General features: G+C 67.5%; 55 protein-coding genes (1 of these 55 running past the window's edge). 27 read left to right on the top strand and 28 right to left on the bottom strand.

The window, feature by feature from the left end; all coding sequences use genetic code 11:
• The 6 genes from AC1D1G_RS08640 to AC1D1G_RS08615 form a co-directional block, all read right to left on the bottom strand.
• Positions 1-1,208, bottom strand: partial view of an allantoate amidohydrolase gene (locus AC1D1G_RS08640; RefSeq protein WP_477951728.1) — the 5' portion only. It extends 31 nt beyond the left edge of the window; 1,208 of the gene's 1,239 nt are visible here — the first part of the coding sequence; the start codon lies at positions 1,206-1,208; its stop codon lies beyond the left edge, outside the window.
• 105 nt (positions 1,209-1,313) lie between these two features.
• The gene (locus AC1D1G_RS08635; protein WP_477951727.1) at positions 1,314-2,630 is read right to left on the bottom strand and encodes an FMN-binding glutamate synthase family protein; all 1,317 of its coding nucleotides are present in this window, start codon (positions 2,628-2,630) and stop codon (positions 1,314-1,316) included.
• A 10-nt stretch (positions 2,631-2,640) separates the two neighbouring features.
• Complete coding sequence (locus AC1D1G_RS08630) at positions 2,641-3,339, bottom strand: GltB/FmdC/FwdC-like GXGXG domain-containing protein (RefSeq protein WP_283351365.1); 699 nt, start codon at positions 3,337-3,339, stop codon at positions 2,641-2,643.
• Positions 3,327-4,223: a class II glutamine amidotransferase gene (locus tag AC1D1G_RS08625; RefSeq protein ID WP_477951726.1), complete on the bottom strand. Its 897-nt coding sequence runs from the start codon at positions 4,221-4,223 to the stop codon at positions 3,327-3,329. Before AC1D1G_RS08625 ends, AC1D1G_RS08630 begins: the two co-directional genes overlap by 13 nt.
• Before the next feature lie 24 nt (positions 4,224-4,247).
• Positions 4,248-5,609, bottom strand: a complete 1,362-nt coding sequence (gene glnT / locus AC1D1G_RS08620; RefSeq protein WP_283351363.1) for a type III glutamate--ammonia ligase — start codon at positions 5,607-5,609, stop codon at positions 4,248-4,250.
• A 45-nt stretch (positions 5,610-5,654) separates the two neighbouring features.
• Positions 5,655-6,848, bottom strand: a complete 1,194-nt coding sequence (locus tag AC1D1G_RS08615; RefSeq protein WP_283332123.1) for an NAD(P)/FAD-dependent oxidoreductase — start codon at positions 6,846-6,848, stop codon at positions 5,655-5,657.
• A 314-nt stretch (positions 6,849-7,162) separates the two neighbouring features.
• On the opposite strand from AC1D1G_RS08615, the gene AC1D1G_RS08610 reads away from it, so the two are divergent.
• From AC1D1G_RS08610 to AC1D1G_RS08590, 5 genes are read left to right on the top strand one after another with little or no spacing between them, the layout of a single operon-like run.
• The gene (locus tag AC1D1G_RS08610; RefSeq protein ID WP_009475598.1) at positions 7,163-7,546 is read left to right on the top strand and encodes a cupin domain-containing protein; all 384 of its coding nucleotides are present in this window, start codon (positions 7,163-7,165) and stop codon (positions 7,544-7,546) included.
• 6 nt (positions 7,547-7,552) lie between these two features.
• On the top strand, positions 7,553-8,092 hold the full coding sequence (locus AC1D1G_RS08605) for a dimethylamine monooxygenase subunit DmmA family protein (protein WP_317569139.1): 540 nt from the start codon (positions 7,553-7,555) through the stop codon (positions 8,090-8,092).
• Complete coding sequence (locus tag AC1D1G_RS08600; protein ID WP_283332125.1) at positions 8,089-9,066, top strand: PDR/VanB family oxidoreductase; 978 nt, start codon at positions 8,089-8,091, stop codon at positions 9,064-9,066. Before AC1D1G_RS08605 ends, AC1D1G_RS08600 begins: the two co-directional genes overlap by 4 nt.
• Positions 9,063-10,061, top strand: coding sequence for a heme-dependent oxidative N-demethylase family protein (locus tag AC1D1G_RS08595; protein WP_283351359.1), 999 nt, complete (start codon positions 9,063-9,065; stop codon positions 10,059-10,061). The genes AC1D1G_RS08600 and AC1D1G_RS08595 overlap by 4 nt, the downstream gene beginning before the upstream one ends.
• Positions 10,058-10,621 carry a TetR/AcrR family transcriptional regulator gene (locus AC1D1G_RS08590; RefSeq protein WP_283332127.1) on the top strand — a complete coding sequence of 188 codons (564 nt, stop codon included), beginning with the start codon at positions 10,058-10,060 and terminating at the stop codon, positions 10,619-10,621. The genes AC1D1G_RS08595 and AC1D1G_RS08590 overlap by 4 nt, the downstream gene beginning before the upstream one ends.
• A gap of 45 nt (positions 10,622-10,666) precedes the next feature.
• On the opposite strand, the gene AC1D1G_RS08585 is transcribed toward AC1D1G_RS08590, so the two are convergent.
• Complete coding sequence (locus AC1D1G_RS08585; protein WP_283332128.1) at positions 10,667-11,218, bottom strand: HutD/Ves family protein; 552 nt, start codon at positions 11,216-11,218, stop codon at positions 10,667-10,669.
• Positions 11,219-11,419: 201 nt separating this feature from the next.
• Between AC1D1G_RS08585 and AC1D1G_RS08580 the strand changes: the two genes are divergently transcribed.
• The gene (locus tag AC1D1G_RS08580; RefSeq protein ID WP_477951725.1) at positions 11,420-12,772 is read left to right on the top strand and encodes an ammonium transporter; all 1,353 of its coding nucleotides are present in this window, start codon (positions 11,420-11,422) and stop codon (positions 12,770-12,772) included.
• A gap of 69 nt (positions 12,773-12,841) precedes the next feature.
• Here AC1D1G_RS08580 and AC1D1G_RS08575 read toward each other — a convergent pair whose 3' ends face one another.
• Entirely contained in the window at positions 12,842-13,438 is a 597-nt protein-coding gene (locus tag AC1D1G_RS08575; RefSeq protein ID WP_349307401.1) for a cupin domain-containing protein, read from the bottom strand.
• Between the two features lie 72 nt (positions 13,439-13,510).
• Positions 13,511-14,176: a helix-turn-helix domain-containing protein gene (locus AC1D1G_RS08570; RefSeq protein WP_280781195.1), complete on the bottom strand. Its 666-nt coding sequence runs from the start codon at positions 14,174-14,176 to the stop codon at positions 13,511-13,513.
• Positions 14,177-14,346: 170 nt separating this feature from the next.
• Here AC1D1G_RS08570 and styD point away from each other — a divergent pair, with 170 nt between their 5' ends.
• The 7 genes from styD (at position 14,347) to AC1D1G_RS08535 (ending at position 23,594) form a co-directional block, all read left to right on the top strand.
• Positions 14,347-15,834, top strand: coding sequence for a phenylacetaldehyde dehydrogenase StyD (styD, locus tag AC1D1G_RS08565; protein ID WP_477951724.1), 1,488 nt, complete (start codon positions 14,347-14,349; stop codon positions 15,832-15,834).
• 40 nt (positions 15,835-15,874) lie between these two features.
• Positions 15,875-16,990 carry an NDMA-dependent alcohol dehydrogenase gene (locus AC1D1G_RS08560; protein WP_317569143.1) on the top strand — a complete coding sequence of 372 codons (1,116 nt, stop codon included), beginning with the start codon at positions 15,875-15,877 and terminating at the stop codon, positions 16,988-16,990.
• Between the two features lie 204 nt (positions 16,991-17,194).
• Positions 17,195-17,764 (top strand): TetR/AcrR family transcriptional regulator, encoded by a 570-nt coding sequence (locus AC1D1G_RS08555; RefSeq protein WP_317569169.1) that lies wholly within the window; start codon positions 17,195-17,197, stop codon positions 17,762-17,764.
• 172 nt (positions 17,765-17,936) lie between these two features.
• Positions 17,937-19,895 carry a primary-amine oxidase gene (locus AC1D1G_RS08550; RefSeq protein ID WP_317569144.1) on the top strand — a complete coding sequence of 653 codons (1,959 nt, stop codon included), beginning with the start codon at positions 17,937-17,939 and terminating at the stop codon, positions 19,893-19,895.
• The gene (locus AC1D1G_RS08545) at positions 19,888-21,327 is read left to right on the top strand and encodes an APC family permease (protein ID WP_283351352.1); all 1,440 of its coding nucleotides are present in this window, start codon (positions 19,888-19,890) and stop codon (positions 21,325-21,327) included. The genes AC1D1G_RS08550 and AC1D1G_RS08545 overlap by 8 nt, the downstream gene beginning before the upstream one ends.
• Before the next feature lie 8 nt (positions 21,328-21,335).
• Complete coding sequence (locus AC1D1G_RS08540; protein ID WP_477951723.1) at positions 21,336-21,851, top strand: DUF5134 domain-containing protein; 516 nt, start codon at positions 21,336-21,338, stop codon at positions 21,849-21,851.
• A gap of 33 nt (positions 21,852-21,884) precedes the next feature.
• Positions 21,885-23,594, top strand: a complete 1,710-nt coding sequence (locus AC1D1G_RS08535) for an amidohydrolase (RefSeq protein WP_477951722.1) — start codon at positions 21,885-21,887, stop codon at positions 23,592-23,594.
• Between the two features lie 80 nt (positions 23,595-23,674).
• On the opposite strand, the gene AC1D1G_RS08530 is transcribed toward AC1D1G_RS08535, so the two are convergent.
• Complete coding sequence (locus AC1D1G_RS08530) at positions 23,675-23,944, bottom strand: hypothetical protein (protein ID WP_477951721.1); 270 nt, start codon at positions 23,942-23,944, stop codon at positions 23,675-23,677.
• Between the two features lie 98 nt (positions 23,945-24,042).
• Positions 24,043-25,548, bottom strand: coding sequence for an ATP-binding protein (locus tag AC1D1G_RS08525; RefSeq protein WP_477951720.1), 1,506 nt, complete (start codon positions 25,546-25,548; stop codon positions 24,043-24,045).
• A 198-nt stretch (positions 25,549-25,746) separates the two neighbouring features.
• On the opposite strand from AC1D1G_RS08525, the gene AC1D1G_RS08520 reads away from it, so the two are divergent.
• From AC1D1G_RS08520 to AC1D1G_RS08490, 7 genes are read left to right on the top strand one after another with little or no spacing between them, the layout of a single operon-like run.
• A complete protein-coding gene (locus AC1D1G_RS08520) occupies positions 25,747-26,907 on the top strand; it encodes an acyl-CoA dehydrogenase family protein (RefSeq protein WP_283351349.1) in 1,161 nt (386 codons plus the stop codon).
• A gap of 29 nt (positions 26,908-26,936) precedes the next feature.
• Positions 26,937-27,314 carry a hypothetical protein gene (locus AC1D1G_RS08515; protein WP_283351348.1) on the top strand — a complete coding sequence of 126 codons (378 nt, stop codon included), beginning with the start codon at positions 26,937-26,939 and terminating at the stop codon, positions 27,312-27,314.
• 5 nt (positions 27,315-27,319) lie between these two features.
• Positions 27,320-27,820, top strand: coding sequence for a nuclear transport factor 2 family protein (locus AC1D1G_RS08510; RefSeq protein ID WP_477951719.1), 501 nt, complete (start codon positions 27,320-27,322; stop codon positions 27,818-27,820).
• Positions 27,820-29,106 carry an aromatic ring-hydroxylating oxygenase subunit alpha gene (locus AC1D1G_RS08505; protein WP_477951718.1) on the top strand — a complete coding sequence of 429 codons (1,287 nt, stop codon included), beginning with the start codon at positions 27,820-27,822 and terminating at the stop codon, positions 29,104-29,106. Before AC1D1G_RS08510 ends, AC1D1G_RS08505 begins: the two co-directional genes overlap by 1 nt.
• On the top strand, positions 29,096-29,599 hold the full coding sequence (locus AC1D1G_RS08500) for an aromatic-ring-hydroxylating dioxygenase subunit beta (RefSeq protein ID WP_477951717.1): 504 nt from the start codon (positions 29,096-29,098) through the stop codon (positions 29,597-29,599). The genes AC1D1G_RS08505 and AC1D1G_RS08500 overlap by 11 nt, the downstream gene beginning before the upstream one ends.
• 40 nt (positions 29,600-29,639) lie before the next feature.
• Positions 29,640-30,380 carry an SDR family NAD(P)-dependent oxidoreductase gene (locus tag AC1D1G_RS08495; protein ID WP_164063970.1) on the top strand — a complete coding sequence of 247 codons (741 nt, stop codon included), beginning with the start codon at positions 29,640-29,642 and terminating at the stop codon, positions 30,378-30,380.
• A gap of 46 nt (positions 30,381-30,426) precedes the next feature.
• Complete coding sequence (locus AC1D1G_RS08490; RefSeq protein WP_477951716.1) at positions 30,427-31,386, top strand: PDR/VanB family oxidoreductase; 960 nt, start codon at positions 30,427-30,429, stop codon at positions 31,384-31,386.
• 15 nt (positions 31,387-31,401) lie between these two features.
• Here the strand turns inward: AC1D1G_RS08490 and AC1D1G_RS08485 are convergent, their stop codons facing one another.
• Positions 31,402-32,022 (bottom strand): response regulator transcription factor, encoded by a 621-nt coding sequence (locus tag AC1D1G_RS08485; RefSeq protein WP_007301658.1) that lies wholly within the window; start codon positions 32,020-32,022, stop codon positions 31,402-31,404.
• A 223-nt stretch (positions 32,023-32,245) separates the two neighbouring features.
• On the opposite strand from AC1D1G_RS08485, the gene hpaC reads away from it, so the two are divergent.
• The 4 genes from hpaC to AC1D1G_RS08465 are packed head-to-tail and all read left to right on the top strand — an operon-like array spanning position 32,246 to position 35,965.
• On the top strand, positions 32,246-32,839 hold the full coding sequence (hpaC, locus tag AC1D1G_RS08480; protein ID WP_164063966.1) for a 4-hydroxyphenylacetate 3-monooxygenase, reductase component: 594 nt from the start codon (positions 32,246-32,248) through the stop codon (positions 32,837-32,839).
• 2 nt (positions 32,840-32,841) lie between these two features.
• On the top strand, positions 32,842-33,135 hold the full coding sequence (locus AC1D1G_RS08475; RefSeq protein ID WP_283332145.1) for a DUF485 domain-containing protein: 294 nt from the start codon (positions 32,842-32,844) through the stop codon (positions 33,133-33,135).
• Between the two features lie 5 nt (positions 33,136-33,140).
• Positions 33,141-34,691, top strand: a complete 1,551-nt coding sequence (locus tag AC1D1G_RS08470; protein ID WP_317569149.1) for a solute symporter family protein — start codon at positions 33,141-33,143, stop codon at positions 34,689-34,691.
• Positions 34,688-35,965 (top strand): amidase, encoded by a 1,278-nt coding sequence (locus tag AC1D1G_RS08465; RefSeq protein WP_477951715.1) that lies wholly within the window; start codon positions 34,688-34,690, stop codon positions 35,963-35,965. The genes AC1D1G_RS08470 and AC1D1G_RS08465 overlap by 4 nt, the downstream gene beginning before the upstream one ends.
• 16 nt (positions 35,966-35,981) lie before the next feature.
• On the opposite strand, the gene AC1D1G_RS08460 is transcribed toward AC1D1G_RS08465, so the two are convergent.
• The 12 genes from AC1D1G_RS08460 to AC1D1G_RS08405 form a co-directional block, all read right to left on the bottom strand.
• Positions 35,982-37,403, bottom strand: a complete 1,422-nt coding sequence (locus AC1D1G_RS08460; protein ID WP_477951714.1) for an amidase — start codon at positions 37,401-37,403, stop codon at positions 35,982-35,984.
• 70 nt (positions 37,404-37,473) lie between these two features.
• Positions 37,474-38,433, bottom strand: coding sequence for an AraC-like ligand-binding domain-containing protein (locus tag AC1D1G_RS08455; protein ID WP_477951713.1), 960 nt, complete (start codon positions 38,431-38,433; stop codon positions 37,474-37,476).
• Between the two features lie 11 nt (positions 38,434-38,444).
• A complete protein-coding gene (gene paaK / locus AC1D1G_RS08450; protein WP_477951712.1) occupies positions 38,445-39,743 on the bottom strand; it encodes a phenylacetate--CoA ligase PaaK in 1,299 nt (432 codons plus the stop codon).
• A gap of 32 nt (positions 39,744-39,775) precedes the next feature.
• On the bottom strand, positions 39,776-40,873 hold the full coding sequence (gene paaE / locus AC1D1G_RS08445) for a 1,2-phenylacetyl-CoA epoxidase subunit PaaE (protein ID WP_477951711.1): 1,098 nt from the start codon (positions 40,871-40,873) through the stop codon (positions 39,776-39,778).
• 2 nt (positions 40,874-40,875) lie between these two features.
• Positions 40,876-41,385 (bottom strand): 1,2-phenylacetyl-CoA epoxidase subunit PaaD, encoded by a 510-nt coding sequence (paaD, locus tag AC1D1G_RS08440; protein ID WP_164063950.1) that lies wholly within the window; start codon positions 41,383-41,385, stop codon positions 40,876-40,878.
• Position 41,386: 1 nt separating this feature from the next.
• On the bottom strand, positions 41,387-42,304 hold the full coding sequence (gene paaC / locus AC1D1G_RS08435; RefSeq protein ID WP_317569155.1) for a 1,2-phenylacetyl-CoA epoxidase subunit PaaC: 918 nt from the start codon (positions 42,302-42,304) through the stop codon (positions 41,387-41,389).
• Between the two features lie 8 nt (positions 42,305-42,312).
• Positions 42,313-42,618, bottom strand: coding sequence for a 1,2-phenylacetyl-CoA epoxidase subunit PaaB (gene paaB / locus AC1D1G_RS08430; RefSeq protein WP_009475635.1), 306 nt, complete (start codon positions 42,616-42,618; stop codon positions 42,313-42,315).
• The gene (gene paaA, locus AC1D1G_RS08425) at positions 42,615-43,568 is read right to left on the bottom strand and encodes a 1,2-phenylacetyl-CoA epoxidase subunit PaaA (RefSeq protein ID WP_005250773.1); all 954 of its coding nucleotides are present in this window, start codon (positions 43,566-43,568) and stop codon (positions 42,615-42,617) included. The genes paaB and paaA overlap by 4 nt, the downstream gene beginning before the upstream one ends.
• Before the next feature lie 86 nt (positions 43,569-43,654).
• Positions 43,655-44,446: an enoyl-CoA hydratase-related protein gene (locus tag AC1D1G_RS08420; protein WP_477951710.1), complete on the bottom strand. Its 792-nt coding sequence runs from the start codon at positions 44,444-44,446 to the stop codon at positions 43,655-43,657.
• Between the two features lie 39 nt (positions 44,447-44,485).
• Positions 44,486-45,340, bottom strand: a complete 855-nt coding sequence (locus AC1D1G_RS08415; RefSeq protein WP_477951709.1) for a 3-hydroxyacyl-CoA dehydrogenase family protein — start codon at positions 45,338-45,340, stop codon at positions 44,486-44,488.
• Positions 45,337-46,065: an enoyl-CoA hydratase/isomerase family protein gene (locus tag AC1D1G_RS08410; protein WP_477951708.1), complete on the bottom strand. Its 729-nt coding sequence runs from the start codon at positions 46,063-46,065 to the stop codon at positions 45,337-45,339. The genes AC1D1G_RS08415 and AC1D1G_RS08410 overlap by 4 nt, the downstream gene beginning before the upstream one ends.
• On the bottom strand, positions 46,062-47,288 hold the full coding sequence (locus tag AC1D1G_RS08405; RefSeq protein WP_477951707.1) for a thiolase family protein: 1,227 nt from the start codon (positions 47,286-47,288) through the stop codon (positions 46,062-46,064). Before AC1D1G_RS08405 ends, AC1D1G_RS08410 begins: the two co-directional genes overlap by 4 nt.
• Positions 47,289-47,447: 159 nt before the next feature.
• Between AC1D1G_RS08405 and paaZ the strand changes: the two genes are divergently transcribed.
• From paaZ to paaI, 3 genes are read left to right on the top strand one after another with little or no spacing between them, the layout of a single operon-like run.
• Positions 47,448-49,487 (top strand): phenylacetic acid degradation bifunctional protein PaaZ, encoded by a 2,040-nt coding sequence (gene paaZ, locus AC1D1G_RS08400; protein WP_477951706.1) that lies wholly within the window; start codon positions 47,448-47,450, stop codon positions 49,485-49,487.
• Positions 49,484-49,801 (top strand): EthD family reductase, encoded by a 318-nt coding sequence (locus AC1D1G_RS08395; RefSeq protein ID WP_283332159.1) that lies wholly within the window; start codon positions 49,484-49,486, stop codon positions 49,799-49,801. Before paaZ ends, AC1D1G_RS08395 begins: the two co-directional genes overlap by 4 nt.
• 7 nt (positions 49,802-49,808) lie before the next feature.
• Positions 49,809-50,222, top strand: coding sequence for a hydroxyphenylacetyl-CoA thioesterase PaaI (gene paaI, locus AC1D1G_RS08390; protein WP_061697886.1), 414 nt, complete (start codon positions 49,809-49,811; stop codon positions 50,220-50,222).
• Positions 50,223-50,266: 44 nt separating this feature from the next.
• On the opposite strand, the gene AC1D1G_RS08385 is transcribed toward paaI, so the two are convergent.
• From AC1D1G_RS08385 to AC1D1G_RS08370, 4 genes are all read right to left on the bottom strand, one after another.
• A complete protein-coding gene (locus tag AC1D1G_RS08385; RefSeq protein WP_477951705.1) occupies positions 50,267-51,157 on the bottom strand; it encodes a Vgb family protein in 891 nt (296 codons plus the stop codon).
• 49 nt (positions 51,158-51,206) lie between these two features.
• Positions 51,207-55,691 (bottom strand): AAA domain-containing protein, encoded by a 4,485-nt coding sequence (locus AC1D1G_RS08380; protein ID WP_477951704.1) that lies wholly within the window; start codon positions 55,689-55,691, stop codon positions 51,207-51,209.
• Positions 55,692-56,027: 336 nt separating this feature from the next.
• Positions 56,028-56,780, bottom strand: coding sequence for a GntR family transcriptional regulator (locus tag AC1D1G_RS08375; protein WP_007301678.1), 753 nt, complete (start codon positions 56,778-56,780; stop codon positions 56,028-56,030).
• Positions 56,781-56,811: 31 nt separating this feature from the next.
• On the bottom strand, positions 56,812-57,671 hold an 860-nt coding region (locus AC1D1G_RS08370), incomplete at its 5' end, for an acyl-CoA dehydrogenase family protein (protein ID WP_477951703.1).

Here is a 57,671-nt window from a genome sequence, read left to right as displayed (position 1 = left end):
GCCATCACGTCCGCCAGCGCCTCGGCGCCGCGGTTGCAGTCGTCCGCGTCGGCGAACTCGTCGGGCGAGTGGGACACGCCGGTGGGGTTGCGGACGAACATCATCGCCGTCGGCACCTTCGCGGACAGGATTCCGGCGTCGTGGCCGGCAGCGGTCGGGAGGACGGGAATGTCACCCAGGTGGGCGAGCGAGCGGCGCAGTCGTTCCCGGGTGGAGTGCGGGAACTCGACGATCGGCGTGACCGATTCGGCGTCGACCTCGAGACCGATACCGTCGGCGGCCGCGTAGGCCTGCGCCTCGGCGGTGATCTGCTGCACCAGCTTCGTCAACGTCTCCTCGTCGGCGGCCCGCGCATCGAGCCACGCCCGCACCTCCGACGGAATAGCGTTGGCACCGTTGGGAAGTACCCGCACCTTGCCGAACGTCGCGACCGCCTCGTGCAGCGTCGCGGCGGTCCGGGCGGTGTGAACGGAGGAGGCGAACGCGAGCATCGGGTCGCGGCGGTCGACGAGTCGAGTGGCGCCGGCGTGGTTGGCCTCTCCGGAGAACACGAACTGCCACCGGCCGTGCGGCCAGATCGATGACGCCACGGCGATGGGGCTGTCGATCAGGTCGAGCGCGCGTCCCTGTTCGACGTGCAACTCGACGTACACGCCGACGCGGTCGACGAGGTCTGGGTCCTCGCCGAGACACTGCGGGTCGCGGCCGGCGCCGACCAGTGCCTCGCCGAGGCTGATGCCGTCGTTGTCCCGCAGCGCCAGCGCGCGTTCGGGTGCCAGCGCCCCGGTGGACAGTTGCGAGCCGACGCACGCGACACCGAACCGTGCGCCCTCCTCGTCGGAGAAGGCAGTGACCGCCACCGGACGCGTCGGCGTGATCCCCCGCTCGCGAACCAGGTCGATCGCGGCGAACGCCGACACCACCCCCAGCGGTCCGTCGTAGGCGCCACCGTCGGGTACCGAGTCGAGGTGCGATCCGGTGACGAAACTGTCGCGGGGGTCGCCGTCCCAGCCCTTCGGCATCCACCACGCCCACAGATTGCCGTTGCGGTCCTCCTCGACGCTCATGCCGCGTGCCTGCGCGCAGTCCGAGAACCATTCGCGCAGCGTCATGTCGGCGTCGTTCCACGCGAATCTTCGGTATCCCCTGGTCGACTTGTGCTGTCCCACATCGAGGATGCTCGCCCAGAGCGAAACGAAGGAAGTCATGTTCTCGGTCCTCTACTCATAGTTCCAAAGCCGGCAGGCGCTTCGCGCCCGTGCGCCTTTCTGGTTGCTCCAGCTACCAAAAAGGCGCACGGGTGGCGGAGCCGCCTACAGGGCGCCGGGGATCCAGGTGGTTCCGGCGAGGGGCACGCGGGCCATCGCCGACGCCTCGACGGTGAGGGCGACGAGGTCCTCGGGTTCGAGGTTGCGCAGATGCGACTTGCCGCAGGCGCGGGCGAGGGTCTGCGCCTCCATGGTGAGCACCCGCAGGTAGTTCGCGAGCCGCCGTCCGCCCTCGACGGGGTCGAGGTTCTTGGACAGTTCCGGGTCCTGGGTGGTGATGCCGGCAGGGTCCTTGCCGGCCTGGAAGTCGTCGTAGAACCCGGCCGCCGAGCCGAGTTCCTCGTACTGCTTCGCGTAGCGGGGGCTGTTGTCGCCCAGCGCGATCAGAGCGGCGGTGCCGATGGCGACGGCGTCCGCCCCGAGGGCCATGGCCTTCGCGACGTCGGCGCCGCTGCGGATGCCCCCCGACACGATGAGCTGTACCTTGCGATGCACCCCGAGTTCCTGCAGCGCCTGCACCGCCTGCGGGATCGCGGCCAGGGTGGGGATGCCGACGTGCTCGATGAACACGTCCTGGGTGGCGGCGGTGCCGCCCTGCATGCCGTCGACCACGACGACGTCGGCACCGGCCTTCACGGCGAGTTTCACGTCGTAGTAGGTGCGGGTGGCGCCGACCTTGATGTAGATCGGCTTCTCCCAGTTGGTGATCTCGCGCAGTTCGATGATCTTGATCGCGAGGTCGTCGGGGCCGGTCCAGTCGGGGTGCCTGCACGCCGACCGCTGGTCGACGCCCATCGGGAGGGTGCGCATCCCGGCGACGCGTTCGGTGATCTTCTGTCCCAGCAGCATTCCGCCGCCGCCGGGCTTCGCGCCCTGGCCGAGGACGATCTCGATGGCGTCGGCCTTGCGCAGGTCGTCCGGGTTCATCCCGTACCGGGACGGCAGGTACTGGTAGACGAGGTTCTTCGACTGCCCCCGTTCCTCGGGGGTCATGCCGCCGTCACCGGTGGTGGTGGATGTGCCGACCTCGCTGGCGCCGCGGCCGAGGGCTTCCTTCGCCTGCCCGGACAGTGCACCGAAGCTCATGCCGGCGATGGTGATCGGGATGTCCAGGTGCAGCGGGAACTTGGCGTTGCGGTCGCCGAGCACGACGTCGGTGTCGCACTTCTCGCGGTAGCCCTCGAGCGGGTACCGCGACATCGACGCGCCGAGGAACAGCAGGTCGTCGAAGTGCGGCAGCGTGCGCTTGGCACCCCAGCCGCGGATGTCGTAGATGCCGGTTTCGGCGGCGCGTTGGATCTCGGAGATGACGCCGCGGTCGAACGTCGCCGATTCGCGCAGGGCCGGGTTCGGGGTGGTCATGACGGTTCTCCTAGTACGCGCTGGCGTTGTCGACGTGGAAGTTGTAGAGGTTGCGGGCGGAGCCGTAGCGGGTGAACTCGGACGGGTCGGCGTCGAAACCGGCCTGATCCAGCAGTTCCCGCAGTTCCGTCAGGTGCTCCTCGCGCATGTCCTTCTTAATGCAGTCGGCGCCGAGGGAGGCGACGGTGCCGCGCACGTAGATGCGGGCCTCGTACAGCGAGTCGCCGAGGGCCTCGCCGGCGTCGCCGAGGACGACGAGACGTCCGGCCTGACCCATGAACGCGGACATGTGGCCGATGTTGCCGCCGACGACGATGTCGACGCCCTTCATCGAGATGCCACAGCGCGCAGCGGCATTGCCGTCGATCACGAGGAGGCCGCCGTGGGCGGTGGCGCCCGCGGACTGCGACGCATCACCCTTGACGTGCACCGTTCCCGACATCATGTTCTCGGCGACCCCGACTCCGGCGTTGCCGGTGACGGTCACCGTCGCGTGCTGGTTCATGCCGGCGCAGTAGTAGCCGACGTGCCCGTCGATGGTGACGTCGATGTCGGAGTCGAGGCCGCAGGCCAGCGCGTGCGCGCCCTGCGGGCCGGTGACGGTGACCGTCTTCGGGGCCTCGGGGGAGGTGAGCCGCTCGTTGACGGCACGGGTACTCGACGTCTCGAGGTTCAGGACAGTCGCTTCGGTGGTGGCTACCGGTGCCATACGTACACCTCTTCCGGTTCGGGCTCGAAGATTCGGGCGTTGTCGACGCCAGGCAGGTTCGCCAGGGCGCGGTATTCGGAGGCCATCGCGACCCACTGGTCGGTCTCGGCGATGACGGCGGGCTTGCAGGAGATGGCGTCCCGGACCACGGCGAACGAGTCGGCCGTCGAGACGAGCAGGGTGTAGAAGCCGTCGAACGTCTCGTTCAGCGTCAGCAGCGCCTTCTCCAGGTCGACGCCCTCGGCGAGCTGCTTGGCGACGAACCGCGCCCCGACCTCGGTGTCGTTGGCGCTGTCGAAGACGACGCCGTCACGTTCGAGCTGATGCTTGATGCTCATGTGGTTCGAGAACGAGCCGTTGTGCACGAGGCACTGGTCGGGGCCGACGGAGAACGGGTGCGACCCCTCGGCAGTCACCGCGGATTCGGTGGCCATGCGGGTGTGCGCGACACCCTGCCAGCCGCTCGCCGACGGCAGCCCGAACCGGTTCGCCAGGTCGATGGGGTTTCCGACGCCCTTGAGGACGGTCAGGTCGTCACCGAAGCCGATGACCCGCGCCGACGGCACCACGCTGCGCACTGCCGCCGCGAGATCCTCGGCGACGACGACGCCGTGCAGGATCGTCGTCGGGGACAGGTCGATTCCGGTGACGGTGGTGTCGAGTGACGCCGACAGCCTTGCGGCGAGTTCCGTTGCGGGGATGGGGCAGTCGAGCAGCGAGACCGTGGAATCCCCGACCGGTGACCAGGCCTGGTCCCCGTAAATCGCCATGCCTGCGGAATCGGGTCCGCGGTCGCACATCTGACCGAGCATGTCGGTGAGCAGGGCGCCGAGTTGTGGGTAGAGGGACGGCTCACGCAGGTGAAGTCCGACGATTCCACACATGGATGTCTCCTTTCGGGAGGTCTGTCAGAACGCTGTCAGGTAGTGGTCGAGTTCCCAGGGGGAGACGGTGTTGTGCCAGGCGAAGAACTCCTCGCGCTTGAGTGTCGCGAAGTACTCGGCGACCCCGGGGCCCGCGACGTCCAGGGCGCCCGTCACCACCGGATCCGATTCCAGGGCGTCCATCGCATGCAGCAGCGTCATCGGCAGCATGTCGCTGGGACTGTCGCCGGAGCCGGGGGTGCCGGGGTCGAGATCGCGTTCGATGCCGTCCAGGCCGGCGGCGATGGCGGTGGCCGCGGCGAGGTAGGGGTTGGCCGAGCCGTCGCCGCCGCGCAGTTCCACCCGGTTCCTGTCCGGAACCCGGAGGTAGTGGGTGCGGTCGTTGCCGCCGTACGTGGCATACCGCGGCGACCAGGTCGCGCCGCTGCTCGTCGACGTGGCGCCGGTCCGCTTGTACGAGTTGACGGTCGGCGCGATCACACCCTGCAGCGCACACGCGTGCTCGAGGATTCCCGCGATGAACGCGTACGCCGTCCTCGACAGTCCCAGCCCCTTCGGATCGTCGCCGTCCGGGAACACCGAACCGGCGTCGTTCCACAGCGACAGGTGCAGGTGCATCCCGGAACCGGTGCGGTCGGAGAAAGGTTTGGGCATGAACGTGGCCTTCATGCCGCGCTTCTCGGCGATCACCGACAGCAGGTACCTTGCGGTGATCACCCGGTCGGCGGTGGTCATGGCGTCGGCGTAGTCGAAGTTCTGCTCGAACTGCCCGTTGCCGTCCTCGTGGTCGTTGGCGTAGTTGCCCCACCCGAGCGTGTTCATGGCCGCGGACACCTCGGTCAAATGGTCGTACATCCGGGTGACGTCGCGGGCGTCGTAACACGGCTGACGACTGACGTCGGCCGTGTCCGCGGTCGTGAGGGCGCCGTCTCCGGTGCGGTGGACGAGGAAATACTCGATTTCCGCGCCGACGTTGACGGACAGGCCGAGATCGGACGCCTTCTTCAGCGTCTCCTTCAGGATCACCCGCGGCGCATACGGCCAGGGCTTTCCCTCCACGTGCGGGTCGCAGTGCACGATCGCCAGTCCGGGTTTGACGAACGGGATCGGCGTGAACGACGAGACATCCGGTACGGCAACGAGATCGGAATCCTTGGGCTCCTGCCCCATGTGCCCCGCCGCGTAGCCGGCGAAGCCCACGCCGTCGTCCTGAAGCTGTTCGACGGCCTCGATCGGGACCAGTTTGGCGCACGGCTTGCCGGACAGCGTCACGAACAGGGCGAGGATGAAGGTGGTTCCGGTGGCCCGGGCCACCTCGGACAAGGTCTGCGGTGGGGTTGTCACGATGTTCTGCGCGGTGAACGCGTCAGCAGTGTCGACAGCCATGGGTAGCTCCTGAACTGGTGGTCTACGGGTGAGGGGGTCTGTGGGTCAGCGCATCTCGCCGGCGCCCTCGTAGGGGTGCAGGCTGAACAGGAGGTCGCCCTCCTCGAAGCGTGAGTAGCGGAAGTCGGACGGCTCGACGTTCGGGAGGCTGGTCGTGCCGTCGTCGAGCAGCATGTCGGCGACGAGGCGACCGACCGCGGGTGAGATCTTGAAACCGTGACCGGAGAACCCGGTGGCCAGGAACAGTCCGTCGACCGGTGCGGGTCCGATGATCGGGTTGTAGTCGGGAGTGACGTCGTACGCGCCGACGTAGCTCGAGGTGATCCGCGGATCGGGCATGTCGGGCAGACGGTTCCCGAGCTTGCCGATGTTCTTCTCGATGGTGCTGTCGTCCGCGCGGTTGCTGTACTTGTCGGGGTCGATGTATTCGGGCGCGGCGTGGTCGCTGTTGCCGACGAGCAGTTCACCGTTCGGCTCACGGCAGATGTACTGCAGTCCGGCCAGGTCCGACAGCACCGGCACCTCCGGAGTCGGAACACCCTGGTCGATCAGGACGAGCTGTGCCCGTTGGGCTTTCACCGGGATGTCGACGCCGACACCGGCGCCGAGTTCAGGGGCCCACGGACCGGTCGCGAGGATCACCTGCTCGGCATGCACTTCGTCGCCGTTCGTGAGCGTCACCCCGTAGACGCGGCCGTCCGCGTTCTGCAGCAGCGACGCCACCGGCGTGCTCTGGCGGATTTTGACGCCCAGCTTGCGGGCCGAGGCACCGAACGCCATGCCGGCCATGTACGCCTCCCCGCGGCCACCGAGGGGCTCGTACGCGAAGGCGGCGAAGTCGTCGAGATGCAGCCCCGGCCACAGTTCGGCCATCTTGTCGTGTCCGATGTAGTCGACGTCGATACCGAGGCCCTGCATCATCGCGACGTTCGCCTTCAGCGGGTCGATGTTGTTCTCACCGACGCCGACCACGTATCCGCACTGGCGGAATGCCATGTCGTCGCCGAAGATCTCGGTGGCCCTGGTGAAGATGTCGACGCCGTACCACGACATCGCCGCCAGCGACGGCGTCCCGTAGTGGCACCGGACCACGCCACTGGACTTGCCGGTCATGCCCGAGCACAGGGTGTCACGCTCGAGGACCAGGACATCGGTCTCGCCGCGGTCCGCGAGCGACCACGCGATGGCGAGACCTTCGAGTCCCCCACCGACGATCACGAACTTTGCTGTCTGTGTCACGTTGCTTCCTTCATTCGGCCGGATGATCGGGCGCTGTCGGCTTGGGTAGCGGTTCGTTTCACCTCATGAATCGCTGTTGTTCACTATGAAACAGTTCTACTATGTCGATCGTGTTACGGCAACGTTGTCGGTGCATCACCAAATCACGGCGCTCAAAAGCTTTTTCAAAAACTATCTTCGCTCTCATCTGCATGTTTCCGGCCTCTCCGGATTGATTTACGTCATCGAAATATGTCTTGTGGTTTCCTGTTGCTACTCCTCGTTTCATACAGAGGAGTCGCGGACCCAACTCACCACACCTTCAGGGAGAACCCATGACCACGACCGACAAGCCCACCGCCGTCCCGTTCCGCGTCACCGCTGGATTCCACGAGAACCTGCCTCAGATGCCGGTCTCGGAGTACCCGGGCACCAAGGGATACATCGACGACGTCTTCGCCAACCCGGACGGCTCGGAGATGTCGGCCGGCTACTTCGAACTCCAGCGCACCGACGCCCCGCTCGACTACTACTACGCCTACGACGAGATGAAGGTCGTCCTCGAAGGGGAGTTCACCCTCGAGAACCTCGACACCGGCCAGGTCGAGGTGGCGAAGGCGAAGGACGCGATCTTCTTCCCCAAGGGCTCGCGCATCCGCTTCACCACCCCCGACCGCGCGTTAGCCTACTTCGTCGGCCACCGTTCCTTCGCTCCCTGATCCGCGATGGCGGTTTCGATGAGGTCGACCAGCGTCCCCCGGTGGCGATCCGATTACTCGGCCGTCGACGACCTCGCAGCGGGCGCTCTCGTCACCCGCTACGTATTGGTCTCGGACCGCACGGTCGGCGCGCAGGTCCTCCGCGCGCTGTCCGAGCGCGTGGCGCCCGTTCCCACTCGCACGGTGATCGTCGACGACGGGGCCGGATCCGGGTTCGGCGGGCTCGACGAGCTGTTGTCCGAGGCGCGCATCGGGTGGCGGTTCGTCGTGGCGGGACCCGACCACATGGTGGGGGCGGTGCGTGCTCGGCTGATCTCCGCGGGCGCGGTGCCCAGCGAGATCGCCGTGGTGATCACCGACCCCGACGTATGGATGCGCGACGTGTTCTGCGCGCACTGCCACACGACGTCGTCCTCGGTGCCGGTAGCCATCGGCGGCCGGACACCGTGCAGCGGTTGTTCCGCCGAACTCACCGTCTACTACCACTACTCCCGGCGTCACAGCGCCTACCTGGGATATCGAGCCGACTCGGAGGAACTGCCATGACCACGGCCCTCGAAACAGTTGCGGGCGAGAGCATCACCGGAGGGCTCACTCTGACGGTGCGCGAGGCACGGCTGCTGTGTCCGGGCATCCGGCACGTCGTGCTCGCGGACCCGGCGGGCCGCACCCTGCCGTCGTTCACCCCGGGCAGCCACATCGCCGTCACCTGGGCCGAGGGTCGGCAGAATTCCTACTCGCTCACCGGCCCCTCGATCGAGCCGGACCACTACGCGATCTCGGTCCGGCTCGACGAGAACGGCCACGGGGGTTCGCGCTGGGTCCACGACCTCGAGCCGGATCAGCGCATCCGTGTGAGCCTTCCGCGGAGTGCGTTCGCGCCCGTGCTCAATGCTCGGCACCACCTGCTGGTCGCGGGTGGAATCGGCGTCACGCCGATCCTGTCGCACGTCCGGGCCGCGCTCGAGTGGGGTCGTTCGTTCGAAGTGATCTACTCATTCCGCGATCAGTCGGGAGCGCACGCCGACAAGTTGGCGGCGCTGTGCGGTGACCGGATGATCACGGTCTCCACGCCCGGAGAACTCGCGGACCGCCTCGTCCCGAAGCTGGCGGACCAGCCACTCGGTACCCACGTCTACACGTGCGGTCCCGCGCCGATGATCGCGGCGGTGGCCGAGTGGGCCCGCGACTGCGGCTGGCCGCCGGGGCGCGTGCACTCGGAGGCGTTCGGGGCGGGCCCGCTGCCCGAGGGGGCGCCCTTCGCCGCCACGCTCGGGCGCACCGGCATGATCGTGCCCGTGCCCTCGGGGACCAGCCTCCTCGAAGCGTTGCTGGACAAGGGAATCAACGTCCCGAACCTCTGCCGGCAGGGTGTGTGCGGCGAATGCCGGCTGTCGGTCCGCGGCGGCGCGATCGAACACCGCGACCTGTTCCTCACCGACGAGGAGAAGGCCTCCGGAGATTCGATCATGCCGTGCGTATCACGTTCCGCAGGAGACCGATTGGAGCTGGATCTGTGACATCGACCGACTCGCGTGCCGACCACATCGCGCGCTTTCCGTTCCCCTTTCCGCGCGACCAGTACCGCTACAGCACCAACGTCGAGCCGGCCGGGAACCCCACCGCCACCGTGGCCGGCAGCTGGGGTGACACCCGCATCGCCATCGACGCCCACTATCACCGGGAACTCGCCGAACGCGAGCGCATCCTGGCCGAGGATCCGTCGCGGCACCAGTGCCTGCCCCACATGGTCCCCGCCGCGTGGGACGCGATGCTCACGCTGATGCGCATGCTCGCCGACGAATACCCCCGCACCATGACCCTCGAACGGCACGAGGGCAGCTGGTTCTGGAAGAACGACCTCCTCGGGATCGAGCACAACTTCGTGTTCGGGGATCCCGACACGTTGCCGGCGCCGCCGCTGGTGTACATCTGCGGCCAGATCCAGGAGGACGTCGTGCTGCTCGATCAGCGTGAGGGCGAACTGTGGGGTGACGCAGGTCTGGTGACGTTCGCGGCGGACTGGTCCTTCGGATTCGACGTGGGCATGAGCTTCCTCGAGATCCACGGCCCCGTCCCGCGCGTCCACAGCGAGAAGATCATCACCCGCGCACACAACTTCCTGATGCGGCTCGAGCCCGGCCAGAGCTACCGACGCACCAACTGGACGCTGACCGTCCACGGCAAACTCGACACGTCGACCGAGACCTACCCCGAGTGGGGGAAGGACCGGCGCACCCTCGCCGACGGCCCGCTGGACGAAGTCGGGGACCGCCTGTTCCTGAGAACCGAAGTGCAGCACCTCATCCGGCTCGCCCACTCCGGTGCCGTCATGTTCCTGATCCGGACGTACCTGCTTCCGTTCCGGGATATCGCGTCCGTTCCGGAGTGGGGCGAACGACTGTACCGGGTGCTCGAGGACCTTCCGGTGGACATGGCCGAATACAAGGGCATCAGTCGCACCCGGGAACCCGGCATGAGATGGCTGCTGAACCACGGGAATGTGGAACTGTGACGCTCACCGATCGGGCAGCACCCCAGAGCGATCAGACTCTCTACCTCGTTCTCGCGACGGTCTCCGTGATCGCCCGCGACGGCCTGCGCGGGCTGACGACGCAGGCCGTCGCCCGGGAGGCCGGCATCTCGGACGAGGCCGTCCTGCGCAGCGCCGGGTCGACGGACGCCCTCCTCGACGCCGCGCTCCGGTACGCGCTCGACAAGAGCGCGAGCGTCTTCGCCGACATCGCCGCCGGCTCGTCGCTCGACCACTTCGTCGAGCACCTCACCGACCTCGTCGCCCGCGACCCCGACCTCCAGGTCTTCCAGTACGAGCTGATGCTCGAATCCCGACGCACGCCACGCCTCGACCCGCACGTGAAACTGCTGTACGCCACGTACATCGAGGCGACGTCCCAGGCACTGACCCGGCTGGGCATCACCGCCGACGAAGACCTGACCCTGCTGGTGTACTCGGCGATCGAGGGATTCATCATGCACCAGCTGATCGCGAAGGATCGTCCCGCGACCGAGCGCGCGATCGGGCGACTACGCCGGATCCTGTCGACCGCGAGGTAGTCCCTGCACGTGAGTGGCAAAGTGTGCCCTGGCACGCTTTGCCACTCACGTGCGGGCGAGGACCTCCGCCACCACGACCGACGCCTGCCCGGACAGCCGCACCGACCCTTGCTCGACGAGGAGACAGTCGCCCGGTTGGACGGGACCGAGGTCCGTCGCCAGCCGCCCATCGAGAACCAGGACGAGGACGGCAAGCCGCCCGTCAGCGGTGACGTCCTGCGCCGCTCCGATGTCGACGACGTCCACGGACGCCGCTGTGGTGGACCTGTGGACCATGACGTTGAACGCCTCGGTCAGCCCTTCCGCCACACAGTCGGGGCTGCGTTCACCGGCGAATGCCGTCGGACTCAGGCGCGGAATCAGGGTGGGGCCGCCGCCGAAGTCGAGTGACACGGGATGGTCGCCGATCACCGTGAAGATGCGGTCCACCTCGGGGAATGGCGAGAACGTCGAACCCGCCTCGAGCGTCGCGACGCTGAAGCGCCACCGGGACGCGACACCGGCGGCGATCTCCGCTGTGGTGCCCGCGCCGTTGGCCCACGGGGTGGTCCGCCGATCCGAGCGCCGGGCGATGCGGGCCTCGCGAACTGTGGTCACTCGTTCTCCTTACCTAGAAAGTCCACTGTCAAGATACTTTGTTTCGCGCATCGGCACGCAGGCGCACGCCGAATCCCGTTACGCAGTTGTCACTCAGCGAACTATTTCCGCAATCTCCGCTTTGGTTCACTGACACTAGACATTGATTCCCAAAGGCGGACGCGACAAGTGTCACGCCATCCTCGATCAAGGTGGACGACTATGAACGAAGCAGTCGCTGCGGCCGACACCGCCTGGATTCTCGCGGCCTTCACGGCAGTGAGCCTCATGGTGCCGGGCCTGGCCATGTTCTACGGCGGAATGGTCAGCGTGCGCAACACGCTCAACATGGCCATGATGACGTTCGGCGCGTTCGCCGTCGTCGGGGTGCTGTGGATCGTGTTCGGCTACTCCGCCGTGCTGGGTAACTCCCTCGGCGGTCTCGGCATTCTGGGCGACCCCCTCGAGTTCTTCGGCTCCAGTTCATTACTGGAGGCCCCCGCCGAACCCGGACTGCCGCCCGCGCTGGTCTCGGGATTCCAGCTGTTGTTCGCCGGCATCACCGTGGCACTCATCTCGGGTGCGCTGGCCGACCGGATGAAGTTCGGCGCCTGGATGCTGTTCGCCGGACTGTGGGCGACGTTCGTCTACTTCCCTGTCGCCCACTGGGTGTTCGCGTTCGACTCCGCGGACGGGTCGGTGATCGGCGGATGGATCGCCAACACCCTCGGCGCCATCGACTTCGCCGGCGGCACCGCCGTGCACATCAACGCCGGCATCGCCGCCCTCGCCGTCGTCCTGGTTCTCGGGGCCCGCAAGACGTTCCCAGTCTCGCCCCGCCCGCACAGCCTTCCCCTGACCATGCTCGGCGCCGGCATCCTTCTCTTCGGCTGGTTCGGATTCAACGGCGGCTCGGCGCTGTCCGCCGGGAACAGCGCGTCCGTCGTCATCCTCAACACCGTCGCCGCGGCGTGCGCGGGTATCTGTGCCTGGCTGGCAGTCGAGAAACTGCGTGAAGGTCACGCCACCTCGCTGGGCGCCGCTTCGGGCCTGATCGCCGCGTTGGTCGCCATCACACCTGCCTGCGGCGCCGTCTCACCGCTCGGCGCTCTGGTCGTCGGAGGCGCCGCCGGCGCGGTCTGCTGCTTCGCGGTCTCCTGGAAGTACCGGCTCGGCTACGACGACGCGCTCGACGTCGTCGGTGTGCACCTCGTGGGCGGCATCCTCGGCACCGTTCTGATCGGTTTCCTCGCGGATCCGGCCGCTCCCAACGGCGCCGCGGGGCTCTTCTACGGCGGCGGCGTCGACGTGCTGTGGCGTCAATGTGTCGCCGTGGCAGCCGTTCTCGCCTACTGCTTCGTCGTCACACTGGTGATCGCACTGGCACTGAAGAAGTTCATGGGCATTCGCGCCGACCAGGACAGCGAGTACGACGGCCTCGACGTGTCCGTCCACGGCGAAACGGCCTACGTACTCGATGCCGTCGGCCTCACCGGCGCCTCGAAGCATGGCACCGACGCGGTTCTCGGCGCAGAAGCAATCACGACCAGGGCTGCGGACCCCGCCAAGGCCTGATCCCGGTCCCGAGACAGACAGTGGTCCTGCCCCCAACACTCCGCGGGGCAGGKCCACTGGTGTGCCCAGCTAGGTCAGGCTCTGAGCCAGACCCCGAAGCCTTGCACTGTAATTGTTCGGCTGAGCGGACAGGAACTGACTCAGCACGATCAGTTCGAATTCCTCCATGGCGGCCGAATCTGCAGTAATCGCGGTATGATTCGCCACTTCGTGCTCCAGAAGTTCGACCGCCTCCCGCCACCCTCGGATCGCGGGTCGTCCGAGTTCCATCTGCGGCTCGAATCTCAGCGGTTCACCGAGTGGGCTCCCGAGAATTTCCTGCAAGTGCTCCTCGAGACTTCGGCGCGCCAGTCGGATGATCAGCTGAGATTGCCCTTCGTGCCACTGCATGGTGGCGGAGCGTCCCGGCTGCAGAATCGACGCGATCGACATGGTCGAATCGAACTCCTCGGCGCCAGAAGTAATTCGGGCCGTACCCGACAGCGGGATCTGAACGACGTAGAAGTCGCCGAGATCATCCGAGTTCATCCGCGCATCGGTGCCGTAGTCGAAATAGTAGACACCGATCGTGCCCGCGGTGGCCAGGTGAACCGGCTCGAGGCGGTCGAAGGGCAGCGCGGACTGGCCGTCGGACGCTATCTGAACTGTCGCTATCACCGTAACCACGACCTTTCGAACCAACCGCCACTCTACGCCCGGCGCGGAGGCGGAGGAAGGTCGAAATTCCGATTACGGCCGTCAGTCCTCGTGGTGGTCGGGGTATGCGGTGACGGCGAGAAAGCGGATGGGCAACCGCACGAGATCGTTGGGCCCGTGCAGACCTTCACCGTCGAGGAGCAGCGAATCCCCCGGCCGCAGCGTGTACTCGGCCTCGCCGTGCCCGTAGACCATGACGCCCTCGAGCATGTAGAGCAATTCGGTGCCGGCGTGCTGGAACAGCGGAAACGTCTCACTGGAGTCGGTGAGCGTGACCAGCACCGGCTCGAGTCGCTTGTGCTGGCCGCGCAGTGCGCCGAGAAGTTCGTAGTGGTGTCCCACCCGGGTGCCTCGCCCGACGATGACCGCACCGCGGCCCGCCTCGACGTACACGGCGTCGCGGGCGGTGTCGGCGCCCCGGAACAGAGAGGTCACGGGCACGTCGAGCCCGGCTGCCAGACGCGCCAGCGTCGACAAACTGCACGAGGTCTGCGAGTTCTCGATCTTGGACAGCATGGCCTTCGAGATTCCGACTTTGGCCGCCATGTCCCCCACTGAGAGTCCACTGGCTTTGCGGAGCGACCGGACCTGCCTGGCGATCACCTTCTCGAGATCGGGCCCGGTCGGCGTATCGGACGGCACCTCACGCTCGACGGGCGCTGGGTCTCCCGTGTCGCGGTGGACCTCGGTCTCGGGTCGAGTGGTCACGTCCGCATCGTAGCAGCGCCGTTTACTGTCAGGAAACCGCGACTCACTACGCCGGACGGCGAATCGGTGCGCATACGAGCAATAACTATGCGCATGCGTGCAAGACGACGCCGCGCCTCCGCCCGCATGCTTGTGACAGCCATCACAACACCACCGGGAGAGTTGACGCCATGACCGCAGTACACGAGAACGTCAGTGCCACAGGACTTCCTGATGGAACCGCGACCGAGTTGTTCATCGGCGGGCAGTGGCGCGCGGCGTCGGACGGCGGGACGTTCACGGATCTGAACCCGGCCACCGCTCGCCCCCTCGCCCAGATCGCGTCCGGCACCGCCCAGGACATCGACGACGCGGTCCGGGCCGCCCGCACGCAGCTGAACGGTGAATGGGGTTCACTGCCCGGCGCCGCCCGCGGACGGATCCTGAACAAGGTGGCCGATCTCATCGAACGCGACGGCGAGATCCTGGCCCGGCTCGAGGCCCTCGACGTCGGCAAGCCCGTCGGCCAGCCCACCATGCTCGACATCCCGATGGCCGCCGGCACGTTCCGGCACTTCGCCGGCTGGGCCGACAAGATCACCGGCCAGTCCATCCCGACTGCCGGCTACTTCGGCCAGCCCACCCACTCGTACACCGTCCGCGAACCGGTCGGTGTGATCGGCGCGATCGTTCCGTGGAACACCCCGCTGATGATCTCGGCATGGAAGATCGCCCCGGCCCTCGCCGCCGGGAACACGCTGGTGGTCAAGCCGCCGGAGGACGCACCGCTGTCGATCCTTCACCTCGCGACGCTGCTGGAGGAGGCCGGACTGCCCGCAGGCACCGTCAACATCGTGCCCGGGCTCGGCGAGGTCGCGGGCGACGCACTCGCCGGCCACCCCGGCGTCGACAAGATCAGCTTCACCGGCAGCCCCCGCGTCGGCCGGATCATCGCCAAGCGCGCCGCCGACACGTTCAAGCGCACCACCCTCGAACTCGGCGGCAAGTCCCCGCAGATCATCCTCCCCGACGCCGACCTCGAGGCCGCCATCAACGGCACCGCGATGGGACTGTTCTTCAATCAGGGCGAGGTCTGCGCCGCGGGCACCCGCATCCTGGTGCACCGCTCGCTGTACTCGCAGGTGGTCGACGGTCTCGCCGCCGCCGCGTCCGCGCAGGTCCTCGGCGACCCGTTCGATTCGGCGACCACGATGGGCGCCCTGGTGAACGCGAAGCAGCGTGACACCGTCCTCGGCTACATCGAGGCCGGACGCAGCGAGGGCGCCCGGGTCGCCGCCGGCGGTGGCCGCCCGGACGGGGACGGGTTCTTCGTCCAGCCGACCATCTTCGCCGACGCGAACAACGACATGAAGATCGCGCGGGAGGAGATCTTCGGACCCGTCGGCACCGTCATCGCGTTCGACACCACCGATGAGGCGATCGCGATCTCCAACGCCACCGATTACGGGCTCGCCGCCTCGATCTGGACGCGCGACGTGTCCCACGCCCACACCCTCGCCGGCAAGGTCCGCGCCGGAGCGGTCGCGGTCAACGGCTGGGCACCCATCGACCCCGCCCTGCCCTGGGGCGGCATGAAGACCAGCGGCACCGGCCGCGAACTCGGCTGGGCCGGAATCGAAGCCAACACCGAGGAGAAGGTCGTCACGATCATCCTCTGATCGCCCCTCGCATCGACGTCGTCGGACAGGAGCAGGACTTATGAAAACCCAGGCCGCAGTGTTGTGGGAGCCCGGTCAGCCGTGGCAGATCGAAGAACTGGAACTCGACCCGCCGAAGCACGGAGAAGTGCTTCTGCAGTTGGCGGCGTCGGGGATGTGCCACTCGGACGAGCATGTCCGGGACGGCAGCCTGCCGCTCGAGTACTACCCGTTCATCGGTGGCCACGAGGGCGCCGGAGTCGTGCTCGAGGTCGGGCCCGGTGTCACCAGCGTCGAGAAGGGCGATCACGTCGCTCTCGGATTCATCCCCGCGTGCGGCCGATGCCGGCAGTGCGCGACCGGCCAGTCCAGCATCTGCGACCTGGGAGCCCACCTGCTCGAGGGCTGGCAGATCTCGGACGGCACGGCCCGGCATCACGTTCGCGGCAAGGACGCCGCCATCCAGTGCCTGATCGGGACGTTCTCGCCGTACACGGTGGTCAACGAGGCGTCGTGCGTCAAGATCACGAAGGACATTCCCCTCGACAAGGCGGCGCTGGTCGGCTGCGGCGTCACCACCGGCTGGGGGTCGTCGGTGTACGCGGCCGGCGTCCAGGCCGGTGAGACCGTCGTCGTGATCGGCATGGGCGGCGTCGGGTGCGGGGCGGTTCAGGGCGCCGCGCTCGCCGGGGCGCGGCACGTAGTGGTGGTCGACCCGTCGGAATTCAAGCGGGAGCAGGCCAAGATCTTCGGTGCGACCCACACCGCGGCGAGCATCGACGAGGCGCTCCCCCTCCTCCAGGATCTGACGTGGGGCCAGCTCGCCGACAAGGTGCTCATCACCATCGCGAATGCGAGTGGCCGCATCATCGCCCCGGCGATGAGCCTGGTGGCCAAGGGCGGCACCTGCGTCCACGTGTCGGTCGGCGACGTCACGCAGAACGACGTCGATCTGAACCTGTTCGATCTGACGGCGATGCGCAAGACCCTCAAGGGGGCGTGGTTCGGCAACGCGAACATCCGGTTCGACATCCCTCATCTGCTGCGGCTGTACATGGAGGGTCAGCTGAAGCTCGACGAGATGATCACGAGGACATACACACTCGATCAGATCAACGACGGCTACGAGGCGATGCGGAAGGCCGAGAACGTCCGCGGCGTCATCATGTACTCGTAGATCTGCACAGTCGGGAGCGGTGGGGCGCTGCACGCCTCTCCGCTCCCGGCATGGTTCCCTGTCCCATGCCGTACGTGTTCCTGATTGCCGCGATCGCCGCCGGTCTCGTCGTCTCGGGAGTGGTCGTTCTCAATCTCGGCGGAGCTCATTGATACCGTGGTCGCATGATCGCTCGTGGGGCAGGTACGCGTCGTGCCTAAGGTCGTGGATCACGACGAGCGTCGGCGCAGCATCACCGCCGCCGCCTGGCGGTTGATCGCCGCCCGCGGTATCGATGCTGCCAACATGCGCGACATCGCCACCGAGGCCGGGTACACCAACGGCGCCCTGAGTCATTACTTCGCCGGCAAGGACGAGATCCTCCGTACCTCGTACGAGCACATCTCCGAGGCCACCGACCGCCGGATCACCGAGGCGCTCGGCGACGCGACCGGACTCGACGCACTGCGCATCCTCTGCCGCGAAGTGATGCCGATCAACGAAGAGCAACTCCTCGAAGCCCGGATAGCCGCCTCGCTGTGGCCGCGGGCCATGTACGACGAGCAGATGGCCGCGACCAACCGCCGCACCATGGACCACTGGCGTGAGCAGATGGCGATCTTCCTCGAGCAGGCGCGCGAGGAGGGCTCCGTCGGCGACATCGACGTCAGCATCGTGGTCGAGCAACTGCTCAACATGATGATGGGCATGCAGATTCTGGGTGTCCTCACGCCGGGCGAAACGTCGTCGGAGCGTCAGCTGGAGATGCTCGAGCAGTTCGTCGCCGCACTCTGAGCCTTCCGTCGCTCAGCCAAAACCGTTGCTGCGGAATCCGATAGAGAACCATTTTTGACCGAACGGTCAGTTTGTTCGGGCGCGAAACTCACTGTTTACACGCGGGCACCTCGGCTGTAACGTACGTCACTAAGCTTTTTATTCAACACCCGTAGAACCAAAGGATCGCGACATGCCCACCCTTTCCCCTGCGCGTATCGACCACCCGCTGTCGCTGCCGACCGTCGAAGAAATCGCCTCCCTCCGCGAGATCCTCGAGACCGCCGACGCGCTGACCGAGCAGACGAGATTCGTCTACGTCGGCCTCGAGGAACCGGACAAGTCGACGCTGTACACGGCGGAGGCCCCCGAGACCGATCGCCGATTCCGCGTTCTGCTGCACGACATCTCGTCACCCAACGCGGTGGACGTCGTCGTGTCCGTGACCCAGCGGTCGGTGATCAGCTCGGTGACCCTCGACGCCGCCCGTGACGGTCAGATGCCCGTCCTGGACGAGGAGTTCGAACTCGTCGAACAGGTGCTGGCCGCCGACGAACGCTGGCTCGCCGCGCTCGCCGCCCGCGGACTCGACGTCGCCGACGTCCGAGTCGCTCCCCTCTCGGCCGGTGTCTTCGACTACCCCGGCGAGACGGGCACGCGGATCCTCCGGGGGCTCGCGTTCCGCCAGGACCACCCGAAGGACCACGCCTGGGCGCACCCGATCGACGGGCTCGTCGGATTCGTCGACGTCATGAACCGGACCGTCACCGACGTTCTCGACCTCGGCGCCGTCCCGATCCCCGAGGAGTCGGGCAACTTCGACGACCTCGCCGTCACCGGCCCCCTGCGCACCACCCAGAAGCCCATCGAGATCACCCAGCCCGAGGGACCCAGCTTCGTCGTCGACGGCAACCGCGTCGACTGGGAGAAGTGGTCGTTCCGCGTCGGCTTCGACGCCCGCGAGGGTCTCGTCCTCCACCAGCTCGGGTTCGCCGATGGCGACCGGGTGCGCCCCATCATCCACCGCGCGTCCATCGCCGAGATGGTGGTGCCCTACGGCGACCCCTCGCCGGTCCGGTCGTGGCAGAACTACTTCGACACCGGCGAGTACATGGTGGGCCGCTACGCGAACGCCCTCGAACTCGGCTGCGACTGCGTCGGCGACATCACCTACTTCGACGCCGTCATCGCCGACGAGTTCGGCACCCCCAAGACGCTGAAGAACGCCGTGTGCATGCACGAGGAGGACTTCGGCGTGCTGTGGAAGCACACCGACCTGTGGGCCGGCTCCGCCGAGACCCGCCGCCAGCGCCGTCTCGTCATCTCCTTCTTCACCACCATCGGCAACTACGACTACGGATTCTTCTGGTACCTGTACCTCGACGGCACCATCGAATTCGAGGTCAAGGCCACCGGCATCGTCTTCACGTCGGGTCACCCGGGCGGCGACTACCCGTACGCCTCGGAGATCGCCCCCGGCCTCGGCGCCCCTTACCACCAGCACCTGTTCAGCGCCCGCCTCGACATGATGATCGACGGCGACCGCAACTCCGTCGAGGAGGTGCAGACCAAGCGGGTGAAGATGGGCCCCGGGAACCTGCACGGAAACGCGTTCACCCTCGAGCGCACGCCGCTGACGAAGGAATCCGAGGCGCAGCGCCTCGCGGACAACAGCGTCGGACGCGTGTGGCACATCAGCAACCCGAACAAGCTGAATCGTCTGGGCAAGCCGGTGGCGTACGCACTCCACCCGGAGGGTCAGCCGATCCTGCTGGCCGACGACGACTCCTCGATCGCGGCGCGGGCGACGTTCGCCACCAAGCACCTGTGGGTCACCCAGTTCGATGAGAAGGAGCGTTACGCGGCAGGGGATTTCGTGAACCAGCACGCGGGTGGCGCCGGACTGCCCAGCTTCGTCGCCGGTGATCGCGATCTGGAGAACGAAGACGTCGTCGTCTGGCACACGTTCGGCCTCACGCACTTCCCGCGACCGGAGGACTGGCCGATCATGCCCGTCGACTACACCGGATTCACGTTGAAGCCCAGCGGCTTCTTCGACCGCAACCCCGCTCTCGACGTTCCCCGCACGACGTCGAAGCACTGCGCGACCGGAGGCGGCAGCTGCCACTCGGACGGGGGAACAGATGTCTGACACCACCACGGGTTCGGGTGCCGGCAAGTTACGCGGATCCATCGGCGTCGTCGGGATCGTCTTCCTCGTCATCGCTGCCGCCGCGCCGCTGACCGCGATCGGCGGCGCTCTGCCCGTCATGATCGCGATCGGCAACGGTGCGGGCGCCCCGACCGCCTATCTCATTGCCGCACTGGTCCTGCTCGTCTTCAGCGTCGGATACGCGGCCATGAGCAGCCACATGGTCGACACCGGCGCCTTCTACGCCTACGTCGCCAAGGGGCTGGGTGAGTCCTGCGGGCTCGGCGCAGCCGGCCTCGCTCTGCTGACCTATACCGCCATTCAGGCCGCCGTGTACGGCCTGGCCGCCGCGACGATTCAGGGCCTCGTGGTCCAGTACGGCGGACCCGACCTGCCGTGGTGGATGTGGGCGCTGGTACTCATCGCACTCGTGGCCGTGCTCGGATACCGCAGCATCGACCTCGGCGCCAAGGTCCTCGGGGTGCTCCTCGTGCTCGAGATCGGCATCATCCTGGCGCTGTCGTTCGGCGTGCTGGTGCGGGGCGGGGCCGCGGGTATCGACTTCGCGTCGTTCACCCCGACGTCGTTCTTCAGCGGATCCCCCGGTGTCGCATTGATGTTCGCTATCGCGTCGTTCATCGGATTCGAGGCGACCGCGATCTACGGCGAGGAGGCCCGCAACCCCCGACGCACGATTCCGATCGCGACGTACGCCGCCGTGATCGTCATCGGGCTTGTATATGCGCTGGCGAGCTGGGCCGTGGTGCTCGCGTTCGGCAGCGACAACGTCTCCGCCGCGGCCGCCGCCGACCCTGCCGGTCTGACGTTCGCCGCCGCCGCGCACTTCCTGGGCGGACCCGCGGCCGACGTCATGGCGATCATGCTCGTCACCAGCCTGTTCGCCGCACTCCTCGCCTTCCACAACGCCATCTCCCGGTACGTGTTCGCCCTCGCCCGCAAGGGGGCGGCGCCGCGCGCACTGTCCCGCACCCACACCAAGCACGGTTCCCCGCACATCGGCTCGGTCGCCCAGACGATCTCCGCGACGGTGGTCGTGGGGGTGTTCGCCCTCGTCGGCGCGGACCCGGTGCTGGAACTGTTCACCTGGATGGCGGGTCTGGCCACCGTGAGCATCCTGGTGCTGATGGTGCTCACCAGCGTCGCGATCATCGCGTTCTTCGCCCGCACCCGGCTGGATACCCGGCTCTGGCACACCCGCATCGCTCCGGTGCTCGGATGCGTGGGCCTGGTGGCCGTCACCGGGTTGGTGCTCGACAACTTCACCACGCTGATCGGCGGATCGGAACTGCTCGCGGACATCCTGCTGGCCGTGATCGCGCTGTTCTTCGTCGCCGGACTGGTCGTCGCCCGGGTCACCCGGCAGAGCCGGGCGGATGTCGGGCAGCGTCGCGAACTCACCCCCACGATCTGAGCCCGGCGATGTTCGAGATCCCTGCCGTGCACGCGGCGATGCTCGTCGGAGCCGTCGGGGCGATGGTGCCGATGTGGCGGGCACACGGCACGGACTGCCGGGTGCGGATCGCGCACGGCGCGATGGCGGTGTCGATGGTCGCGATGATGATCCCCGACCTGCCGGCGGGGATTCACCTGCTGGAGGGTGCCGTCCTCATCGCCCTCGCCGTGTTCGTCACCGGTGAGACCATGCACCGCCGGACCGCCGTGCCCTGCGCGGTGGACCTCACCGCCATGGGGGTGCTGCTACTCCTGGCCCCGACGTCCGCCCCCGCCCCGGCCGCGTCGGCGTCGGCGGGCCACCACCACGGTGGCGCTGGAATCTCGACTGGCTGGCTGCCACTCCTCGTGCTCGTGTGCTGGGCACTGTTGACACTGCATCTCTTTCGCTCCACCCCGCGCCGCGAGCGCCGCTCCGGCGTCAGGGCCGCGGCGGCGGGATCCGCACTGATGATCCTGGGCATGGCCCCCATGGCCGTCTGACAGCTCTCCCACGACTGCAACCTGGAGGAACCGATGAGTTACGCCGATGCCGTTTACATCCACGGCAAGGTTTTCACCGTCGACGCGAACTTCACGATCGCCACCGCCCTCGCGGTGCGTGACGGACTCGTCCACGCGGTGGGCAGCGATGCGGAGATCGAAACCCTGATCGGACCGGACACCGTGGTCACGGACCTCGGTGGAAAGACGATCCTCCCGGGAATCAACGACTCGCACCTGCATGCCATCGCCTACGGGCTCGACACTCCGCCGCTGTCGCTGGACGTGTCGTTCCCGGCCGTCCGGTCGATCGCGGACGTCCGCGAACTCGKGCGGGAGGCCGCCGCGGCGGCCGAGGACGGCGAGTGGATCATCGGAACCGGCTGGGACGACGGGTATCTCGACGAGTGCCTCGCCGAGGCCGGACGGACGCCGACCCGCTGGGACCTCGACGACGTGTCCCCGAACAATCCCGTGTTCCTGCAGGACTTCTCGCGGCACACGTCGTGGGTGAACAGCGCGGCGCTCACGCTCGCCGGGGTGGACGAAACCACACCGCTCCCGCCGGGCAGCCTCATGCCGGTCGGCGAGGACGGCCTGCTGACCGGCATCGTCATGGAGGGTGCGCAGGCCCTCGTACAGCGTGTTCTTCCCGCCCTCACCCGGGAGCGCCGAGAGGAGGCACTCCGCTCGGCGATCTCGATCCTGCAGAGCGAGGGCATCACCAGCTTCACCGATCCCGCGATCGGCCCCGGCGGCGAGGCCCTCGCCGGTGGCGCGATGGGCGCCGAGGGCCTCGCGGTGTATGCCGACCTCGCCCGCCGCGGAGAACTGGGCGCCCGCGTCAACCTTCTCCTCCTGCCCACCGGAATGTCCGGATCGGCGGAGGATTTCGGACAGAACCTCGCGAACATCGACGTTCCGGAATCGGTGGACTCGAGGATGTTCCGGGTTCTCGGGGTGAAGGTGTTCGCCGACGGCATCCCGCCGAGCAAGACCGCGTGGATGCACGAGGAGTACGTCGGCGGCGGCTGCGGCTCCCTGTGCGTCGGCGGCGACACCGACGAACGTCAGGTGTACGAGGTGACCGAGATGGTCCGCATCGGACACGAGGCCGGCTACCAGATCGGTGTGCACGTCACCGGTGACCGTGCCATCGACACCGTCGCCGACGCGATCATCGCCGCGCAGAATGCGCACCCCCGCGAGGATGCCCGGCACTACCTGATCCACGGCGACTTCATCAGCGAAGCCACCCTGCAACGCTTGGCCGAGAACGGCATCGGCGTCAACATGAATCCGACGATCAAGTGGACGATCGCCGACCTGGAGGTCGGGGTGGTCGGGACCGAACGAGCCGCCTACGAATGGCCGTATCGCAGTGCCGTCGAATCCGGGGTGCACCTGATGAGCAGTTCCGATGCACCGGTCACACCGCCCGATTGGCGTCAGGGCATCTCCACGATGATCCTGCGCGAGAGCAAGGCCAGCGGCGCGGTGAGCGGGCCCGACCAGTGTATCGGCCTCGCCGACGCCGTCCGCACCTACACGATCAACGCCGCCTGGCAGGACTTCGCCGAGGACTGGAAGGGATCACTCGAGGTCGGCAAGGTGGCCGACCTGTGCATCCTCGACGGCGACCTCGAGACCATCGACCCGCACGACATCCCGGCAATGCAGGTCGTCTCCACCGTGCTGGGTGGGAAGGTCGTGTTCCAGCGCGTCGCCGAAAGCGTCGCGTAGCCCGGTACCGATACGTCAGAATTGCCGGTTCGCCGCTCGGTCGGCGAACCGGCAGTTCGGCGTCTATCCGATCCGCCGGTTCACTGAGCCCACGCCGCCTCGGCGATCCAGTACTCGCTCCCGTCGGCGCTGATTCCGCGTTGCCAGTCGGTGGTCCGTCGCAGGTTCGGTTCGACGCGCGCGGTGGCCGCGTCGGCGCCGTCCGGTCCGTCCTCCCGGGTCTGCCAGTGGACCCAGTTCACTTCGTTGCCGTCCTCGTCGTGCACGAAGAGGTCGACGTGGTGCCACCCGTAGCGATGGGTGTCGGCGTAACAGGTCAGGAATGTCCGGTAATGATGCGTATAGTCCACGAGGTACCTCCGGGCCGCGGTGGTGTTTGCCACCACGCTAGAACCGGATCGTGCCCAACGGAATCCAAGAAACCTTTACCCGCGTGGGGGTCGCCCGCTCAGTGGTTCGGATCGGCGGGCAACGTGAACGTGAAGACGGCCCCGTGCGGATCGTTCTCGCGCGCACTGAGTGTCCCGCCCTGGCGGGAGATGATGCGGTGGCTCAGCGCGAGCCCGATTCCGTGACCCGTGGACTTCGAGGTGAACGCGCCGTCGAAGATTCGGCCGTCCGGGATGTGCGAGAGACCCTTTCCGTGGTCCTCGACGCTCACGACGCCCTCCGTCTCGGTGATGTCGGTGCGTACCGTCACGATGCGGTCGGCTGCCGGCCATTCCGCCATCTCGTCGATGGCGTTGAAACACAGGTTCAGGATGACCTGCCCGGTGAGCACCCGTTCGCACACGACGGCAACCGTGTCGTTCGCCCGGAGGTACTCGACGTGAACTCCCTTCTGCCGCGCCCGGATGTCGATGAAATACGCGCATTCGTCGACGATGTCGTTGAGATCGACGATCTGCTGCGACTCCTCGAGTTGTGTCACGTATTCACGCAGACTCCGGACGATCTGATTGGCCCGGTCGATCTGCTTGCGCGCCTCCCCCAGACCCCAGCTCACCTCGTCGTGACCGCTCCGGCCGTCGTCGAGGCGGCTCTGCGTTCCGGCGATGAAATTGGTGGCGGCCGCGAGCGGCTGGGCCAACTCGTGGGCGATGGCCATCGCCATGTCGCCCATCGCGTTGTAGCGGGCCAGGTAGTTGAGGTACTGCGAGTCCCGTTCGTGCTCCTGCTCGGTGCGGACGTGTTCGGTGACATCGTGGAAGAGCAGGAGGTGGCCGCTCAGATCGTTCTCGATACCGATGTGCTGGCAGCTCCCCGCATGCCACCGGCGCTCCTCGGGTGTCAGTTCCACCTCGTAGCGCAGGCTCTGGGAACCCCCGTCGGCGGTCGTCAGTTGCAGGGCGCGTCGCACGCTCTCCCGTGACTGACCCGCCCGGCAGAACTCCGTGAAGCGTTCGCCGACAAGCGATGCCACCGGAACCTTCAGGAGCTCCGACGCCGCCTCGCTCGCATACGTGATCCGACTGTCGTCGTCCAGGACGAGGATTCCTTCGGCCATGTTCCGCAGGAACGCGGCCAGCCGGGCCTCGGTACGGGTGAGGTCGGCCTCGGTGCGGGTGAGGTCGCGGCGCATCGACGTTTCCTGCTCGATGTCGCGGAACTGCACCATCACCACGGTCCGGGCACTCAACTCGACCCGGATCGCGATGGCCTCCGTCAGGACTTCTCGCCCGCTCTTCGCGCGATACGTCCATTCGATGACCGCCGCCCCGTTGTCGACAGCCTCCTGCAGCCACCGCCGTCCCACCGACCTGCGGTACCGCTTCGCCGGGGAACTCATATCGGGCGCCTTGAGCGGTTTGAGTTCTTCGACCGTGAACTCGAGCAGTTCGGACGCCGCCCGGTTCGCCCAAAGGATGTCCTTGGTGGCCGCATCGTGGACCAGGACGCAGTAGCGAAGGGACTCGACGAGTCGTTCGTAGTCGGACGGCGCGAGATCGGACAATGCGGCCTCCTTCGGCTCATCTCGAGTCTACTGAGCGGACGGACCGCGGACGCGATAGGGAAATCCTTTACTCCGAGGCGACATCTCTGCACGTCCTCGGGAGGAAGCACCGATTGAGTGATGCCCGCCACCGCAATAGCGTGAATTCGACACGAAAAACGCCACACCCCTTCTACTTCGCGTCGATCGGAGTATTTGATGACCAACGCACCGACCCTCGACACGACGGACGCCGCCGCGAACGGGACGCTGTCGTTCGAGGACGTCCTCGAGCACGTCGCATTGCGGCGGGAAGAGTTCGCTCGCCAGAAGTTCGTGCCTCGCGACATGATCGACGAGTTCAAGCAGATCGGCATCTACCGCGCGGCGACACCCCGCCAATTCGGCGGCGACGCGCTGCCCCCGAGCGAGTTTCTGCGGATGATCGAACGCATCTCCGCGGTGGACGCGTCGGCGGGCTGGGTCGCCAGCTTCGGCTCCGCCCTCGTCTACCTGGCGGCACTGCCGCTCGCGACACAGGCGGAGTTGTACAAGGACAGCCCCGACCTCGTCTTCGCCGGCGGACTGTTCCCGGTGCAACCCGCCGAACAGGTGCCGGGTGGTCTGAAGATCACCGGGCAGTGGAAGTTCGCCAGCGGATGCAAGGGTGCCGACATTCTCGGCGTCGGAATCCGCGGCGGCGACTCCACAGCCGGGAAGCCTCGCACCGCACTGCTGTGGCCGACGGACGTCGAGATCGTCGAGAACTGGGACGTGGTCGGCCTGTCGGGTACCGGAAGCCACGAACTGAAGGTCGACGGCGTCGTCGTACCCGAGGACTGGACATTCATCCGGGGCGGAACCCCCACCGTCGACGAACCCCTCTACCGCTACCCCTCCATCGCCTACGCCGCCCAGGTCCTGGCCGTCGTCAATCTCGGAGTGGGCCGCGCCGCGCTCGACTACGCGATCAAAGTCGGTGCGGGACGCACAGGAATCACCGGAGCGCCCAAGCTCGCCGATCGCGCCTACTACCGCATCGACCTGGCCAAGGCGGAGGCGACGCTGAGGTCCGCCCGTGCCTTCTTCTACGAGGTCACCGACGAGGCGTACGCCACGGTGGTCGCCGGCGACCCCGTCCCGGACAAGCTTGCGGCGCTTCTTCGCCTGTCGTCGACGCACGTGGCCAAGGCGGGCGCTTCCGCAGTGCACACCGCATTCCAGTTGTCGGGCACCGGCGCAATCTACGACGGCAACGCGATGCAGCGGTACATGCGCGAGGCCCTGGTCCCGCCGCAGCACGCCTTCCTCGGCGACGGCATCTACGACAGCGCCGGTGCGGTGCTCATGGACATCCCGCCGTTCCCCGGCTTCATCTGACCACCCCGTTTCAATCGAGGAGACCATTCGTGAGTGACACCAAGACCACACCGCTGCGAGTCCTGTTCTGCATCGGCATCAACCAGAACTTCTTCGACCTCCCGACCGGCCAGGGCGGGCTGGTGTGGAAGGCGTTCTCCGGGATGATGGACGCGGTGGCCGAGACACCGGGCGTCCGGGTGATCGGCGACATCGACGACGACAGCCACCTGGTCGGACCGTCGGACGGCTGGCCGTGGACCTGCTACATCCTCGCCGACGTCGACACCCAGGAGACCGTCAAGGCCGTCTGCAACCTCTTCCGCACCACCCCGGTCGGCGAGTACACGCTGTGGCGATACGCGAAGATCGAAGCCCGCATCGGCCGTGCGCTCACCGTCCGCGACGACGTCGACCTCGGCGTGTGAGCGCAATGCACTCTGTGACCGCGTCCGAGGGCATCGAGAGCCGTGCGGCCGTGCACCGCGTGATGTGCCGTTACATGGAACTGTGCGATGTTCCCTCCGTGGCGTTTTCGGTCGAGGAACTCGCCTCGCTGTTCACGCCCGATGCGGTGTGGGAAGGCATCGGCGCCGAGTACGCGCACAAGTTCGGCACGCATCGGGGCCGACCGGAGATCGTCGGAATGCTCACCGCGTACCTTCCACCGAACTCCCATTTCCGGGGAAATGTGCACCTGCTCGGCAATGAGCAGATCGAGGTGGACGGCTCCGAGGCGCAGGGGCGGTGGATCATGCAGCAGCTGTCGCGATACGAGGACGGATCGGCCGAACTGCTCGTCGCACGCATCACCGCCGAGTGTGAAGTTCGGGGCGGTATCGCTCGAATCAAGCACTTCACGACCGAGAAGCTGTTCGTCACTCGCCTCGACGAGGCGACACGACTGCCCGAATCGAATGGAAAGAGAACGTGATGACCACTTCGCTGGATCCCACCACCACAGACACCAACTTCGCGGACCGCGCCACGGACGACCGCGTGGACGGATCGCTGTACACCGACCCCGACATGTTCGAGGCGGAACTCGAGAGAATCTTCTACCGCACCTGGGTATGGGTTGCCCACGAGAGCGAGATCCCCGAGGCCGGAAGCTACAAGATGGCGACCATCGGCCGGCAACCGGTGATCGTCAACCGCGACCGCAAAGGGAACTTCAACGTCCTGCTGAACCGGTGCCGCCACCGCGGGGCCAGCGTCTGTGAGGTCCCCAAGGGCAAGGCGAACGGGTTCACCTGCCCCTATCACAGCTGGTCGTACGCCCTCGACGGGCGACTGCGCGGAATCCCGTACCCCGACGGTTACGACGAGGACCTCGACAAGAAGGACCTCCCCCTCCAGAGTCTGCGGGTGGAGTCGTACGCCGGCATGATCTTCGCCAGCTTCAACCCCGACGTCGAACCCCTCGACGATTTCCTCGGCGACGCGAAGGTGTGGATGGACCTGTTCATGAAGCAGGGCGCCGGATACCCAGTCAAGACGCAGGGCGAACATTGCTTCCGCTTCCGCGGAAACTGGAAGATCCAGTTGGAGAACACCACCGACGGATACCACTTCCCGATCGTGCACCGGTCCTGGATGTCCTCCGTCGACGCCGAGACCGCCGACATGCTCTCCTTCATGACCGACGACAACGCCGTCACCCACGCTCTCGGAAACGGCCACAGCGTCGCGATCATGGTCCCGGAGCACGTCGACCTGGACCACGACGACGGCACCGAGAAGATTCAGGCGCGTTTCGACCACATCGTCGAAGAGCTGTCGAAGACGATGCCCGCCGACAAGGTCCGTCGCATCGTCCGCTCCATGCACGGCGCCGGGTTCAACCTCAACATCTTCCCCAACGTCGCGATGTCGATGTCGTTCTTCCGGGTGCTGCGCCCGATCTCCGTCGACGAGACCGAGATCCGGCACATCGCCCTCGGCATGGACGGCGGACCGGAGATCGTCAACCGCGAACGCCTCCGCATCCACGAACATTTCCAGGGCCCGTTCGGGTTCGGCAGCCCCGACGATTCCGAGGCCTGGGACCGGGTACAACGCGGATCCCGCGGCGCACCCGGAATGCCGATCATGGTGAACCGCGGTCTCAATCGTGAAGCGCTCGACAGCGACGGACACCGCACCTCGCACGTCACCGACGAAACCGGAATGCGCGAGGCCTACGCAATGTGGAAGAGGATGATGACCGATGAGCACTGATCTGATGACCGCCCAACTCGCCGACACCCGGGTACTGCAGGCGATCGAACTCATCTGGCACGAAGCGGCACTCCTCGACGCCAAGGACTACCAGGCGTGGGACGCCCTCTGGACCGACGCAGGCCGGTACGTCATTCCCATCGACCCGGACACCGACGACTTCGACGGATCGCTGAACATGGTCAACGACGACACTCGCATGCGGCGCATGCGTATCGAACGTCTGACCTCCGGCTACTCGATGTCCGCGCTCGCCGCCGCCCGGACGGTCCGCACCGTCTCGCGGTTCACGGTCGAGGAACGGACCGAGGACTCGATCACGGTGAGGTCCGCGCAGATCCTGGTGGGCTTCAAGCGCGACGACCAGCAGACCCTCGCCGCCGACGTCACGCACCGCATTCGCTACACCGAGAGCGGGCCGCGGTTGGACCTCAAGGTCATCCGGCTCGTCAACTCCCAGGCAGCGGTCAACGCCTCCGGCTACCTTCTCTGACCAGCCTTTCCGAACCTTATCGATCGAACAGGAGCTCGACGTGGATTCTGTCGCAGTAGTCACCGGCGGCGGACGCGGCCTCGGTGCCGCGATCGCACAGCAATTGCACGACCGCGGATACCGCGTCGCGGTCGCGGATATCGACAGCGGTGCCGCGAAAGAGACCGCGGCGGAGCTGGATCCGGACGGCGAGACGGCCATCGGAGTGGAGTTGGACGTCCGGAAGCGGAAGAGTTTCGAAGCCGTCCGTGACCGGGTGATCCAGGAATGGGGCGGCATCGACGTCCTCGTCAACAACGCCGGCCGGTCGCAGACGGGCTCGCTGATGGACATCGCGCCGGAGGAATTCTCCGACATCGTCGAGATCAACCTCAACGGCGCCTTTCTCGGCTGCCAGGTGTTCGGAAGCTACTTCGCCGCGAAGCGATACGGCAGAATCGTCAACATCGCGTCGCTGGCGGGGCAGAACGGTGGCACGGCGACCGGCGCGCACTACGCCGCGGCCAAGGGCGGCGTCGGCACACTGACCAAGGTCTTCGCACGCGAACTCGCCCCGTCGGGGGTCACGGTGAACGCCGTCTCCCCCGGGCCTCTGGACCTGCCGGTCGTGCGCGAGACGGTGCCCGCGGACAAGCTGGCCGCCATCCTCACCACGATTCCGGTGGGCACCCTGGGCTCGCCCGATTTCATTGCCGAGACCGTTGCCCTGCTCGCATCGCCGACGGCCGCGTCGGTCACGGGTGCCTGCTGGGACGTCAACGGCGGCCTGTACATGCGCTGACCCCCGCCCGCGGGCGACGGGTCGCAGCACCGGAGGAATAATCACCATGAGCATGTTCACTGTCACTGTCGCGGACATTGTCGAGGAAACGCCGGATATCAAGTCGTTCCGGCTTGTTCGGACGGACGGGTCACCGTTCGACCCGTACCCGGCGGGCGCCCACATCGACATCCTCGGTCCCACCGAGGTCCTCACCCAGTACTCACTGTGCAGCCCGCCGCACGAGTCCGAATCGTACGTTGTCGCCGTCAAACGCGAGACCGGCCCGCGCGGTGGCTCGGCCGCGCTACACGATCGTGTGAGGGTCGGCAGCGAGTTGCAGATCAGCCGGCCCCGCACTTTGCTTGCGCTCGCCGAGGGTGCGGATCGGCACATCCTCGTCGCGGCGGGGATCGGGTTGACCCCGATGCTGAGTCTGGCGTTCGCGTTGCATCGGCGGGGACAGCAGTTCGACCTGCACTACTTCGCGCGGACGAGGGCGCAGGCCGCGTTCGCCGACCTGCTGGAGAGTGCCGATTTCCGCCGTGACGTGCACCTGCACTTCGGCCTGGCGAGGGACGATCAGTTGTCGGCCCTCGAGAAGATCCTGGCGGACGCGTCGGCCGCCACCCACGTCTACACCTGCGGCCCCGAAGGTTTCATGGATCGGGTGCGCGGACTGGCGGAACCGGCGGTCGGTGAGGACGCGGTCCATTTCGAACACTTCGAGGCGGCGACACCTACAGCGACCGGTTCGGACACGGCGTTCGAGGTGGAACTCGACACGGGCGAGGTGTTCGAGGTGCCTGCCGGGAAATCCATCGCCGACGTACTCGAAGAGAACGACATCGAGATCGACACGTCCTGCAGGGAAGGTATCTGCGGCACGTGCGTCCTGGACGTATTGGAGGGCGAACCCGACCACCGCGACAATTGCCTGACCAAGAGTGAGAGAAAGGCGGGAGACAGAATTGCCGCGTGTGTGTCGCGCGCGAAATCCGGGCGGCTCGTCGTCGAACTTCCCTGAAACTGCCGAATAATTTCAGGTCACGGCAATTCCGGCCTGCAGAATATCGCGGACGAGAACGGCGATGCTTTCTGCTCCGGTCTTTTCCTTGATACGGGTGCGATGCACGTCGACCGTCTTCACGCTGATACCCAGCTCCTTGGCGATGTTCTTGCTGGGCAATCCGTCGAGGACGAGTGCGAGAATTTCCTTTTCGCGCACCGTCAGCGTGTCTATCCGGCCCTGCAGTTCCGTTCTGTTGCGTCGCTCGCCGAATCGTTGACGCGCGACCCGGAGCGCATCCTGAATCACGTCGAGCATGTGCTGCGGATCGTAGGGCTTCTCGATGAACGTCAGCGCACCCCGCTGCAGTGCCCGCACCGACATCTTGATGTCACCGTGTGCCGACACGAAGATGATCGGGATCGGGGATTCGTCGGCGAGGAGTGCCTCCTGGAGCTGGAATCCCCCGACTTCCGGCATCCGGACATCCAGCACGAGGCAGGCCGGGATGTCGCGGCGGTACTCGTCCAGGAACGACTGCACCGAGAAGTAGTACTCCGACGTGATGTTGACCGAATCGAGTAGCCACGCAAGCGATGCGCACAACTCCTGATCGTCGTCGACGATGTATACCCGTGTTTCCTGCTGATCCATCGAATCCTGCCTCGCACAGATGGCTTGCTTCCTCGTCCAGTCAACACCGACCGTAACGGAAGCGGTAGGCAACTGAAGGAATCCCCTACTCGGATACGCGACTTACTGCGAGAAAGTAGCGTCGCCGCCAATGTTCCAGCACACGACGCGCGTCATATCCTTCTTGCAGGAACGCCGGCGCAACGTGGTGACACGACTTCCTGTTCCAACTCATGGAGACGAAATGCCCGAACTCACAACAATGCAATCGAGCTTCCGCACCGCCATGGCGAATCTGCCGGCCGCGGTCAACATCGTGACGACCGACGGCCCTGCCGGGCGCTGCGGAATGACGGTGACCGCCGTCTGCTCGGTCACCGACTCCCCGCCCACCGCACTCGTGTGCGTGAATCAGAACAGTGCCATGCACAACGTGTTCCAGAACAACGGCAGAGTCGGTATCAACGTGCTCTCCGGCGACGACGAAGAACTGGCCATGCATTTCGCGGGCGCAACACAAGTCGCGATGGCGGACCGGTTCGAGTGGGACATCTGGGAAGAAGACACCGACGACGGTGTTCCGATCCTGCGCGCCGCCCACGTGGTGCTCGCCGGCCGGATCGCGGACAGCAAGACCGTGGGATCACATTCGGTGATGTTCATCGAACTGGACCGCGTGCAGACGCGCGAACACGGCGATAGCCTCGTCTACTTCCAACGCAAATTCCACCGTTTGTCGGTTCCGGTCGAGTCCCCCGACTGGCTGTTCTACGACGAATGGTCCGATCCGATCACCGTGACGCCCACCCTCGTTCCCGCCGCAGCCGGAGGTAAATAGCCATGGTCACCTCGTCACCGCCCGAACAAGTCCCACAGAATTCCGACCTGCAGGTGCTCGCAGACACGCGCGCCGCCTTGACCTTTCGTCTCAGCGCCCTGGTCCTCGCACTATTCCTGCCCCTGCCGATCCTCGGTGGGTTCACCTCGCTGCTGGACGGCGTCGTCTTCAGCGGTGTCACCGTGGCGTGGCTCTACGCGGTCGCGCAATTCGTCGTCGCCATCGTCGTGGCCCGGTACTACATGGCGCGGGCAGCCGAACTCGACTCCCGAACCGTCTCGCGGGCGAAAGGATAACAGCCATGAACCTCGTCTCCGCATCGCTCTTCGCGGCCCTCGTCGCCGTCACCTTGATGATCACCGCGTGGGCTTCCAAGAGGAACAAGTCGGCCGCCGATCACTACGTTGCTGGCGGCAGCCTCACCGGCAGACAGAACGGTGTCGCCATCGCCGGCGACTTCATTTCTGCCGCCTCGTTTCTCGGAGTCACCGGTGCGATCGCCCTGACCGGTTTCAACGGGTTCTACCTCGCGGTCTTCGTGCCCGTGGCGTTCGTCCTCGCGATGCTGCTGATCGCGGAACCCCTGCGCAACCTCGGTCGCTTCACGCTGGCGGATGTCCTCGCCACCCGGTTCCCCGGCAAGGACGTGCGGTCGATGATGGCGATCAGCACGGTGGTGATCAGCGTGGTCTATCTCGTGTCGCAGTTGGTCGGTGCCGCGCTTCTAGTGTCGTTGCTGTTCGACCTCGACTACGTCGTGGCCGTGTTGATCATCGGAACACTCACCACCGCGTACACGTTGGTGGGTGGAATGCTCGCCACCAGCTGGATCCAGATCATCAAGACCGGTCTTCTCATGGTCTGCGCCGTGGTGCTGTTCGTTCTCGTGCTGGTGCGGTTCGATTTCAACCCCTTCGGCCCGTTCAGCACCGCGCTCGCCGAGTTCGGGCAATCGTTCGTCGCGCCGCAGCGTACGTCCGGTGCCGCCTCGTTCGACCAGTTGTCGCAGACCGTCGGGCTCGTCCTCGGCGTGCTCGGCCTGCCGCACGTGATGATCCGATTCCTCACCGTTCCGGACGCGAAGCAGGCGAGAACGTCCGCCTACACGGCGATTTGGATCTTCTTCGCCTTCTACCTGCTGGTTCCCGTGCTCGGTTACGGCGCCGCCAAGCTGGTCGGTGTCGAGGTGATCAAGTCCGAGAATCGGGGCGGTAACCTCGCGGTCGCGCAGCTCGCCGAGACAGTCGGCGGCGGAGTCCTGCTGGCGTTCGTCGCGGCCGTGGCGTTCGTGACCATTCTGGCCGCACTGTCCGGCCTGGTGATCGCCACCTCCGGTGCGATCGCACACGACCTGTACGGGCAGGTGATCAGGAACGGATCGGTGTCGGCGAAGGCTCAGCACCGCGCAGCCCGTGTCGCGACGGTGGCCACCTGCGTCATCGGTGTCGCCATCGCATTCGCGGCGCAGAAGCAGAACGTCGCGTTCCTCGCGTCACTGGGCATGTCCATCGCAGCATGTGCGAACCTGCCGGCACTGCTTCTGACCATGTATTGGAAGCGCATGACGGCGCGTGCCGTCATCTCCGGCATCGTGGTCGGGCTCGTCCTGTCGGTCACCGTCATCCTGCTCAGCCCGGTCGTGCAGGGACCGGACTCCATTCTCGGATTCTCGAACCCGGCACTCGCCGTGGCACCCCTCTCGCTGGCGGTGTCCATCATCGTCGCGCTGGTGTCGGCGCCGTCCGGGGAGACGAAAGTGCGAGCAGATCGCCTCTTCTCGGTGATGCGCACCCGAGCGCTCACCGGGCAGACCGAGACGACGAACGACGACACGATGGTGGCGACGCAATGAAGACGGAACTACAGTCACCGAGCCCACTCCGGGACCTGGCGGAGCAGCTGGCGACGGGCGCGACGACGCCCATCGACGTGGCGGAGGCGGCACTCGCACGGATCGCGGACCTCGAGCCGGAAATCCATGCCTGGGCCCACCTCGACGCCGACGCGGTGCGGTCCGCGGCCGCCCGGATCCAGGACGGCGGCCCGGACGGCGCGCTCTGGGGCGTGCCCGTCGGCGTCAAGGATCTCATCGACGTCGCCGGGATGCCGACGCGCTGCGGCAGTGAACTGCGGAGTACGGACCCGGTGACGACGGACGCCGACTGTGTGGCGCGGTCGCGCGCACTCGGCGCGCTCCCGTTCGGCAAAACCGTCACCACCGAGTTCGGGTATTTCACGCCCGGCCCGACCCGCAATCCCCGCGCCCTGGGTCACACGCCCGGCGGGTCGTCGAGCGGCTCGGCGGCAGCGGTGGCCGCAGGCATGGTGCCGCTGGCGTTCGGCACGCAGACCGCGGGGTCGCTGACGAGGCCGGCGTCGTTCTGCGGAGTCGCAGGTTTCGTCACCGCCCACGGCGAACTTCCGACCGCGGGCATCACCGGATTGAGTCCCAGTCTCGACACGGTCGGGCTGCTGGCGCGAACTGTGCCCGATCTCCACTTCGCCTGGACAGCGCTGCGCGACGGCACGCGGGCACCCGTCCTCGTGCCTTCCGCGCCGGGCCGGCTTCGCCTGTGGAGTGGGTTCGAGCTCGGCGAGGTGTCCCGAGAGATGACGGCGGCGCTCAGGACGACCGCCGATTCCGCCGGGTCGGCGGGGATCGGGTGCCGCGAGTTGGACGCCGCGGCGACGATCGTGGCGCTGACGGAACACCACCACACGGTGATGGCGTACGAGGCGGCCAGAGAACGCGCCGCCGAGGCCGCGCAGACCGACAGAATCAGCGCGGCCCTCGCCGAACTGTTCGCCGCGGGGGCAGCGACCACCGAGGCGGACTACCGCGCCGCCCTCGCCGGAATCAGCGAGACCCGACAGCTGCTGCTCGCGGCGTTGGACGAGGACGAAGCCATCCTCGGGCCCGCGGCGCTCGGCGCCGCTCCACCCGGGCACGACGCGACGGGCACGCCCCTGCTCAGTCGGCCGTGGCAGGCCATGGGTCTGCCGGTGGTCACGATCCCCGGGAAGCGCGACAGCGCAGGGCTTCCCCTCGGATTGCAGCTGATCGGACGTCCCGGCGCGGAGCAACGCCTGTTCGAAACGGCCGCATGGCTGGAATCCGTGCTCTGACAACGACAGAAGATCGTCAGTCGACGAAGATCGACGGTTGGCGATCCTTCCACGGCGCAGCCTGCTCCAACTGCGCGGCCACCTGCAGCAGCAGATCTTCTCTGCCGGTGGCCGCGACGAGCTGGACGCCGATGGGGAGGCCCTCCCTGCTCAGCGCGAGCGGCAGGCTGATCGCGGGATTCCCGGACACGTTGAACGGTGCCGTGAACGGTCCGAACTCGAAGATGCGGCGTAGCCACGAGCGCACACTGTGCCGGGAGTCGTCGTAGTCGAGGGTGCCGTGCGGCACCGGCAGCCAGGCGACGGTCGGGGTCACCAGCAGATCGAATCGGGTGAAGAACAGCCCGATCGACCGGGTGACCCGGTGTTGCGCGTCGAGTGCTGCCGCGACGTCGAGCGCGGTGAACGCCTGGGTCTCCTGCAGCACTGTCCGCGAGACCGCTTCGAGCAGAGCGGGATCGGGCCTGCGTGGAGCGCGCAGGATCGCCGCGCCCGTGGCGATCGCAGTGAGTGTCGACGCCTCGACGACGTCCTCCGCGTCGAAGTGCGGGCGCGTCTCGGTCACGGTGTGGCCGATCCATTCGAGGATCGTGCCGGCGGCGACCGTGGCCTCCGCTACCTGCACGTCGACGGAACTGACGCCCCACGGCTCGGTCGTGAGGGCCACCCGCAGACGGCCGGGATCGGCGCGCATCGTGTCGGCGTAGCGACCGGACTGCGCCGGGGCGGTGTACTTTTCACCGACCGGCGGGGCGGCGACGGCGTCCAGCAGATGGGCCGTGTCGCGGATGGTTCGGGTGAGGGCGAACTCGTAGATGTGCCCGAACCCGGCCTCGCCGACCAGTGGGCCGCAGGGGATTCGGCCGCGGCTCGGTTTCAGGCCGACGAGCCCGCAGCACGAGGCCGGCACGCGTAGCGAACCGGCGCCGTCGTTGCCGTGTGCCAGCGGAACCGCCCCGGCGGCGACGAGCGCGGCGGATCCGCCACTCGACCCGCCGGTGCCGCGATCGAGCGCCCACGGATTGCACGTCGGTCCGTACCGCACCGGTTCCGTCGCGAAGTTCAACCCGAACTCCGGCGCTGTGGTCTGCCCCATGGCCACCAATCCGGCCGACCGGAACCGGGACATCAGTTCGTGATCCACACCGGCGACGGCGCCGCGGATGCTGCGGCTACCGAGTGTGAACGGCACCCCCTTCGCGAACGGGCCGCTGTCCTTGATGACGAACGGCACCCCCGCCAGGGGCCCGTCGGAGCGGTGGTCGAGGGCCGGATCGAACATCGGCAGGGTCAGTGCGCCGAGGTCCGCATCGGCCTGCGTGATCGCCTCGCGCGCAACGGCTTCGACCTCCGTCGCCGTCACCTCACCGGCCTGGATCAGCTCGCTCAGACCGACGGCGTCGAGCCTTGTGTACTCGTGCAGTTCCAGCGGTCCCACTCCTCAGGTCGCGACGACCGATTCAGTGTGACCCGGAGGGCCGTGCGGCGCGAGCGAATTTCTGCCGCCGTCACGCGGTGGTCGACAGCAGTTCCTGTTCGCGGAAGGCGCGCGGCGAGACCCCGTACGTCTCCTTGAACAGCCGCGAGAAGTGCGACGAGTTGACGAGACCGTATCGGGCACAGATGGTTCCGATGCTGTCGCCGCGGAATCGGACGTCCTTGAGGTCGCGGCGGCACTTCTCGAGCCTGCGGTGGCGGATCCACCCGGCCACCGTGTGTCCGTCCGCCTCGAACATCTTCTGCAGGTGCCGGGTCGATACGTGGTGGTGGGACGCCACCGTGGCGGTGTCGAGTGTGGGGTCGTGCAGGTGCGCGTCGATGAATGACCTCACCCGTAGTAGCAACGACGCGCCGGGAGCGGTGGCGTCGGCGGGCGCCTCCGATTGCACCGCGGCACCGAGCAGGTCGAGCACCGCGTCCTCCACGAGGGGCGTCGTCGGCATGGTGCCGGTGACGACGGAGTGGTGGAGGTTCGTCAGGAACGGAGAGACGAGCGCGCCCATGCCGGTGCTGCCCTGGATGCGGCGCGCCGACACGGTGCCCAGTTCCCGCGAGGCGATGCGCAGTAGTTCGCGGGGAAACATCAGCACGAACATGCTGAAGTCGCCCGCGAAGTGCAGGTCGTACGGCTTGCTGGTGTCGTAGACGGCGAAGTCGCCGGGCCTGAGCACGGCCTCGCGGTCGTCCTGGACGATGACGCCGCTGCCCGACAGTTGCAGGCCCACCTTCACCAGGCCGGGGTCGGACCGCTTGATCGACGTGCGGGTCCGGCGGACGTCGACCGCGTGTCCCCCGACCTCGCTGAGCTGCAACCCGCCGAGCGCGGTGGTGCGCAGGGTCCCGGTGAAGCGCCCCGGTCCGTCCTCCGCCGTGGACACCACGGCGAGCGGGACGAATGCCGTGGAGACGGCCTGACGCCAGTGCTCGAACTGCCCGTCGTCACGCGCGGGCCCACCACCGAGACGCACCTTCGATCACCTCACTGAGCGGAGCGGTTGTCGATCAGTCGACGTGCCTTACCGAGTGAGCGTTCGAGGTCGCCGGGAGCGACGACGTCGACCTTCACGCTCACGCCGATCCTATTCTTCACCAGCTTCTGCAGTTCACCCGCGGCCCACGCGTGGTCGTCGGTCACGGCGTCCGGACGCGATTCCACCCGCACGGTCAGCTCGTCCATGCGGCCCGGGCGGTCCAGGATGCACTGGAACTGGGGTGCCAGCGCCGGCACGGCGAGGATCAGTTCCTCGATCTGGGTGGGGAAGAGGTTCACCCCGCGAAGGATGATCATGTCGTCGGTGCGCCCGGTGACCTTCTGCATCCGCCGCACCGACCGCGCCGTCCCCGGCAGCAGCCGGGTGAGGTCGCGGGTGCGGTACCGGATGATCGGCATCGCCTCCTTGGTCAGCGACGTGAAGACGAGTTCGCCCTCCTCACCGTCGGGCAGCACCTCCCCGGTGACCGGGTCGATGATCTCCGGGTAGAAGTGGTCTTCCCAGATGTGCAGGCCGTCCTTGGTGTCGACGCATTCCATCGCGACACCCGGGCCCATCACCTCGGACAGTCCGTAGATGTCGACGGCGTCCATGTTCAGTTGCTTCTCGAGTTCGGTGCGCATCTCCTCGGTCCACGGCTCCGCCCCGAACACACCGGTCCGCAGCGACGTCTTCGCCGGATCGATGCCCTTCTTGATCATCGCGTCGACGATCGTGAGCATGTACGACGGGGTCACCATGATCGCGTCGGGTTCGAAGTCCTCGATCAGCTGAATCTGTCGGTCCGTCATGCCACCGGACATYGGGATCACCGTGCAGCCCAGCCGCTCGGCACCGTAGTGCGCGCCGAGGCCACCGGTGAACAGGCCGTACCCGTACGCGACGTGCACCTTGTCCGACGGCTTCACCCCACCCGCCCGCAGGCTCCGCGCGACCAGATCGGCCCAGTTGTTCAGGTCGCCCGTGGTGTACCCGACGACCGTCGGGCGCCCGGTGGTCCCGGACGACGCGTGGATGCGCGAGACCTTCTCCTGCGGCACCGCGAACATCCCGAACGGATAGTTCGCCCGCAGGTCCGCCTTCGCCGTGAACGGGAACTTCGCCAGATCGGACAGGTCCTTCAGGTCACTCGGGTGCACACCGGCGTCGTCGAACGCCTTCCGGTAATGCGGAACGTTGCTGTACGCGTGGAGAAGTGACCACTGCAGGCGTTCGAGTTGCAGCGATGAGATCCGGTCGCGCGTGGCGAACTCGATGTCCTGCGAGGGGGTGGCGATACTGGTCATTCTAGTCTCCGGGGTGTGCGGGCTGGGTATGGTCAGGCGTCGAAATCGACGGTCACGTTGTCGCTGACCGGGAAGGTCTGGCACGTCAGCACGAAGCCGGAGTCGACCTCGTAGTCCTCGAGCGCGTAGTTGCGGCGCATGTCCACGTCACCGCACGTGATCTTGGCGCGGCACGTCCCGCAGACGCCGCCCTTGCAGGCGAACGGAAGGTCCGAGCGGTACTTCTCGGCGGCATCGAGGATCGACTCGTCCCGCGGCAACGCCGCGGTGGTCGAGCGGCCGTCCAGAACGAGGGTCACCTCACTGCTCGGTCCGGTGACGCCGGGCTCGCGGTGGGTTTCCATCGGCGGGGGCACGTCGTCGACGAAGAACAGCTCGTGATGCACGCGGCTCTTGTCGATCTGCAAGTCGCCGAGAACCGTCTCGGCGTCGGTGACCATGCCGTACGGGCCGCACAGCCAGAAGTGATCGATATCGGCCACCGGGACCACGGCGTCGAAGATGGCCCGGAGCCGGTCGGCGTCGAGACGGCCGGTGAACAGTTCGACCTCGCGGGGCTCGCGGGACAGAACATGGATGATGTCGAAGCGCGACCCGTACGTGTCCTTGAGGTCGGCGATCTCCTCGGCGAACATCACCGAGCGGGTGCGCCGGTTGCCGTACAGGAGAACGACTTCGGCCTCGGGGTTCGCCAGCATCGATGCGGCGATCGACAGCATCGGCGTGATGCCCGATCCGGCGGCGATCAGCACGTGGCGACCGCCGGCCGCGGGGTCGGCGACGAACGTTCCGCTCGGGCCCTGCACCTCGATCCGGTCGCCGGGGCGGACGTCGTGCACGAGCCACGTCGAGAACAGACCGTCGGACACCTCGCGCACACCGACCCGCGGCGCGGAACCGGAAGGCGCGCAGATGGAGTACGAGCGGCGGTGTTCGACGCCGTCGATCGTCCGCCGCAGCGTGAGCGACTGTCCGGGACCGAACACGAACTCGTCGGCGAGCTCGGCCGGCACGTCGAACGTGACCGCGACCGCGTCGTCGCACAGGGATTCGACGTCGGCGACGGTGAGGGTGTGAAACGCCCTGTTGCGCAACGCCGCGCCGGGTGTCGGGGAGACCGCTGTGGTCATGGTCAGATTTCCTTCACGTGATCGAAGGGCTCGAGGCAGTCCAGGCACCGGTAGAGCGCCTTGCACAGCGTCGCCCCGAATTCCGAGTCGAGCCGGGTGTTCGCCGAGTGGCACTTGGGGCATGCCACGGGTCGCGGCTTGACGGTGAGCGTCAACGGCACCGGACCCGAAGTGCGCCGCGGCGCGGGACCGGGTGTCGAGTAGCCGTTCTCGCGGAGCGTGCGCAGCCCGTTCTCGCTGATCCAGTCCGTGCTCCACGGCGGCGACAGGACGGTCCTGACCTCGACGCTGCCGAACCCGGCGTCCTGCAGGATGTGCTCGATGTCGTCCCGCATGGTGGCCATGGCGGGGCAACCGGAATAGGTGGGGGTGATGGTCACGACCACCGACCCGTCGGCGTATTCCTCGACGTCGCGCAGCACACCGAGATCGGCGAGCGTGAGCATCGGCATCTCGGGGTCGAGCACGGATTCGGCGAGGCGACGGGCGTCGCTGCGCACGGCGGTGGTCATGTCACCACACTCCTTCGGGGTGCGCCCGGGCCACGCTCTGCATCTCGGCGAGCAGCAGTCCGAGCGACTCGGTGTGCAATCCCTGCCGGCCTGCCCGGCCGCCGACGGTGCCGACGGTCCGGCCGGTCGGTGCGGTGAGCTCGGCGGCATGCAGCACCTGCTCGAGGACGGAATCGAATTCCTCACGCACGTCCCGCGGGTCGACGCCCACCCCCACCGCCGCGAGCGCGAGCTCCTCGGTGGTCGGGACGAACAGTTCCTCGACATACGGCCACACGTGGGTTAGCGCCGCTTCCATCCTGGACTTCGACTCCTCCGTGCCGCAGCCGAGCGTCACAACCCAGCGGGCCGCGTAGTCGCGGTGGTAGGTGAGTTCCTTGACGCCCTTCACCGCGACCGCCGCGAGGACCGGGTCCCGGGACGTGCGGAGACGATCGAACAGCGCGAGACGCCACGTCGAGAACACCAGCAGTCGCGTGATCGACTGAGCGAAGTCGCCGTTGTCGAGTTCGGCCAGCCGGGTGTTGCGGAACCGATTCTCGTCCCGGAAGAACGCGAGCGCGTCCTCCGCGGGAACCGGGCTCGTCTCCGAGATGTACGGCACCACCGACGCGTCCGCCGCGGCCGCCCGGGCGAGCAGCAGTCGCGCCTGACCGAGCAGGTCGAGTCCGACATTCGCGAGCGCGACCTCCTCCTCGAGTTCCGGTGCGCGCGTGCTCCACTCGGCGAGACGCTGTGAGCTGATCAGCGCATCGTCACCGAGCATCAGGCAGTAGCCGGCCAGCGCGGAGAGGTCGACGTCCTCCGGAACCGTGGTGTCGACACCCGCGAGGGGGTCGTCGAAGCTGGTGCCGAACGCCCACTGGCCGTGGCTGTCTTCGTCGACGAGGCCTTCGTAAGCATTGTCGTGGTCGGTCATCGTCAGCCTCACATGTGGGGAACGTTGTCGGGGATCTCGTAGAACGTGGGGTGCCGGTACACCTTGTCGCCGCTGGGCGCGAAGTAGGGATCCTTCTCCGACGGGCTGGACGCCACGATCGAACTGGACCGCACCACCCAGATGCTCACGCCCTCGTTGCGGCGGGTGTAGACGTCCCGGGCGTGCCGGACGGCCATCTCGTCGTCGGCGGCGTGCAGGGATCCGACGTGAACGTGGTTGAGTCCGCGCTTGCCGCGCAGGAACACCTCGTACAGGGGCCAGTCCGCGCGCACTGCGTTGTCGTCCGTGCTCATCGTGCGTTCTCCTTGCTGCTCTCGCGGCGGGCGAAGGCCGTCGCGGCCTCCCGCACCCACGCCCCGTTCTCGTGTGCTGCCCGCCGGTTGGCGACGCGCTCGACGCTCGATGCGCCGTTGCCCTTGATCACCTGCATGAACTCGCTCCAGTCGGGCTCACCGAAGTCGTGAGCGCCGCGCTCGGCGTTCCACTTCAGGTCCGGATCCGGGAACGTCACGCCGAGCACCTCGGCCTGCGGGATGGACATGTCGACGAACCGTTGACGGAGTTCGTCGTTGGTGTGCCGCTTGATGCGCCACTTCATGGACTGCTCGGAGTTGGGCGACTGATCGTCCGGCGGTCCGAACATCATCAGCGCCGGCCACCACCAGCGGTTCACCGACTCCTGCACCATCTCGCGCTGGGCGTCGGTGCCGCGCATCATCGTCATCAGCAGTTCGAAACCCTGACGCTGGTGGAAGGACTCCTCCTTGCACACCCGGATCATCGCCCGCGCGTACGGCCCGAAGGAGCTGCGGCACAACGGAACCTGGTTGCAGATCGCGGCGCCGTCGACGAGCCAGCCGATGACGCCGACGTCGGCGTAGGTCAGCGTCGGGTAGTTGAAGATCGAGGAGTACTTCTGCTTGCCTTCGATCAGCTTCTCGGTGAGGTCGGCGCGATCGGCTCCGAGCGTCTCGGCGGCCGAATACAGGTACAGGCCGTGTCCGGCCTCGTCCTGAACCTTCGCCATGAGGATTGCCTTGCGACGCAGCGACGGCGCGCGGGTGAGCCAGTTGCCCTCCGGCTGCATGCCGATGATCTCCGAATGCGCGTGCTGCGCGATCTGCCGGATCAGCGTCTTGCGGTAGCCGTCGGGCATCCAGTCCCGCGGCTCGACCCTCTGGTCGGCTGCGATGGTGTCATCGAAGAGCTCTTGCAGCTCATCGGAAGCGTGTGACGTGGTCATATGTCCTACCTCTATTACCGAATGATCGGTTGGTATCAAGTATGCATGTCAGCCCCCGCCCACACAAGGGCGGGAGCCGAATTACGTCAGTGGCCTTCGAAGGCGGGCGTACGCTTCGCGAGGAACGCGTCGACCGCGCTGCGGTGATCCTTCGACCGGCCGAGCTGCTCGGCGGCCTCGCGCTCCCGCTCGAGCGCCTCCGACAGCCCGCTCGACGCTGCCGAGACCAGCGACTTGACCTGCGCGTACGCGGCCGTGGGACCGTCAGCCAGCTTCCGCGCCAGCGCAGTGGCCGCGTCCCCGAGTTCGACGTCGGGAACCACCCGGTGCACCAGCCCCCAGTCCAGCGCCTGCGCCGCTGTGAACCGGTCGCCGAGCATCATCAGCCCGGTCGCCCGGCTCGCTCCCAGCGCCTGCACCAGGGTGTGACTCAGCCCGSAGTCGCCGGCCAGCGCGATCCCCGTGAAGGCCGTGGCGAACTTCGCGCCCTCCCCCGCGATCCGGATGTCGGCGGCCAGGGCGATGCCCAGCCCCGCCCCCACGCAGGCCCCACCGACCGCGACGACGACCGGGACACGGACCGCGGCCAGCGCCCGGAGCAGCGGGTTGTAGTGCTCGGCGACGGTGTCCATCGCGTGCGCGGCGTCCGCCTCGAGCCCGGCGACGTGCTCGGCCAGGTCCTGGCCGACGCAGAAGTTCTTGCCCTCCGCCTGCAGCAGTAGGGCACGCACGCCGTCGTCGGCGGCGACCTTCTCCACCGCCGCCAGCAACTGTTCCTTCACCGCGCGGTCCAGGGCGTTGGACGCGCCCGCACGGCGCAGGGTGATGGTGGCCAGTCCCGCGTCCACGGAAAGTCCGACCACGTCGTCAGTGCTCATGAGAATGTGCCTCCTGCTGATTGTGGTGTGGGTGGCCCGTCAGGACCAGGTGAAGAACCCCTGGCCCGTCTTGCGGCCGAGTTCGCCGTTGGCGACCTTCTCGCGCAGCAGCGCGGGCGGCGCGAACCGGTCGCCGAGCGTCTTCGCGAGGTGCTCGGCGATCGCGAGCCGGACGTCCAGTCCGACCAGATCGGTGGACCGCAGCGGTCCCATCGGGTGGCGATAGCCCAGTTCCATGGCCCGGTCGATGGACTCGGCGTCGGCGACGCCTTCCTCGAGCATCCGGATCGCCTCGAGCCCGAGGCACACGCCGAGACGGCTGGTCGCGAAGCCCGGGGAATCGTTCACCAGCACCTCGGTCTTGCCGAGCTGGGCCACCCACTCCCGGACCTTCTCGACGACACCGGAGTCGGTGGCGGGGGCGCGGACGATCTCGACGAGCGTCGACGCCGGAACCGGATTGAAGAAATGCATGCCGATCAGCCGGGCCGGGTCGCTGAGGGCACTGCCGAGTTCGGCGATGGAGATCGAACTGGTGTTGCTGGCGATCACCGTCGACGGGTCGACCGTCTTCTCGACGAGCGAGAGCACGGACAGCTTGAGGTCGACCAGTTCGGGCACCGCCTCGACCACCAGATCCAGGGCCGGCGGAAGCGCATCGGGGGCGGCCACCGTGGACACCCGTCCGAGGATCGTCGCGGGATCGACGTCGCCGAGCTTGCCGCGTTCGTGTGCGCGGTCCAGTCCGTCGGACACCCGCTTCAGCGCCGCCTGCCGGTCGCCGCTCTCGGCGATGGTGACGGTGGAGCCGAGGGTCGCGAAGACCTGCGCGATACCCGCGCCCATCCGGCCGCCGCCGACCACTCCGACGTTCTTCGGTGCCGTGCTCGTCATTTTCTCTTCTCCAGAAACGCAGTCATGCGGTCGTGTTTGTCGCGGCTCTCGAACAGCACCGCCTGCGCGATGTCGTCGGCGAACGGGTGCGAGCCCGGTGCGTCGACGATCAACTTCGTGAGCTTGAGCGCCAGCGGCGCCGACCGGGTGATGCGGTCGATGATCTTGTGCGCTGCATCGATGTGCTCGCCGGGTGCGACGACACTCATCACGAGTCCGCTGCGCAGCGCGTCCTGCGCGTCGAGGTTCCGGCCGCCGAGCAGGACCTGCTTGGCGACAGATGTGCCGACCAACTCGGGCAGCCGGTAACTGGCCCCGGCCGCGGCCATGATCCCCAGCCCCGGCTCCGGGTTCCCGAAGACCGCGGTCTCGGTGGCGATGCGGATGTCACACGCGTAGGACAGTTCGGCGCCGCCGCCGAGCGCGTACCCGCTCACCGCCGCGACGGTGGGCAGCGGCAGCTTCGCGATGCGGTCGAACAAGTTGCGGTTGATGCCGGCGAACGCCTCGTCGCGGCCGCGTTCACGCAGTTCGGCGATGTCGGCGCCGCCGGCGAAGTGATCGCCCTCGCCGGTCAGCAACATCGGCTTCGGCGTCGCTTCCAGCGCGGCGCACACCTGGTGCAGTTCGCCGATCATCTCCGCGTTGATCGCGTTGCGCTGCGCGGGACGGTGCAGCGTGACCACCATGCGGTCGTCGCGGTCCTCGATCTTCAGTGTGTTCACGGCGCCTCGATCAGCATCGCGACGCCCTGGCCGACGCCCACGCACAGCGTGGCCAGCCCGCGGCGGGCGCCTTCGCGTTCCATCCGGCCGAGCAGCGTCAACAGGATCCGCGCACCCGAGCAACCCAGCGGGTGGCCGAGTGCGATGGCGCCGCCGTCCGCGTTGACGATCGACTCGTCCAGCTTCAGCTGCCGGATCACTCCGAGCGACTGCGCCGCGAAGGCCTCGTTGAGTTCGGCGGCGCCGAGGTCGGAGATCGACCAGTTGGCGCGGGCGAGGGCCTTGCGGGTGGCCGGGACCGGGCCCAGACCCATGACGTTGGGGGCGATGCCCGCGCTGGCGCTGGTGACGATGCGGCCGCGGACGGTCAGGCCGTACTTCTCCACCGCAGCCTTGCTCGCGACGACCAGGGCCGCGGCGCCGTCCGAGAGGGACGACGACGAGCCGGCGGTCACGATGCCGCCGGTGCGGAACACCGGTTTCAGCGAACCCAGCTTCTCCAGCGTGGTTCCCCGCCTGGGGGTTTCGTCGGCGGTCAGTTCACCATCGCGCACCGGCACGGGCACGGGCACGATCTCACGGGCGAACCGGCCGGCGTCGACCGCCGCGATCGCCCGCTCCTGGCTGCGCAGCGCGAAGGCGTCGCTCTCGGCGCGGGTGATGCCCTCAAGCGCGGCGACCTCCTCGGCCGTCTCGCCCATCGACAACGTCACCTTGCGGACGTCCGGTCCGGCCCCGGCCGGAACGTCACGATCTGCCGCGGTGAACCGCGGGTTCGTGAAGCGCCAGCCGAGCGAGGTGTCGGCCACCTCCCCCGGACGCGCCCACGGGGTGCCGGGCTTGGCCATCACCCAGGGTGCGCGGGTCATCGATTCGACGCCGCCGGCGATCACGATGTCGGCCTCGCCGCTGCGGATGGTGTGCGCGGCGGACGCGACGGCGGTCAGACCGCTCGCGCACAGGCGGTTCACCGTGTAGCCGGGAACGCTGTCGGGCAGGCCCGCGAGCAGCACGGCCATGCGGGCGACGTCCCGGTTGTCCYCACCGGCCTGGTTGGCGGCACCGAGGATCACCTCGTCGACGGCGTCGCCCGGGATTCCGGCCCGGCGGGCGGCCTCTGCCACGACGAGACCGGCAAGGTCGTCGGGGCGCACTCCTGCGAGCGCTCCGCCGTATCGACCCTGCGGGGTACGGGCTCCGTCCACCAGAAACACTTCGGCCACAGTCTTCTCCTTCACGGGGGTGCCGTCTATTAATAACCGAATCTTCGGTCGGTACGCAAGGGGAGGTAGCGCACAAAAAGTTGCGATGCTCCCTTGACAACCAGCGGCGGAAGCGACGATTCTGTTAACCGACCGAACGTACGGTGAAATGGAGTTGTCGTGAGCAAGTTACTGGAAAGCTACGCCGCCGGACGCTGGTACACCGCGCCGGACGAGGGAACCCCGCTGCTGAGCGCGGTCGACGGCTCCGAGGTGGCGCGCATCTCCGCGACCGGACTCGACCTCGGCGAGATGGTGGCCTACGCCCGCGAGGTGGGCGGACCGGCGCTCGCGAAACTGACCTTCCACGAGCGCGCCGCCGCCCTCAAGGCGCTCGCCCTCACCCTCATGGCGGGCAAGGACGAGTTCTACGCCCTCTCCACCTCGACCGGCGCCACCAAGCGCGACTCCGGCGTCGACATCGACGGCGGCTTCGGCACCCTCCTCAGCTACGCCAGCAAGGCCAGGCGGGAACTGCCCAACGACACCGTCTACCTCGACGGCGCGTTCGAGCAGCTGGGCAAGAAGGGCACGTTCCTCGGCCAGCACGTCTACACCTCGCGCCGCGGCGTGGCCGTCCAGATCAACGCGTTCAACTTCCCGGTGTGGGGCTTCCTCGAGAAGCTCGCCCCCGCGTTCATCGCCGGCGTCCCGTCCATCGTCAAGCCCGCGAGCCAGTCGGCCTATCTCACCGAGCTCGTGTTCCGTCGCATCATCGAGTCCGGGCTGCTGCCCGAGGGTTCGGTCCAGCTGCTGTCGGGGAGCGCCCGCGGGCTGCTCGACCACCTCGGCGGGCAGGACTCCGTGGCGTTCACCGGATCCGCCGACACCGCGGCCATCCTGCGGGCGCACCCGAACGTCGTCGGCGAGGGCGTCCACTTCAACGCCGAGGCCGATTCGCTCAACGCGTCGATCCTCGGCTCCGACGTCGAACCGGGCAGCGAGGAATTCGACCTCTACGTCAAGCAACTCGTCACCGAGATGACAGTGAAGGCCGGCCAGAAGTGCACCGCCATCCGGCGCGCCTTCGTGCCGTCCACACTGATGGACGACGTCATCGCCGCGGCCGAGGCCCGGCTGTCGCGCGTCGTGGTCGGCGCCCCCGACGCCGAAGGCGTCACGATGGGTGCGCTCGCCAGCCTCGAACAGCGCGACGAGGTCCTGAAATCGCTCCGCGGACTGACCAAGTCGGCGCAGATCGTGGTCGGCGACCCGGAGAACTTCGACGTCGTCGGCGCCGACAAGGCGACCGGCGCGTTCCTGCCGCCGATCCTGCTGCGCTCCGACGACAAGGACGCCACCGAACCCCACGACATCGAGGCCTTCGGCCCTGTCAGCACCGTCATCGGATACGACAGCACCGACGAGGTCATCGAACTCGCCGCCCGCGGCAAGGGCAGCCTCGTCGCCTCCCTCGTCACCCGTGATTCCGCACTCGCCCGCGACATCGTGCTGGGCCTCGCCCCGTTCCACGGCCGCGTCCTCGTCCTCAACCGCGACGACGCCAAGGAATCCACCGGCCACGGCTCACCCCTGCCCGTCCTCGTGCACGGCGGCCCCGGACGCGCAGGCGGCGGTGAGGAACTCGGCGGCATCCGCGGCATCCTGCACCACATGCAGCGCACCGCGGTCCAGGCCACCCCCGACATCCTGACCGCGGTCGGAAACAAGTGGGTCACCGGTTCGCAGCGCAACGACGACGGCATCCACCCGTTCCGGAAGAACCTCGCGCAGTTGCGGATCGGCGACACCATCGTCGGCGGCCCCCGCCAGGTCACCCTCGCCGACATCGACCACTTCGCCGAGTTCACCGGCGACACCTTCTACGCCCACACCGACCCCGAGGCCGCGGCCGCGAACCCGCTGTTCGGCGGCATCGTCGCCCACGGATACCTCGTCGTCTCCCTCGCCGCCGGCCTGTTCGTCGAACCGAATCCCGGTCCCGTTCTCGCCAACTTCGGCGTCGACAACCTCCGGTTCCTCACCCCCGTCAAGGCCGACGACAGCCTCACCGTCACGCTCACCGCGAAGCTCATCACCCCGCGCAGCAGCGCCGACTACGGTGAAGTCCGCTGGGATGCAGTCGTCGTCAACCAGGACGGCGATCCCGTCGCAACGTACGACGTACTCACCCTCGTCGCCAAAGGAGAAAACGCATGAGCTTCAAGGTCGCCGTCTGTTACGGCCACCCCGATGATCCCGAGGCGTTCGACGCCTACTACCGCGACACCCACATGCCGCTGGCCCGCAAGATTCCCGGCCTGACCGACTTCACGTGGGGCAAGTGCAGCGCCCTCGACGGCGGGAAGCCGCCGTACTATGCGGTCGCAAGCCTCGTCTTCCCCGACGCCGACACCATGAAGTCCGGATTGCAGTCCGAGGAGATGAAGCAGGCGGGCAAGGACGTCCGCAACTTCGCCACCGGCGGCGTCACCATGTACGTCCAAGAAGAAGAATCCGTCTACAACCAGTAGGAGAACCATGACTGTCGACGCATCCACGGAATGCCGCATCGCGCGGAAGATGTTCGAGGCCGACAACGCGTCCCAGGCGCTCGGCATCGAGATCCTCGAGCTCAGCCCCGGTCACGCGGTCGCGTCGATGGTCGTGGGTGAGACCATGGTCAACGGCCACGGCATCACCCACGGCGGGTTCGTGTTCACCCTCGCCGACACCGCATTCGCGATGGCGTGCAACGGATACGACACGCCCGCCGTCGCCGCTCGCGCCGACATCCGGTTCCTGACCGCCACCCGCCTCGGCGACACCCTCGTCGCCGAGGCCGTGGAGCGGGCCCGATTCGGGCGCAACGGCATCTACGACGTCACCGTCCGGCGCGGCGACGACGTCATCGCCGAGTTCCGCGGCGACAGTCGTGCGCAGCCGCGCCCGTGAGCATGTGCGCTCCGCACCTGTGAGTACTTGTTAACCACGGGACGTTAATAAGTACTCACGGGCCGCAGGCACGCGACAAGTCCGATCTCCAGCGCGACCCAGACTGCACCGTCCGGTCYCACGGCGATCCCGTGCGGCTCCGAAGACGGTGTCGGCAGGTCGTATTCGGTGATGTCGCCGTCCGGCCCGATGTGTCCGATGCGGTTTGCGCCCCATTCGGTGAACCAGCAACCGCCGTCGGGGTCGGCGACGACGGCGTGAGGTCGGGCCGAGCGGTCCAGGAGTGCGAACTCGTCGATCCGGCCGTGGACGGAGATCCGGCCGATCTGCCCGGCGCCGATCTCGACGAACCACAGCGCGTCGTCGGTCCCGCGGGTGATCCCCACCGGCCCGGCGGCGGGCGTGGGCAGAGAATGCACCGCGACGTTGCCGTCGAGATCGATACGGCCGATCGCGTTCGCCTGGTTGAGGGTGAACCACAGTGCGTCGTCCGGACCCAGCGTGATCGCCGAAGGGAACCCGCCGTCCGTGGGCAGAGGAAACTCGGTGATCTGCCCGTCAGTGGTGATCCGCCCGATCCGGTCGGCATTCGTCTCGGTGAACCACAGGGCACCGTCCGGGCCGGCGACGATCCCGAACGGACCGCTGTCCGGGGTCGGGATCGGGAAGGAATCGATCGCTCCGTTCGACGTCATCCGCCCGATCCGGTGGTCGCGGAATCGTGTGAACCACAAGGCGCCGTCCGGGCCCGGCGTGATGATGGTGGGCCCGCACTCCGCGGTGTCGAGCGGAAACGTCGCGACTTCGCCGTCGACGGTGAGGCGCGCGATTCGACCGGCGTGGACGAGCGTCACCCACAAGGCCTGGTCGGGCCCGGCCGTGATCGCGTACGGCCCCGACTTCTCGTCGGAGACGGCGAACTCCTGGATTCTCATGCGCTCCGCACCCGTGAGTACTTGTTAACCGCGGGACGTTAATAAGTACTCACGGGCGCGAAGCGCCTATGGGGGCCGCATGCTTTCCGCGCTCGGACGCGGCGGCGTCGCGCGCTGCCCGCTCGGCGGCGGCCGCCTCGATGGCGATCGCGTGATCCACCGCGTGCGGCGCGATGCCCAGGTTGTCCAGAGTCTCCCACAGACTCGACAGGGCAGCCTTCGGGTCGAGGTAGTACTCCGACTCGCGGACGCGCCAGAACGTCCAGCCGCACCGTTTGAGTTCCTGCTCGCGTTCGAGGTCCGCGATCCGCTGTTCCGGGGTGGTCGAGAACGCGTCGCCGTCGCATTCGACGGCGAGTCTCATGGTGCCGCCGGTGACGACGAGGTCGATGCGCCGATTGTTCACCTCGACTTGCGAATTGACGTGGTAGCCGCGTTCGGCGATGTCGTTGAACACCCGCTGCTCGAGCAGATTGTCGAACGGCGGGATCCGGGTGTCGCGGTCGACGTCCTGCGGCATGGGGTCGGCCGGTGCCGGCGACGTCGACATCATGTAGCTGAGCAGGGAGTTGCGCAGGTCGGCCCGCTTCAGTTCGTCGACGGTCACGGAGTGGAACAGCCACAGCTGGTCCTGCGCGCGTGACGCCGCGACGTTGAACCGCCGCTTGTACTGGTTCGCTGTCAGCGGTGCGAAGTTCTGCTCGGGTCCCACGACCATCGACAGGAAGACGACGCTTCGTTCGTCGCCCTGGAAGTCGGGCGGCGTCCCGACCCGCAGGCGCCGCTGCTCCCACTGTTCGATGCCGATGCGTTTGACGAGTTCGGTCCGGATGGCGTCGACCTGGGACTGCCCCTGCAACACGACGATTCCGAACGTCTTGCCGTCGTAGCGAGGGTCGACGAGGCATTCGATGAGCTGGTCGACGAGGGCGGCGGCCTCGACGTGGTTGGTGAGTGTCGCGTCCTTGCCTGACACGGTGGCCTCGGATACGTACGTATGTTTCAGCGGCGGAAGCCGGTCCGCGCCGAACTGCCGCACCGGGACCAGCGGCAGTTCGCCGTAGAATTGGGTGCTCGACCAGTTGATGATCTCGGGCATCGAGCGGAAGTGCTCGCGGAGCCGGACCACCTGACCGAAGCTGGTGCGCAGGATCGAGAACAGGCTCGACCGCGGCGTGAGCGTGGCCTGGACGTACTCCGGAAGGTCCGGCAGGTAGGCGTCGAGCCGCGTGAACACGTCGTCGAGGGTGCCGGTGGTGGGGATGTCGGCGGGTGCGCACTGCTTGTCGTCGCCGACGACGATCACCCGCGGCGCCAGCCACAGCAGGAACAGGTTGGTGATGTCGGCCTGGCTCGCCTCGTCGACGATGACGACGTCGAAGCTGCCCGGCACGGGCGGGATCGACGCGAGCACCTGCTGCAGCGGCATCACCCACGCGGGCACCGCGCCCTGCGCCTCGCCCATCGCGGATCGTGCTGCGCTGCGGTACTTCTCGGCGTACTTCCCGGCGCCGGCACCGATGCTGGAGATGTGCTCGCGGTACGTCTGCAGCGCCCGCACCTGATCTGCCGTCAGGTGTTCGAGGCAGTCGCGCCAGGCGGTGGCCGCCGCGAGCCGCGCCGTCAGGTGCGCGAGATCCGCGTCGACGGCGTTGAGTTCGGCTTCCAGTTCCTGCTCACGACCGGCACGGTGCTGCTCGGTGACCCATTGGCGGGCACGGCGCCACGCCCAGGCCTCCGACATCTGCCAGCTCATCTCGTCCCACTCGGTGAGCGCCGCCGTCCTGCGCACCAGTTCGTACAGCGCCGGGGCGACGGGTGAGAGTTTGTCGGACAGTTCGTCGAACAGCCGCTGATCCTGCTGCTCGACGCGGGCGATCGCGTACCGGGAGAGGGCATCCGACAGGGCCTCGTTGTCGGCCTGATCGAGTGCCGCCACCAGGGCGGTGCCTTCCGGCGACGGTCCCGCGTCGACCTCGGTGGAGACTGCCGAGACGATGGCGTCGAGTTCCGCACGGGCACTGTCCACGTCGGCGCGCGTGGTGATCGCTTCTGCGGCCCCGGCCACCGCGACGGCGTCCGCAAGAGTGCGGATCCGCGGCGCGTTCGGGGACAGCGCGAACAGTTCGCGGGCCAGCGCGTCGCGCGCGACGAGGAGGGCGCGCACCCGGGCCACCCGGCCGACGATCATATTGAGGCTGTCGACCTGGACGGCACGGGAACCGTTCATGTCCACCGGAATCCGAAGGTCCGCCAGCAGGGTGGCGGCGGTCTGCGCGGCGTCGTGGGCGCGCAGGTGCTCGGTCACGAGCCGCACGGTGGCGGCGGTCGTGGCGGGTACACCGTCGACGGTGGCGTCGAGGCCGAGTTCTTCGACGGCCTTCTGCTCGTCGCTGCGACGGAAGCGCGTCTTCCACTCGACGGCGCCGGATTCCATCGCGACGGCGAGCGCACCGACCGCTTGCAGGGCCGGTCGGGTCATGACGGCGCACTGGACGTCGTGCGCACCGATGTAGCGGTCGGCGGCCGCGGCCGCCTCGACGATCGCGGGCAGGGCGTCCAGACGACCCCACAGGTGCGTCGCCCGGCCGGAGAGGACGGTGTCGGCGAGGCCCTGGAACTGGCCGTCGAGGTCGAGGACGTCGTGTGCCCGCGCCTGCAATTCCTTGCAGTGCCGGCGAACCGTGTACGCCGTCTCGGGGTCGACACCCCCGAGGACCTCGAGCAGATGCGCCGACTGCGGGGTGTCGATGGGGACGCTGGTCGAGGCCCGCGAGCAGAGCCGTTCCAGTTCGGCCCGGTTGGGAAGCAGCGAGTCGAGCGCGGGAAGCGTCTGACGGGACCGCTGCGCCCGTTCGGGGGACGCCGTCACCGACAGCCGGCGCAGCGTCTCGACCTCGGTGCCGGTGAGGGGCGGCTGCTCGCTCAGCAGCGGACCGGGAAGCCACTCGAAGGCGTCCTGCAGACCCATGACCTTGCGGACGATGGTGGCGGCGGTGCCCTCGTAGCCGTCCGCGACAGCGTCGTGGAGGTAGGTCTCGGACTCGCGCAGCGCCTTCACCTGCTCGAGTACGACGGCCCGCTTCTGCACGGCCTCGTCCCGCTGGGCGCGGAGATCGGCGATCTTCTGGCCCTCGCTGTGCGGGTTGAACGACGATTTCCGTTCGGCGATCGTCGCGACGCTGCGGGTGAGCTCGTCGGAGCCGCCGCGGGACAGATCGGTGATGGAGACGCACAGTTCCTGCATCTCGGGCGGGAGCTTGTCCCTCAGCACCCGGAGCGCCTGCGCCTTCTCGCTCGTGACGAGCACCCGCTGGCCGCGCGCGAGCAGCGCCGACACCAGGTTGGCGATGGTGTGGGTCTTGCCCGTGCCGGGCGGCCCTTCGACCACCACTCCGCTGTCCCCGCCGAGCCGCTCGATGATCTGCGACTGCTCGGCGTTGGCCGGGAGCGGGAAGAGCGGGTCTTCGGCGAGCGTCGACGAGGTGGCAGCGCCGGTGCGCTCGAGCCACGACAGCCGGTCTGCCGGTTCGATCGCCTCGACCAGCTGCGCGAGCCCGAGCGGAACGGTCGCGCCGTCGCGTTCGAGGTGGGAGATCATCTGCTCGTAGTACTCGACCAGCGCGAAGGCACTGCGCTTGCGCAGGACCAGGGCGGGCGACAGCGTGAGGGTGCCGTCGGCGTCGGCGTCGGCGTCGGGTGGCCGGAGGCCGTCCCGCATCGTGACAGTCGTCATCAGCGACTTCGGCGCCCACTCCGCGAGCAGGGCGCGAACGCCGTCGCTCAGCGGCGACACGGCGGTGTCCTGCAGTTGCTTCTGCAGCGGCATCGCGTGCGCGCTGTCGTAGACGTCGAGTCCGGTGAACAGCTGGGAGTCTTCGAGCCGGGGCTGGGAGCCCGCGATCAGCCGCACCAGCAGGTCGCCGGTCCGGGGATCTCGGTGGATGCTCGCCGACTGGGTGACCAAGTGGGTATGGACGCCGTCCGGGCCTGCGCCCGCCAGGGTCAGCAGACCGGACGCGACGACGAGTTCGATCGACTCGGGTCGGGCGTTCAGCTCCTGCAGCATCCGCTGCAGCGACTGGTACAGATCGGCGTGCGGACGACGCTCACGGTCTGCCTTCGCCCACGCCTGCCAGCGCGGCACGTACGCGTCGAACGCCTGCCGGACGTCGTACGCGCGGCGCACGTCGTATTCCTCGTCGGAGTCCTCGGCGTAGGCGTCGGACGCGTTCAGTTCGAGATCGGAACGCGAGCTGTCGGAGCGGGCCGCAGCGTCCACCCAGCCGGCCAGGACCGTGGGCAGTTCCGGCGGATCCTCGACGCCGATGAGGGGCACGCGCAGGACGATGTCGCCCTGCGCGGCGTCGGAATCGAGTTGGATCATCCGGCCGTCCTGATGCAGCCATTCGACCTGTTCGTGCTGGTCGACGCGGAGAACCGGCTTCGTGCGAGCCCTGACGATCTCGCGCAGGAACTGCAGCAGGCGCTGGACGCGGCCTGCGAGCTCGGCGTCGTTTTCGGGACTCGACAATGTAAACCTCTGCGAATTCTCGGTGATGACGTGCGCTTGCCCCCGCCGTGCACACTATCGGGTCGAGGGGGTGAAGTTCGAGGCGTCATCCCCTGGCAGAGGGACTGGACGGTCGCTCGGGGTGTCGATCGGACCTCGATGCGTACCGGTCGGTCTCTACTGTTCACCCGTGCCGGCGGTGAAGTCCCCGGTCTGCTTGCGCATCGGTTCGTTCGCCTCGAACACATCGCGGAGTTCGGGACGGAACGGCAGCAGTGCCGGGATGTGGGCATGGAAACGTCGGTCGAGCGCGAGGACGGCGGCGGCAGACGCCGATCCCGACGAGGACGCGGACGGTCAGCGTCCGCCGCGTCGCAGGGTCACGCGGTAGGTGTAGTGCTCGGGCAGGAAGTAGCTGACCGCCAACTCGACGGTCCGCCCCTCCGAATCGGAATAGAGCCGGTCCACCCGCAGCATCGAATGGCCCTCGGGGCAGCCGAGTTCGCGGGCCACGTCCGCGGGGGCGGGCGCGACCGTGATCGATTGCGCCGCCTCCACGATGGGGCTGCGCAGGTGCGGCTCCAGCAGACCGATGATCGTGTACGCGCTGACGGCGCCCTCGGACATCTCGGGCGCGTCGACGACGAGCCGGGCGATCTCGTCGGGAAGGTACACGGTGGTCAGCACGAACGGGGTGTCGTCGTGGCGCCGCCGGAACACGACCGTGTGGACGAGGTCCGTGTCGAGGCGGAGCCTGCTCGCGGCCTCGATGTCGACCCGGCGGCGCAGCGGGGAGACCACCTCCATGGTGGTGTCCGTGGACAGATTCATCAGATCCTCGATCGACCCCAGCTGACGCAGGTATCGGCCGTCGGACTCCGCTGCGAACGTCCCGCGTCCCGGGACCCGGTAGACGATGCCCTCGGCTACCAGGTCCTGGAAGGCGCGTCGCACGGTCTGCCGGCTCACGCCGTGCTGTTCCGCGAGCTCGAATTCGGTGGGGAGCTTGAGGCCGCCGCGGTACTTGCCCGCGGCTATGTGCTCACGGAGCTGCTTCGACACCAGCTGGTACGCCGGCTCCGTCTCTCGTTCTCGTTCCCTACCGTTCATCGCGCACCGATCCTACGTGCAGGTTGCCGGACTACAGACCGCCCCGCGACACGAGTTGCGAGACGATGACGTTGCGTTGGATCTCGTTGGTTCCCTCACCGACGATCATCAACGGGGCGTCCCGGAAGTACCGCTCGACGTCGTACTCGGTGGAATAGCCGTAACCGCCGTGGATGCGCACCGCGTTCAGGGCGATGTCCATCGCCACCTCCGACGCGTACAGCTTCGCCATCCCGGCCTCCATGTCGCACCGATCACCGCTGTCGTACTGCTCGGCCGCATGCCAGGTCAGCTGCCGGGCCGCGGTCAGCTTGGTCGCCATGTCGGCGAGGTAGTTGCCGATCGACTGATGCTTCCAGATCGGCTTGCCGAAGCTCTCCCGCTGCTGCGCATACGCCAAAGAATCCTCGAGCGCCGCCGTCGCCACACCCAGGGCCCGGCAGGCCACCTGGATGCGGCCGGTCTCGAGGCCCTTCATCATCTGCGCGAACCCCTTGCCCGGGGTCCCGCCCAGGATCGCGTCCGACGAGATCCGGTAGCCGTCGAACGACAGCTCACAGGTTTCGACGCCCTTGTAGCCGAGCTTGGGCAGATCCCGCGACACCGTCAGACCGGGACCGTGCTCGACCAGGACGATCGAGATGCCCTTGTGCTTGGGGGACGCGGCCGGATCGGTCTTGCACAGCAGCGCGATCAGACCGGACCGGCGGGCGTTGGAGATCCACGTCTTCGACCCGGTGATCACCAGATCGTCGCCGTCGGTCTTGGCGTTGGTGGACATCGCCTGCAGATCCGACCCGCCGCCGGGCTCGGTCAGCGCCATCGTGGCCCGGATCTCACCGGTCGCCATCTTCGGCAGGTACTGCCGCTTCTGCTCCTCGGTGCCGTACA

The organism is Rhodococcus sp. P3_B8, assembly GCF_056402775.1.
This window is presented reverse-complemented; position numbering and strand designations above follow the sequence as displayed.

Bases quoted from the DNA above. Each gene is read 5' to 3' on its own strand.
- paaB (WP_009475635.1), bottom strand. From the start codon at position 42,618: ATGAGCACGGACGACAACGCAGTGCGCGCGGACTGGCCCCTGTACGAG.
- AC1D1G_RS08485 (WP_007301658.1), bottom strand. From the start codon at position 32,022: ATGGATCAGCAGGAAACACGGGTATACATCGTCGACGACGATCAGGAG.
- AC1D1G_RS08540 (WP_477951723.1), top strand. From the start codon at position 21,336: ATGTTCGAGATCCCTGCCGTGCACGCGGCGATGCTCGTCGGAGCCGTC.
- AC1D1G_RS08510 (WP_477951719.1), top strand. From the start codon at position 27,320: ATGCACTCTGTGACCGCGTCCGAGGGCATCGAGAGCCGTGCGGCCGTG.
- AC1D1G_RS08545 (WP_283351352.1), top strand. From the start codon at position 19,888: ATGTCTGACACCACCACGGGTTCGGGTGCCGGCAAGTTACGCGGATCC.
- AC1D1G_RS08475 (WP_283332145.1), top strand. From the start codon at position 32,842: ATGGTCACCTCGTCACCGCCCGAACAAGTCCCACAGAATTCCGACCTG.
- AC1D1G_RS08635 (WP_477951727.1), bottom strand. From the start codon at position 2,630: ATGACCACCCCGAACCCGGCCCTGCGCGAATCGGCGACGTTCGACCGC.
- hpaC (WP_164063966.1), top strand. From the start codon at position 32,246: ATGCCCGAACTCACAACAATGCAATCGAGCTTCCGCACCGCCATGGCG.
- AC1D1G_RS08470 (WP_317569149.1), top strand. From the start codon at position 33,141: ATGAACCTCGTCTCCGCATCGCTCTTCGCGGCCCTCGTCGCCGTCACC.
- styD (WP_477951724.1), top strand. From the start codon at position 14,347: ATGACCGCAGTACACGAGAACGTCAGTGCCACAGGACTTCCTGATGGA.
- glnT (WP_283351363.1), bottom strand. From the start codon at position 5,609: ATGGCTGTCGACACTGCTGACGCGTTCACCGCGCAGAACATCGTGACA.
- AC1D1G_RS08505 (WP_477951718.1), top strand. From the start codon at position 27,820: ATGACCACTTCGCTGGATCCCACCACCACAGACACCAACTTCGCGGAC.
- paaE (WP_477951711.1), bottom strand. From the start codon at position 40,873: ATGACCACAGCGGTCTCCCCGACACCCGGCGCGGCGTTGCGCAACAGG.
- AC1D1G_RS08415 (WP_477951709.1), bottom strand. From the start codon at position 45,340: ATGACGAGCACGGCACCGAAGAACGTCGGAGTGGTCGGCGGCGGCCGG.
- AC1D1G_RS08625 (WP_477951726.1), bottom strand. From the start codon at position 4,223: ATGTGTGGAATCGTCGGACTTCACCTGCGTGAGCCGTCCCTCTACCCA.
- AC1D1G_RS08395 (WP_283332159.1), top strand. From the start codon at position 49,484: ATGAGCTTCAAGGTCGCCGTCTGTTACGGCCACCCCGATGATCCCGAG.
- paaC (WP_317569155.1), bottom strand. From the start codon at position 42,304: ATGACCGACCACGACAATGCTTACGAAGGCCTCGTCGACGAAGACAGC.
- paaD (WP_164063950.1), bottom strand. From the start codon at position 41,385: ATGACCACCGCCGTGCGCAGCGACGCCCGTCGCCTCGCCGAATCCGTG.
- AC1D1G_RS08465 (WP_477951715.1), top strand. From the start codon at position 34,688: ATGAAGACGGAACTACAGTCACCGAGCCCACTCCGGGACCTGGCGGAG.
- AC1D1G_RS08605 (WP_317569139.1), top strand. From the start codon at position 7,553: ATGGCGGTTTCGATGAGGTCGACCAGCGTCCCCCGGTGGCGATCCGAT.
- AC1D1G_RS08375 (WP_007301678.1), bottom strand. From the start codon at position 56,780: ATGAACGGTAGGGAACGAGAACGAGAGACGGAGCCGGCGTACCAGCTG.
- paaI (WP_061697886.1), top strand. From the start codon at position 49,809: ATGACTGTCGACGCATCCACGGAATGCCGCATCGCGCGGAAGATGTTC.
- AC1D1G_RS08560 (WP_317569143.1), top strand. From the start codon at position 15,875: ATGAAAACCCAGGCCGCAGTGTTGTGGGAGCCCGGTCAGCCGTGGCAG.
- AC1D1G_RS08520 (WP_283351349.1), top strand. From the start codon at position 25,747: ATGACCAACGCACCGACCCTCGACACGACGGACGCCGCCGCGAACGGG.
- AC1D1G_RS08500 (WP_477951717.1), top strand. From the start codon at position 29,096: ATGAGCACTGATCTGATGACCGCCCAACTCGCCGACACCCGGGTACTG.
- AC1D1G_RS08550 (WP_317569144.1), top strand. From the start codon at position 17,937: ATGCCCACCCTTTCCCCTGCGCGTATCGACCACCCGCTGTCGCTGCCG.
- AC1D1G_RS08600 (WP_283332125.1), top strand. From the start codon at position 8,089: ATGACCACGGCCCTCGAAACAGTTGCGGGCGAGAGCATCACCGGAGGG.
- AC1D1G_RS08630 (WP_283351365.1), bottom strand. From the start codon at position 3,339: ATGGCACCGGTAGCCACCACCGAAGCGACTGTCCTGAACCTCGAGACG.
- paaA (WP_005250773.1), bottom strand. From the start codon at position 43,568: ATGACCACGTCACACGCTTCCGATGAGCTGCAAGAGCTCTTCGATGAC.
- AC1D1G_RS08490 (WP_477951716.1), top strand. From the start codon at position 30,427: ATGAGCATGTTCACTGTCACTGTCGCGGACATTGTCGAGGAAACGCCG.
- AC1D1G_RS08580 (WP_477951725.1), top strand. From the start codon at position 11,420: ATGAACGAAGCAGTCGCTGCGGCCGACACCGCCTGGATTCTCGCGGCC.
- AC1D1G_RS08610 (WP_009475598.1), top strand. From the start codon at position 7,163: ATGACCACGACCGACAAGCCCACCGCCGTCCCGTTCCGCGTCACCGCT.